Genomic DNA, 57671 nt, shown 5'->3' on the forward strand with positions numbered 1-57671 from the left:
ACGGCCCGGTCGTCGTCAAGCCGTTCGGCGAGCGCCGCGGGAGTGGGCGACTCGAACAGCGCGCGGATCGGCAGCTCCACCCCCAGCACCGACCGCACCCGACTAACCAGCCGGGTCGCCAGCAGCGAGTGCCCGCCCAGGTGGAAGAAGTCGTCGTCGACCCCGACCGCCGCGAGCCCGAGCACCTCGGCGAACAGGCCGCAGAGGATCTCCTCCTGCGGCGTCCGCGGCGCCCTGGCGGCGGTCGGCGCGCCGACCTCCGGAGCGGGCAGCCGCCCGACGTCGACCTTGTGGTTGGCGTTCAGCGGCAGCGCCGCAAGCGGCACGAAGTGCGCCGGGACCATGTACTCCGGCAACCGGCGAGCGACGTGCCGGCGCAGTTCGTCGAGGTCCGGCGCCGTCCCCTCGGCCGCCACCAGGTATCCGACCAGCTCCTTGCGCCCGGGCCGGTCCTCACGGACCACCACCGCGGCCTGCGCCACCTGCGGATGCTCGTGCAGCACAGCCTGAATCTCACCGGGCTCGATGCGGAACCCCCGGAGCTTGACCTGCTGGTCGACACGCCCGAGGAACTCCAGCTCGCCTTCGGCCGTCCAGCGCACCAGGTCGCCGGTGCGGTACATCCGCTCGCCCGGCTCGCCGAACGGCGACGCGACGAACCGCTCGGCGGTCAAGTCGGGGCGCGCGACATACCCCCGGGCCATGCCTTCGCCCGCCAGGTAGAGCTCGCCTGCGACACCGGGCGGCACCGGGCGCAGCCGGTCGTCCAGCACGTAGGCGCGGACGTTGTCCATCGGCCGACCGATGGGGACGTTGTCGTCCCGCACCGGATACGGCGTCCGCATCGGGTGGCAGGTGGCGTACGTGGTCATCTCCGTGGGGCCGTAGACGTGCACCACCGTGGTGTCGGGGCACGCCTGCAGCGCCCGCCGGATGGCCTGCGGAGAGACGAACTCGCCTCCCGTCCACACCTCGCGCAGCCCGGACAGGCAGTCCGGGTGCTCGTCGACCAGCAGGTTGAACAGCGCCGTGGTGAAGAACGCGACGCTGACCCGCTCGGTCGTCAGCAGCCGCGCCAGCGTCGGGGCGTCGAGCTCGCCCGGAGGGGCTAGGACGATCTCCCCGCCGTGCAGCAGCGGCACCCAGATCTCGAAGGTCGAGGCGTCGAAGGCGTGCGGGGACCGCAGCAGCACCCGGTCGCGTCCCAGGCCGCTCCAGCGGCGGTCACGCGCGAAACTCAGCACATCCTGATGGGTGATGCCGATGCCCTTGGGGGTGCCGGTGGACCCCGAGGTGTACATCACGTAGGCGAGCTGCTCGGGCCGCGCGGGGACGGCGGGGTCGGTCTCAGGCTGCGCGGCGAGCTGCGGATCGTCGTCCACCACGACCACCTGGGCCGCCGAAGGCGCGCGGTCGCGCATCGCCCGGTCGGTGAGCAGCACCCGCGCCCCCGCCTCAGCCATGATCCGCTCCTGCCGGGCGGCCGGATCGCTGTGGTGCAGCGGCACGTACGCGCCCCCCGCCTTGAGCACGGCGAGCGTCGACACCAGAAGGTCCACTGAGCGCTCCTGGAGGATGGCGACGGCGCTCTCCGCGCGCACGCCCAGCTCGCGCAGCCGGTGCGCGAGCCGGTTCGCCCGGACGTCGAGCTGCCGGTACGTCACCCCCTGCGCCGCGACGGCATCGGGCGTCCGGGCGACCTGCTCGGCGAACGCCGCGTGCACCGACCCCGGCACGCGGGCGGGCGCGTAATCGGTGTCGTTCCAGGACTGGAAGATCCGCCGCAGCTCCTCCTCGCTCAGCACGTCCAGTTCGCTGATCCGCCGGTCCGGCGTCTGCGCCGCCGCGTCCAGCAGCCGGGCGAACCGGTCCACCAGGGCCCGCGCGGTCTGCGGGTCGAACAGATCCGTGGAGAACTCGAGGAAGCCGTCGACCCCTGCGGGATCGCCGTCGGCGTCCCACCGCTCGGTGAGGCTGAAGGTGAGGTCGAACCGGGCCACCCCGGCGCCGACCGGCTCGGCCTCGACCTTCAGACCCGCCAGCGCCGGGTCCGCGGCAGGCGCGCTCTGCAGCGCGAGCATCACCTGGAACAGCGGCTGCCGGGACAGCGACCGCTCGGGATTGATCGACTCCACCAGCTTCTCGAACGGCAGATCCTGGTGCTGGTACGCGGCCAGGTCGGTGTCGCGGACCCGTCCGAGCAGCTCCCGGAACGTCGGGTCGCCCGCCGTGTCGGTGCGCAGCACCAGAGTGTTGACGAAGCAGCCGACCAGGTCGTCCAGGGCGTCGTCGCCGCGGCCGGCGATCGTGGTGCCCAGCGGGATGTCGGTGCCCGCGCCGTGCCGGGTCAGCAGTGCCGCCAGACCGGCCTGCAGCACCATGAAGAGTGTGGTCCGGCTGTCGCGGGCCAGCTCGAGCAGGCGCCGGTGCGACCGGGCCGAGAGCCGGACCGGGACCATGTCCCCCTGGTAGGTGGTGACCGCGGGGCGCGGCCGGTCGGCCGGCAGGGGCAGGTCGCCCGGCAGGTCGGCCAGCTGCGTCCGCCAGTACGCCAGCTGCTGCCCGGCGATGCTGTCGGGGGCGTCGGCGTCACCGAGCGCCCGCCGCTGCCAGAGAGCGTAGTCGGCGTACTGGACCGGCAGCGGCGCCCAGGTCGGGCGGCGGCCCGCGCGGCGCGCCGCGTAGGCGGTCTCCAGGTCCCGCAGCAGCGGCCGCAGCGACCACCCGTCGCATGCGATGTGGTGCAGCACCAGCATCAGCGCGTGCCGGTCCGGCGCCACCTCGAACAGGGTGGCCTTCAGCGGAGGCGCGGCAGCCAGGTCGAAGCGGTGCCGGGCGGCGGCCGCGAGGGCGTCGTCCAGCACGTCCTCGGCGACCCGAACCACCTCCAGCTGCGGCGCGTAGTCGTCGTGGATCACCTGGCCGGGAGTTCCTCCCACGTCGGGGTACGAGGTGCGCAGCACCTCATGCCGGCGGGTGACGTCGGCCAACGCGGCGCGCAGCGCGGACACGTCCAGCGGCCCGGAGATCCGCAGCACGAGGGGGATGTTGTAGGTCGGGGAGGGCTCCAGCGTGTTGAGGAACCACAGCCGGCGCTGCTCGAAGGACAGCGGGAGGGGATCGGGACGCCGCTCCGCCTCCACCGGCGGGCGGTGGCGCGAGGCGCCGTCCAGCTTCTTGGCCAAGGCGGCGACGGTGCCCTCGGAGAACACGTCCTTCACTGCCAGGTCGGCGCCGAGGGTGCCCCGGACCTTGCCGATCAGCTTGGTCGCCGCCAGGGAGTGGCCGCCGAGGTCGAAGAAGTCGTCGTCGATGCCGACGGACGCGGCCGGGCGGTCCAGCACCTCGGCGAAGAGCCGGCACAGGATCTCTTCCTCGGGCGTCCGGGGGACGCGCCGCGCGGGACGCGCGGCAAACTGCGGATCGGGCAGCGCCGCCCGGTCCACCTTGCCGTTGGGGGTGAGCGGCAGTGCGTCGAGGCGCACGAAGACGCCCGGCACCATGTGCGCGGGCAACCGCCGCGCCAGGTGCTCGCGCAGCTCGCCCTCGTCCGGCGTGTCGGCGGGCGCCCGCGGAACGACATAGGCCGCGAGCACGGCGTCGGGCCCGCTGCCGCGGACGGCCGCGGCGGCCTGCGCGACCCCGGTGTGGTCGGCGAGGACGGCCTCGATCTCGCCCAGCTCGACCCGGAAGCCGCGGACCTTGACCTGGTCGTCGGCGCGGCCGACGAACTCCAACGCACCGTCCTCGGTCCACCGGACCAGGTCGCCGGTGCGGTACATCCGCTCGCCCGGGGCGCCCCACGGCGCGGCGACGAACCGTTCGGCGGTCAGGTCCGGCCGGTTCACGTAGCCGCGCGCCAGCCCGGCGCCGGCGACGTAGAGCTCACCCGTCACGCCGGGCGGAACCGGACGCAGGCACGCGTCCAGGACGTAGACCCGTGCGTCGTCGACCGGCCGCCCGATGAGCGGGGCGGACCGGTCCGTCAGCGGGTCGCTCATGGTGGCGCACACGGTCGTCTCCGTGGGACCGTACGCGTTGATCATGCGTCGGCCGGCCGACCAGCGGCGCATCAGGTCCGGGGTCAGCGCCTCACCGGCGGACACCAGGGTGGCCTGCTCGGGCAGGCCGCCGTCCGGCAGCGCGGCCAGCGCGGACGGCGGCAAGGTCAGATGGGTGACGTCGTACTCGGCCGCCAATGCGGCCAGGTCCGGGCCGGGCCGGAGCCGCTCGGAAGGAGCCACCACCAGGGCCGCTCCCGACAGCAGCGCCATGACCGTCTCCCAGAACGCGGCGTCGAAACTGGGCGAGGCGAACTGCAGCACCCGGTCCCCGGGGCCGACCCGGAGCCGCTCGGCCTGAGTGGCCGCCAATGCCGCCGTGCCCGCGTGAGACACCACCACGCCCTTGGGGGCGCCGGTGGACCCGGAGGTGTAGATGACATAGGCGGCCTGGTGCGGGTCGGGCGTCTCGTCGAGGTCGGCGGCATCCAGCCGGGCCAGGTCGTCCGCGATCTCGTCCAGTACCACCCGACGCGAGGCATGGTCGCCCACGGCAGCGTCGGTCGACCGGGCGGTGACGACCGCAGCCGGCCGCGAGTCGTCGAGGATGTAGGCGATGCGTTCCGCCGGGTAGTCCGGGTCGACCGGTACATAAGCCGCGCCCGCCTTGAGCACCGCCAGCATGGCCACGACCAGTTCCGGCGCACGGGGCAGTGCCAGCGCGACGCGGTCCTCCGCCCGCACCCCGCTGTCGACGAGGAACCGCGCCAGCCGATTGGCGCGTTCGTTCAACTCCCGGTACGACAGGGTCTCGCCTTCGAACAGGACGGCGGGCGCGTCCGCCGACTGTGCGACCTGCCGCCGAAACAGCGCGGGCACCGAAGCGACCGGGTGGGACCGTGCCGTGTCGTTCCAGGTCTCCACCGTCATGCGCCGCTCATCGGGGGTCGCGGCGTCCAGGCGGCTCAGCGGCGTGTCCGGTTCCGCCTCCGCCAGCTGCTCCAGCATGTGCAGGACCCGCCGCCGGTGCGCACTGACCGCCGCCTCGCTGTAGACCTGCGGATTCGCCCACAGGTTCAGCCGCAGACCGCCGTGGTGCGGGCGCTCGTGCACCATGAACTCGATGTCGTCCACCGGCCCGATCGCCAGCCACTGCCGGGTCGCGGTGTGCCCGCCGAACCGCGGTTCCGCGGAGAACGCCAACACGTTCACGATCGGCCCGTACAGCTTCGGCCAGTCCGCGGGCAGGGTCAGGTCGCGCCGCAGCTCCTGGAACGGGTATCGCTGGTGGGCGAGCGCCTGCTCGGTCCTGTCCGCCACCTGCGCGACGAGCTCGCGGACGGTCATGTCGGGGCGCAGGGACAACCGCAGCGGCTGCAGGTTCGCCAGCATGCCCGGCACGGTTCGGCTGGCGGAGGTGACCCGCCCGGTCACAGGAAGACTGATCACCAAGTCGTCGCGGCCGGTGACGCGGTACAGGTAGGCGGCCAGCGAGGCGACGGCGACCCGCGACCACCGCACCCCCAGGCGCTCGGCCAGGGCGCGCAGCCGGGCGAAGACCCGCTCGGGGACAGCGTCGCGCTGCTGGTGATACGCCGGGCCCGCCGGGGCCGACCTGCCGCCCAGCAGGACGGGGTCGGGACGGTCGGCGAACCGCTCGGCCCAGTAGCGGGCGTCGGCGGCGCGCTCGTCCGACGCCTGGTACGCCAGATCGTCCTCCAGCAGCAGCCGCAGCGGCGGCAGCGGCGGCTCCGGGGCGGCGCGCCCGGCCAGCGCCGCGTCGTACAGCCGGCTCACCCGGCGCGTGAGCAGCCAGACGCCGAACCCGTCGAGCACGATGTGGTGGTAGCGCTGGTACCACAGATACCGGTCGTCGGCGACGCGGAACAGGGCCTGTCCGAACAGCCTCCCCCCGTCCAGCTCGACCGGCCGCCGAGTGTCCTCGGCCATCCACGCCTCCGCCACCGCCAGCGGATCCGGCTCGCCGGCCACGTCGATCACCGGGAACGGCCAGTCGTCCTGGCGGTGCGGCACCTGAACCGGCGTCCCGTCGGCGACCTCGAACCGGACGTGCAGGGCGTCGGTTTCGCCCACTGCCTGCCGGACCGCCCGCTCGAACGCGGCGACGTCGACCGGCCCGTGGATCTCCAGGTAAGAGGACTGGTTGTAGATCGGGTGCGCGGGATCCAGCTGGTGGCCGAACCAGGAGCCGCGCTGTGCGGCCGTCAGCGGGCGGCCCGTGCGTCCGCCGCCGCCCGCTCGCACCCCCGGTTCCGTGGCAAGCCCGTCGTCAAGCCTGTCGTCCAGCATGGGATACGTCCTCAATTCCCGCGTCGAACGAACGGTGTCTTCGCTTCGGCCCCGGCCGCGCCCGGCGTCTCGACGGGAGCGGCCTCGATCACGATCACGGCGCATTCCAGCCGGTGCACGGCGGCCACCGTGAAACCGGCCTGGTCGAGCAGCGCCTGGAACTCCTGGACGGACCGCTCGGCGCCGTCCAGGACGGACATCATGTAGAGGTCCATCAGCGCGGCGAAGCGGGTGTTGGAATCGGCCGGCCCGGACGGGCCCGCCTCCCGCTCGATGATCATCAGGCGGGCGTGCGGGCCCATCGCCGCGCGGCAGACGCGCAGCAGCTCCACGCACCGCGCGTCGTCCCAGTCGTGCAGGATCTGCCGGAGCAGGTACAGGTCCCCGCCGGCCGGCACGGAGGCGAAGAAGTCGCCGGCGACGACACTGCACCGCCCGTCCAGGCCCGCCGCGGCGATGCGGGGGCGGGCCCGCTCGGCCGCCTCGGCGGTGTCGAGCAGGACGCCGCGCGCCGAGGGAGCGGCCGACAGCAGCCGCACCAGCATCGCGCCGTCGCCCCCGCCGACGTCGACCAGCACGCGCCGACCGGACAGGTCGATCGCCGCCAGGATCTGGTCGATCTCCAGCTCCAGGTCGTGCGCCTGCGACCGGTCGAACAGTTCCCGCAGGTGCGGCTCGTCGGCCAGGCTGTCGAAGAACGGCCGGCCGTGGACCGCGTCGAATGCGGGCCGGCCGCCGCGGACGGTGCCGAGCAGCCCGTCCCAGGCCGCCCCGACCGCCTCTCGGGCCAGCAGCGCGGTCGGCAGGGCCGAGCCGTGCGCGTCCGCGCGCAGGGCGTCGCTGAGCGGCGTCGGCCCGAACGTGCCGTCCGGGTGCGCGGCGAACACGCCGTGCGCCGCCAGGGCCCGCAGTAGCCGCCGCAGCCGCTGCGGCTCGGCGCCGCATGCGGCCGCCAGCTGCGCCGCCGTCCGCCGACCGCCGGCCAGCAGCTCGGGCAGGCCGAGCTCGGCGGCGGCGCACACCGCCTGGGACAGCAGCCGCCCGAAGATCATGTGCCGGATGAGGATCTGCGGCGCCGGGGCCTGGCGGTCCCCGGCCTGCCGCACCGAGGTGTCCGGCGCGGTCAAGGCTCCACCTCCCCGCCCGTGGCCGCGACCTGCTGGGAGAACCGCTGCCGCGCCTGCTCGTACAGATCGCGCAGGAGCGGATCGCGCACCTTCCCCGCGCTGTAGCGCTCGCTGAACCGCCGTTCGTATTCGGCGAACCAGCGCCGTTCCCCGTGCAGGAAGAGCACGTCGTGCTGCGCCATGTGCCGGATCGCGTACAAGGCGATCGGGGCCCGGGACACGGGGAACGTCGGATTGCGTACGGCGGGCTCGGTGCACGCGGGATGGAACTGCCCGATCATCAGCCCCGCCGCGACCGCTTCGTTCTTGAGCCGCACGTAGGTCCGGTCGATGGTGGCCCATCCGATCTCGTCGGCGTCCGGGAGGACCACCAGCAGCGTGCTCAGCGAGCCCTGCGGCCGCTCGGCCGGTTCGGCGGTCTGCCGGAACCTGCGCAGCTCCGCCGATACCAGCCGGAGCAGCGGGCCGGGTTCGTGCCCGTCGACCTGGTAGTGGAACACAAAGCTCACGGCGCCCGCGTTGAGCGACGCGGGCACGAACGGGCACACCGGCCCGCTGCGGCCCAGCTGCTCCGAAGGCTTTGAGACGTAGTCGCGCAGCCAGTGCAGCACCACCGACAGGTCACGCCGCACGCGGCCGTCCCGCGGATCCGCACCGACCACGCTCACCGCGGTGCCCTGCTGGAACGGGCACCGGCCGGACGTCCCAGAGACGTTGGTCATGAGCTCCTCTCCCTGCCGCTCATGCGCCGCGCTCGGCTGTCTCGACCAGCCGGCCCCCCGCGGAGCAGCGCGCAGGCGAACTCAGCGCACGGAACGCCGCGCCGATCCGGTCGACCGCCTTCCTGACGTGCGGCAGGCTCAGCGGATCGGCCGCGTGAAGCGTCTGCCACCGCTGCTTCGGCGTGTCCCCGTACAGCAGGCTCGTGGCGATCCGCACGCGCAGGGCGCGCGGCTTGTCACCGAACAGGTGCCCGCCGAGCACCGCGATCCCGTGGCGGTCGAGCAGGTGGTCCTGGAGGTCGGCCGCCGTCGTGACGCCCTTGTCGGCCAGGACATCCCGGATCCCCTCGAGATCGGGATAGAGGTAGAAGCCGCCCTGCGGCGGCAGGCAGCGCGCGCCGGCAGCTGTGATCACCTCATGCACCGCGGCCGCGACCGTGCCGTGCAGGCGCGCGGCGGCGGCCAGGTGCGCACGGATCTCCGGCGGCTCGCTGAGCGCCAGCTCGGCGACCGCCTGCATGGGCCGCGCCAGCGTGGACCAGATTTCGCTGGCGGCGGCGACCACCCCGGCGCGCAGCGCCGCGCCGTGCCGACCCCGCGGGAAGCGGGCGAGGCCGATGCGCCAGCCGCCGATGCCGTGGCTCTTGCTCAGACCGGTGACCACCACGGTGCGCTCGGGGATCACCTCGGCCGGGCTGAGCAGCGGCGGCGCGCCGTCGTGCGCCAGGTCGCGGTAGATCTCGTCGGAGACCACCGTGAGCCCCTCCGCCAGGGCGACTTCGCAGACCCGCCGCACCACGGCGGGCGGCGCCAGCGTGCCGGACGGGTTGTCTGGCAACGTCAGCACGACCAGGCGGGGCCGGCCGCGCCGCGCCCGCGCGGCCCGCACCGCGAGGCGGAGCGCGTCCGGATCGGGGACACCGCCACAGTGCGAAGGCGTCGGCACCGGAAAGGCGGCGCGGCCGAGCAGGCGCGCCTGCGGTGCGTAGGAGACCCAGGTGGGGCTGGGGAGCATCACGTCCCCGTCCACGGCCGCCACCACGGCCAGCAGCAAAGGCTTGCTCCCCGGCGCGAACACGATCTGGTCGGGGTCGGTGGGGAGGCCGCGCCGTGCGAAGTAGCCCGCCGCGGCGGCGCGGGCGGCGCCGTCGCCGGCGATAGGCCCGTAGTCGGTGTCGACCGAGCCCTGGGCCAAGCGCTCAACCAGGCTGGGGTGCACGGGCAGCAGCGATTCCCCGAAGCTCAGGTCGAGGATGTCGGCACCGGCCGCCCGGCGGTTCGCGACGGTCTGGTGGACGGCGAAATTGGCCGCCACGCCAAGCTGCTCGTTCAGCATCGAGCCGGAGCGCCTCGTGTCACGAGCTGATCACCGGGACACGCGCCCGGGAAAGAGATCCGGTGCTCCGATCTGACGCGTTCATTCACTGAACGAACCCCCCGGTGCACAAGCGGAGCATGAACGAAAACCGCTCAAAGGCAACAGTGGCGACTTTAACCACGCTCGCCGCGCGATCGTATGTTCGCGTCAGGAAGTTGCCACTCCGTTCCAGGCGCACTGCGTGATCGCCGCGACATCGGGCCGCAAACGTAAGAAGGCAAGAAGGAGCTGGTCGCAGAGCTGAAGGAGTATGTCGATGTCGAGTCGGCGGACACGCACGGCGAGAACGCGATGACGGTGCGCTACAGTCCGGCGAATACTCGGCGCGGTGGTGCGATAGCGGTGAGTCGCCGCTTCCGAGTGCAATTCTTGCTTCGTGTCCACTTCATGTCAGGTGCGCATCCGCCCTGTTGACATCCGGGGAATGCGCCGGTTAGGACTCTGCCGGAGGGGGCATTTCGAAAGCGCACATCGGTGTCTGTTCCGCAGTTATGCGCGTTATGCGGAAGTCTCCCAATCCAAAAAACGGCGTGCGAGCGCCGGACAATGTGCACCGTACATCAGCCGATTGCGAGGAACGCCTGCGATGACGCGATCGACCGAGGCGCCGGCCGCCGGAGGAAGCGAGCCACTCACCGGGCCGCCCACAGGGGTGGGGGACGGTCGCGCCTTGCTGGGCTGGCTGAGCAAGATGCGCGCGACCCGGTCAGTGTGGCGGGACGAGAGCACTGGCTCAGTCCACGTCTTCGGCTACCAGGACCTGCTGCACGTCCTGTCCAATCACACGATCTTCGGTTCGGACTTCGGGGACCTGACCCCGAGCCCGCCGCCGGACGTCCCCAACTTCATGGAGGGCGTCCTGACGATGACCGATCCGCCGCGCCACGGCAAGCTGCGCAAGCTGGTGAGCCAGGCGTTCACCCCGCGCTCGGTCGCCCAGCTGGAGCCGCGCATCCGGCAGCTGACCAAGGAGCTGTTCGACAACGTGGCCGACCAGTCGGAGTTCGACCTGGTCACCGCGGTGACCTACCCGCTGCCGGTGATCGTCATCGCGGAGATGCTCGGCATTCCGTCCTCCGACCACGCGCTCTTTCGGGACTGGGGCGAGGCGCTGCTGTCCAACAACTACGAGCTGCCCGCCGGCACCGTCCCCGACGCGCCGGCGATCACCGATTCCACGGCGGAAAAGCTCCGCCAGATGCACGCGTATCTGATGGAGCACATCCGCGACCGGCGCCTCAGGCACCGCGAGGACCTCATCGGACGGCTGGTGGCCGCCGAGGTCGACGGCGACCGGCTGACCGACACCGAGGTGGTCAGCTTCCTCAACTTCCTGCTGCTCGCCGGGCACCTCACCACCACCCTGCTCATGGGGAACACGCTGTTGTGCTTCGAGGAGGCTCCGGAGGCCATGGCCGAGGTCCGCGCGGACCGCACCCTCGTGGAGGGCACGATCGAAGAGGTGCTGCGGTACCGGCCCCCGGTGGTCTTCGGCTACCGGCTCACCAAGTCCGCCACCTCCCTCGGCGGCGTCGACATCCCGCCCAAGACGCCGGTCGTCATGTGGCTGCTGTCCGGCAACCACGACGAGCGGCAGTTCGACCACGCGGACCGGTTCGACATCCACCGCTCGCCCAACCCGCACCTCACCTTCGGGCACGGCATCCACTTCTGCCTCGGCGCCCCGCTCGCCCGGCTCGAATCGCGGATCGTGCTCAACGAGCTGCTCGACCGCTACGCGGAGGTGGCGTGCGGCGAACCCGTCTTCTACGAGCACAGCCCGGAGATCTACGGCGCCAAGAGCCTGCCTTTGACCGTCCGCCGTGCCTGACGGGCGCGCGCGGCCGTCCTCCCCACCCGACCAGCGACAGGAGCATGCCTCCATGACCGACGCCGCCGTCTCGCAGACCGCGACCGCCCCAGACGGGCCTCCTCCGGCCGTCGGGGACGGCCGGGCCACGCTCGCCTGGCTGACGGCCAAACGCGATGCCGCGCCCCTGTGGCACGACGAGACCACCGGCTCGTTCCACGTGTTCGGGCACCCCGAGATGATCGAGATCCTGTCGGATCCGGCCACGTTCTCGTCGGACTTCTCCGCCATGGCGCCGCCGCCCGACCCGGACGTCCCCAACTTCATGGAGGCGTCGCTCACCGTCACCGATCCGCCCCGGCACGGCCAGCTGCGCAAGCTCGTCAGCCAGGCGTTCACGCCGCGAATGGTGGACCGTCTGCGCACGCGCATCAGCGAAGTGACCGGCGAGCTGCTCGACGCCGTCGGCGACCGCGACCGGTTCGACCTGGTCGGCGACGTGGCCTACCCGCTCCCGGTCATCGTGATCGCGGAGATGCTGGGCATCCCGGCCGCCGACCGCGACCTGTTCCGGCACTGGGCCGAGCTGCTGCTGTCCAACAGCGAGAACACCCAGGTCGGCACGTTGGGCGAGGCGGGCTACACCGGGGACCGTGCGGAACAGCTCCGCCGCATGAGCGACTACCTGCTCGAACACGCCCGGGAACGGCGCAAGCAACCCCGCGACGACCTCATCGGGCGGCTGGTGGCCGCCGAAGTCGACGGCGAACGGCTCACCGACCAGCAGATCATCAATTTCTCCGCCTTCCTCCTGCTGGCCGGGCACCTCACCACCACACTCCTGCTGGGCAACGCGATGCTCGCGTTCGGCGAGCACCCGGACCAGGTGACCGCCGTCCGCGACGACCCGGGCCTCATCCCGGCCGCGATTGAGGAAGTGCTCCGCTACCGCCCGCCGGTGGTCTTCCTCTACCGGCTGACCAAGCAGCCGGCGACCATCGGCGGCGTTGAGATCCCGGCGGGGCGGATCGTGGTCTGCTGGATCATGTCCGCGAACCGTGACGAGCGCGTCTTCACGGCGGCGGAGCGGTTCGACGTCGGACGCCAGCCCAATCCCCACCTGACGTTCTCCCACGGCATCCACTTCTGCCTGGGTGCTCCCCTGGCCCGGGCGGAGTCGGCCATCGCGCTGCGAGCCCTGCTGGACCGCTTCGCCGACATCCGTTGCGGAACGCCGGTCTATCACCAGAAGCCGGACATTTTCGGTGTGCGCGAGCTTCCCCTGGACGTGCGGCGCGCCTGACGTCCGATCCGGTCCCGAACGGAAAGCCGAACACAATGCCCAACGACAGCACCCAGGAGAGCGGACTGCCGACCTTCCCCTTCCCCCGCACCGATCCCTTCGGGCCGCCTCCGGAGTACGCGAGGCTGCGCGCTGAGGAGCCCATCTCCAAGGTGACCCTCTTCAACGGCGCGAAGGCCTGGCTGATCACACGATACGAGGACGCGTGCCGACTTCTCGCCGATCCTCGCATCAGCTCGGTGCAAAGCGCCGAGGGCTATCCGGTGATCACGCCGAACGAGGTGGCGCTGCTCGGCATCACCACGTTCGTCTCCATGGACCCGCCCGAGCACACCGCGCACCGCCGCCTGCTGATCCCGGAGTTCACCGTCAAGCGGGTCCGCGAGCTGCGGCCGGCCATCCAGCAGACCGTCGACGACCTGATCGACCGGATGATCGCCCAGGGGCCGCCGGTCGATCTGGTGCCGGCGCTGTCGTTGGCCCTGCCGGCGCTGGTCATCTGCCAGATCCTCGGCGTCCCGTACGCGGACCGGGAGTTCTTCCACACCCGCACCCACCTGATGGTGCGCGGCAGCACCGCGGAGGAGACCGGCGCCGCCGCGGCGGAGCTGATGGAGTACGTCCGCACCCTGGTCGCCGACAAGCGGAAGAACCCGACCGACGACCTGCTTGGCCGGCTTCTCAAAAATGCCGCAAAGCCCGGCGCGTCCGACGGCGACACGCCGCGGCTCAGCGAGGACGACGTAGTCAACATCGCGATGCTGCTGCTCGGCGCTGGTTACGAGACCACCGCGAACATGTTGACCTTGGGCGTGCTCACCCTGCTGCGGCGGCCTGACGACCGTGCCGCCCTGTGCGCCGAGCCGGAGCTGTTCCCCAGCGCCGTGCAGGAGCTGCTGCGCTGGCTGTCGATCGCCGACACCGCCACCCGCCGGGTGGTCAAGGCCGACATCGAGCTGGACGGGCACGTGCTGCGGGCCGGCGAGGGCGTCATCGTGGCCAACGCCGCCGCGAACCGCGACGACCGGATGTTCCCCGATGCCGACCGTCTGGACATCCGGCGCGACGCGCGGCAGCACCTGGCCTTCGGGTACGGCCCGCACCAGTGCCTGGGGCAGCACCTCGGCGCCGCGGAACTGGAGATCGCGTTGAGCACGCTGTTCCGTCGGCTGCCGTCGCTTCGGCTCGCGGTGCCGCTCGAGGAGCTGCACACGCAGGACGCGATCGCCCTGTGCGCGGTGACCGAGCTGCCGGTCGCCTGGTGAGGGGGAGCTCGGTCAGCGGGCGAGTTCGCCGGTCGCGATGAACTCGCGCAGCCGCTCCAAGTTGGGGGCGAGGTCGAAGTTCTTCTTCTGCAGCCATGCGTCGCTGTAGTAGGTGTCGCGGTACAGGTCGCCGTCGTCGCAGATGAGTGTGGCGACGGCGCCGCGGCGGCCCTCGCGGCGCATCTTCGCGACCATCAAGAAGGCTCCCCACAGGTTCGTGCCGGTCGACCCACCGCCGTGCAGGCCCGTCGTCTCGTAGAGAAAGCGCATGGCCGCCAGGCTCGCCGCGTCAGGGACCGGGACGACCAGGTCGACCACGGCGATGTCGAAGCTCGGCTCAATCCGGGGCCGGCCGATGCCCTCGATGCGGGACGGCATTCCCGTGGTGTACTCGCCGGACTCCATCACCCAGCCCGGGAAGTAGGCCGAGTTCTCAGGGTCCACCACGGCGAGCCGGGTGTCCAGCCCGTGCCGCCGGATGTACCGGCCGATCATGGTCGCGGTGGTGCCGCTGCCCGCCCCCATGACGACCCAGGCCGGTGCCGGGGCTCCCTCCAGTGCGAGCCGTTCGAACAACACTCGGCCGATGTCGTCGTCGCCGCCGGAGGCGGCCACGGCGCGCGCCCCGTTGGCGAGGTAGTCCATGTAGTGGCCGCCGTACTCGCCGGCCAGCTTCTCAGCCTCGTCGTAGATGGCCAGCGGCGGGTGCACCAGGCGGACGGCGCCGCCGTGGCGTTCGATCCGCTCGATCTTCTCCGGGCTGGATTTGCGCGGCATGACCGCCACGAACGGCAGGTCGAGAAGCCGGGCGAAGTATGCCTGCGACACCGCGGCATTGCCGCCGGTCGCCTCGATCACCAGAGTGTTGCGGCCGATGCGGCCGCAGCGGATCGCGTGCCGAAACAGCGCCCTGGCCATGCGGTGCTTCAAGCTGCCCGTGGGGTTGGCCGACTCGTCCAGCAGGTACAGCCTGATGCCCCAGCTCCCGGGTAGCGGGAACTCGTGCACCCGTACCGGGTCGCTCTTGCGCTCGGCGGCCTCCTCGTCCAAGAGGCGCAGTCTCTTCGTCGTGTTCACGCGGTGTCCAGCCTCACGTCTGCAAGTCGGACTGTTCGGCCGCCATCGACGGCTGGGCCTGCGGTGTCGGCGGCTGCTGCGCCAGCGGCTTGGTGCGCCAGAGCAGGAAGCTCGCGATGAGCCCACCGGCCAGGACCACCGCGGCGCCCAGAATCTGGCTGTTGGAGAGCCCGTCGCCGAACGCGTCGCGGACCCGGTCGACGAGGGCCAGGTCGCCCGGGGGAAGCTGGCTCAGTACATCCGGCAGCGAGAGCGAGCCTTCCCCCTCGACGCGGATCGGCAGCCGGTCCCGGAACAGGGCGGCCAGGATGCTGCCGAGCGCGGCCACACCCAGGGCGTTGCCCAGTTCCTGCACAGTGCTATTGACGCCGGCTCCCATCCCAGCGCGTTCCAGCGGGATGGCGCTCATCAGCGCATTGCCGGCCACCGGTCCCGCGACGCCGATGCCGAGCCCCAGCAGCACCAGCCCGGCGAGGATGCCCGCGTAGCCGCCGCTCCCCAGGAAGCTGATCAGCGCGAGTCCCGCGGCCGCCACGGTCATGGCGCCGAGCAGGGCGGCCGGGGCTCCAAGCCGCTTGCCGAGCGGGGCGCTGAGCATGCTGCTGCCGATCAGCAGGCTCAGCGCCAGCGGCATCATCCGCAGCCCGGCCTCTAGCGGGCTGTAGTTCAGCAGCATCTGGAAGTGCTGCGTGAGCAGGAACATCGAGCCCGCCATGCCGAACCCGGCGAGCAACCCGCCGGACACCGCGGCGCTGAACCGCGCGTTCCTGAACAGCGTGAGATCGAACATCGGCTCGGGGAAGCGGCGCTCCCACAGCACGAACACGACGAGCATCACCAGTCCCAGCGCCGCCCAGGTGAGCACCCGCGAGGACGTCCAGCCCTTCTCCGGCACCGCGATGATCGCCCAGACGATCGACACGCCGGTCGCGATGGACAGCACCGCGCCCGGCAGGTCCAGCCGCCCGGTGCCTCGAACCCGCGACTCGGGCACCAGCACGATTACCGCGATCACGCTGATCAGGGCGAGCGGCACGTTGACCAAGAACACCGCGCCCCACCAGAACCGGTCGATGAGGAAGCCGCCGAGCACCGGGCCCCCGGCGATACCGACCGATGACACCGCCATCCAGATGCCGATCGCCTTGGGGCGCTCCTGCTCGTTGAAGGTGTGCATGAGCACCGACAGCGTGCCCGGCATCAGGCAGGCGGCTCCCACGCCCATGACCGCCCGCGCGGCGATGAGCTGCCCGGGGCTGTCGGCGAAGGAGGCGGCCAGCGACGCGCCGCCGAAGACGATCAGTCCGATCAGCAGCACGCGCTTGCGTCCGTAGCGATCCGAGGCACCGCCCGCGACCAGGAGCAGCCCCGCCAGCACCAGTAGATAGGAGTTCAGCACCCACTGCACGTCGGCGATGTCAGCGCCCAGGTCGGAGATCAGCGAGGGCACCGCGACGTTCAGCACCGTGTTGTCGATGACCACCATCGACAGCGAGAGGCAAAGCACGGCGAGGACGAGCCAACGCCACCGGTCGGTGGCCGCAGCATGCTGTTCCATGGGATCTCGCATCTAGGTCGTGTTGAGTCGTTCGCGCACCGATGCCACCGACACGCCCCCGTCCGTGTGGCGCGCCAGCTTGCCCCGGTTGAGGAGGTCCTGCACCGCTTGACGGGTGATGCCGAGCATCGCTCCCGCGACACTGCGGGAGACCGATTCGGCGTAGGGATGCCCGAGTCGGCTTGCGACCACCCGTCCGAGGGGCGTGCTCCACCACGACAGCGGCACGTCGAAGTCGTCCGCGTACAAGGCGGCGAGCAGCTGACGCAGGCGGGTGACGGCCAGGTCCTCATCGGGGCCGAGCAGCTGCGCCGCCCACATCTGCACGTCCGCCGCCAACTGTCGGCGCAGCATGGGGACGGACGCGGCCGGGTCGCCCTCGTCGAGAAGAAGGCCCAAGGGCGTGAGCAACCGCCGCTCGATCTCTTGCTCCAGCTGCGCCACGAGAGCGGTATGGGCCGCAGTGGAGACCTTGCTCGGTGACCGGCGTGTCTGCGCCTTGATGTCGTTCATCACCGCTCTCCCGGAGTTCGGATCGAGTCTCAGCTACTTGCCCTCAACTGTCAAGTAGCTCATCGGCGGGCCGCATCCGCGCCGGTGTCGTCCAAGTTCACCCAGCTCATGGCGCAGAGCGGCGCAAGTAAGGGCGATGCCGCGTAAGAGCTGACACCATGGGTGATTGAGTACAGAAGGCGTTGGAGGCGGCACTCTTCACTCCTGCCGATTGCGTGATGGGCCGCCCGCAGCCCTGGGACGCCGCCGCGCGTCTCCGTGGCGTCGCCTGACGCTGACCGGGACCTACGTTGATCACTTGTGCGCCTCCCGCACGCCCGGCCTACGAGACGGCACGGTGCGTAGTGAGGCCGTGGGCCGTCGCCCGCTGGGTGCGGTCAGCTCGGTGGGGTGAGCCCCTCGTGGCCGCCCGCGTGTCTGTCCGGCGGCCGGTTCGTCCCGACCGACTCCCGTTCTTGTGGCGGCGGTGTGCTGGTGAGCGCGCGCGATCGTTGAGTCCACGCTGACGGTCCAGTCGATGCGGCAGAGCGAGTCGTCATGGGCGCGAACGCACCAAAACCGTCGGCGGCCGCGCGGGAACGGTTGCGGACGGAGGGGGCCGGTTCTGCTCTGTGGGCTGTCCGTGGTTGCGCGGTCGTGGGCGCTCCGGCTTGTGGAGTGCAAGCATGATCGCGTCCGGGGGGTGGGGTGGACGGCGTCATGCGGCGGCTGCGGTGGGTGGGCCCGGGTGGGTCGGGCCGTGCGCAGGCCGGGATGGTACCCCCTACCGGATTCGAACCGGCGCTACCGCCTTGAAAGGGCGGCGTCCTAGGCCGCTAGACGAAGGGGGCCCCTGTGGCGGTGCCACTGGACTCGTCCAGCATAGGGGAGAACCCGGCGGGGCGCATAAGCGGTTATCGCCCTTCGCCAGACGGGGTCGGGGAGGCGGGCGTCCGCGTGGGCCATTCGGACGGCGGCAGGGACGGGAACGACGGGGAGACGGTGGGGGTGGCGGGCGGTGCGGCGGGGGAGATGGTGCGGTCGGGCTTGGGCTCCAGGTGGCGTTCGATCTGGGCGGAGGCGAGGCCGAGACCGCCCAGGCGGATGTCGTCCCAGCCCTGGAGGCGGTGGTCCTTGCGGCTGAAGTAGAGGATGGACAGCTCGATGGGGGTGGGTTGCTCCTGTTCGAGGCCGCGCAGGCCGGCGCCGCCGGTGGAGCCCTGGACGAACAGTCGGGTCCCGGTGGGTAGGAGGGTCGTGGACCGCTTGTGGGCGTGGCCGGACAGGATCAGGGGTGTCGTCCCGGAGAAGCCCCGCGCCTCCTCGGGGGCGTGGACGACCGCGAGGTCGGGGACGGTGCCTGAGGAGCGGAGCTTGGCGGCGAGCTGAGCCCCTCGGGCGCGGAGCTGTTCGGCGCCCACGTTGTCGTCACGGGTCGTCTTGTCCGGGGTGTAGCGGGGGTCGCCGACGCCGTAGATGCGCAGCCCTTCGATCTCGCGGACGGCGTCGTCCAGGACGATGGCGTTCTTCTGGCGGTCCACGGCCCGCTGGGTGCCGCGCGAGTCGTGGTTGCCGCGGACGAAGACGTACGGCACCTTCAGCGACTCGATCTCCTCGGCGAACCGGTCCTCGGGGCGGCTGCCGTGGTCGGTGAGGTCCCCGCTGTCGACGATCAGGTTGACCTTGAACTGGGTGCTGACCGAGCGGATCACCGACCAGGCCGCCGGGTTGAGGTGGATGTCGGAGACGTGCAGCAGCCGGATCGTCGAGGGGTCGGGCTCGTAGGTGGGGAGGGTGGAGGTGACGCTGTACAACTTGGAGACGTTGCCGACCAGGCGGGCGAGCTGGGCGCGGTAGGCGGAGAAGCGTTCGACGATGCTGCGGGCGTCGCCGACCACCTGCGGGGCGTTGGCCAGCAGGCCGGTGTACCTGGGCTCGGCGATCGCGTGCGGGTTGAACGTCGTCCAGGACAGCAGGGCGAGGCCGGTCAGCCCGGCGACGGCGCCGCCGGTGCCGGCCAGGGCGCGGCGCCAGGAGCGGAAGACGACCAGGCCGGTCAGGAACGAGACCGCCAGGGCGAGGGCGGCGGCGCGCAGCAGGAGGATCATGACGCCGTGCCGGAGCTGGTCGGTGATCTGGTCGGTGAGCTCGGACACGTCGCCGTCCCCCTCGATCAGCTCCCGGGCCGAGTCGGGGCGCAGGTCGGTGACGCGGGCCTCCAGCGCCACCGGGCCCGCGTGCGTGTCGAGGCGCAGCGCGCCGAGCGGCGGGACCTGGACGACGGTGCCGCCGCTCCAGGAGGGCCGCAGGGCCAGGGACACGTCGGTGGGGCCGACGGCGGTCACCACGCGGCCGCCGAGCAGCAGGCCGACCAGGCCGCCGGCGAGTCCGACGGCGAGCACCGCGAGGAGGCGGGTCCAGCGGGACGAGGCGAGGGCCGACAGCTTCGACGGGACGGACGGTCGGAGGCGGGGCAGGCGGGAACGGATCGTCGACACAACGGCGCGGAGACGGTCCGGCACCGGGGCTCCTTCCGTGTCGAGGAGAATGTCCGTGTGATCGAGATGTCGCGCGAGGCGTTCGAGGACCTTGTGGGGGAGGCTCTCGACACCATCCCGCCCGAGCTGACCGAGGTCATGCGCAATGTCGTCATCATCGTCGAGGACGATGCGCCCGAACCCGGTCTTCTCGGCCTGTATGAGGGAGTACCCCTGACCGAGCGCGGCGACTGGTACGGCGGCGTCCTACCGGATCACATTTCGATCTACCGGAATGAAATTCTCGCGATCTGCGACACGCCCGAGGAGGTGGTGGACGAGGTGCGCATCACCGTCGTGCACGAGATCGCCCATCATTTCGGGATCGACGACGACCGGCTGGAAGAGCTCGGTTACTGACCTCGTCCGAGCGTACCCGCGGCGCCGCGGGGGCTGAAAGGTCTCTGCAATTGGGCACTGTAGGTCACATGACTGCCACGCAGCGTGAGTTAATAGTGGGGTTGTCGGAACCTTGCTGGAGCGTGCGTGGCGGAAAGGCAGAGCGGCCGGCATCGGCGTCCGCCGGAGGTGCAGGCCACCTATCGTGAGGTTTTCGCAGTCGGCGAGTTCCGGGCGCTTTGGCTCGCGCAGGCGCTGTCGTTCATCGGGGACCAGCTGGCCCAGGTGGCGCTGGCGGTGCTGGTGTTCGACCGCACCGGCTCGCCGCTGCTCACGGGGATCACCTACGCGCTGACGTACCTGCCGCCGATCGTGGGCGGGCCGGTGCTGTCCGGGCTGGCCGACCTGTTCCCGCGCCGCACCGTCATGGTGGTGTGCGACCTGCTGCGGGCCGGGCTGGTGGCGTTGATGACGCTGCAGTCGGCGCCGTTCTGGGCGCTGTGCGCGCTGGTGTTCCTGACCGTGCTGCTCGGCGCGCCGTTCACGGCGGCGCGGGCGGCGCTGCTGCCGGACGTGCTGAGCGGCGACCGCTACGTCGCCGGATCGGCGATCAACAACATCACCCACCAGGCCACGCAGATGCTCGGCTTCCTCGCCGGGGGCGCGATCGTGGCGGCGGTCGGCACGCGCGAGGCGCTGGCGATCGACGCGGTGACGTTCGGGGTGTCCGCCGCGGTCCTGGTCGTGGGGTTGCAGCGGCGTCCGGCGCCGCGGCGGCGCGAGGCCGAGTCGCTGGCGCTGTGGCGCGGCACGCGGGACGGGGCGCGGCTGGTGTTCGGGGACAAGACGCTGCGGTCCCTGGTGTCGTTCGCGTGGCTGTGCGCGTTCTACGTCGTGCCCGAGGGGCTGGCGGCCCCGTACGCGGCGACGTTCGACGGCAGCGCGGTGACGGTGGGGCTGCTGATGTCGGCCACGCCGACCGGCATGGTGGCGGGGGCGTTCGTGTTCAGCAGGTTCGTGCGGCCGTCCAGCCGCATCCGGTCCATGGGCTGGATGGCGATGCTGGCCTGCGCGCCTCTCGTCGGCGCCGCCGCGCATCCGCCGCTGTGGGCGGTGGTGGTGCTGTGGGGTCTGTCGGGGGTGGGCAGCGCCTACCAGCTGGCGGCCAACGCGGCGTTCGTGGCCGCGGTGCCGCCGTCGGGGCGCGGCCAGGCGTTCGGGCTGGCGCAGTCCGGGATCCTGGCGGGCCAGGGCCTGGCCATCCTGATCGGCGGGGCCGCCGCGCAGGTGCTCGGCCCGGAGGCGGTGGTGGCGCTGGCGGGCGTGCTCGGCCTGTCGGTGGCGGCGATGCTGACGCTGGTGTGGAACCAGATCCGCGCCGAGGTGATCGTCGCGATGCACGAACGTCCCGCCGCCGACGAGGGCGCCGCCGCGCCCGCGGACGACGCGGGGGCCGCGGGGCCGGACGCCGAGCGCACGCTGCCCGCCCCCGTCCCGGCGGACGGGCGTTCGCGGCCCGGCATGGACGACGCCGAAGGGGGCCGCCCCGCCGCCGTCCGCCCGACGGCGTGATCGCCGCGGCTGCGGACGGGCGCGGTCAGGAGCCGGGGCGGTTCTTGTTGAGGGCGTCCTTGGCCTTGCGCACGACGTCCTGAACGACGGGCGACTTGCGGCCCTGCTCGACGAGGTCCTCGGCGACGGACGTCGCAGCGCCCTCCTCGGGGATCACCAGCCAGGCGATGGCGTACAGGGCGACGCCGGCGCCGCCGAAGAGCGTCACGAGCGCGAAGCAGAGCCGGATGATGGTGGGGTCGATGTCCAGGTAGCGTCCGACGCCGGAGCAGACCCCGGCGATCATGCGGCCCTCGCGGGTGCGGGTCAGCCGCCGGTGGGTGCTCTTGTCCATGTCCATGGCTCGATCATGCCCAGCGCGGGGCGGCCTTGTGCATCGGGATTCGCCCTGATGGTTCCCTGAATCGCCCCTGGGACGCGCCATGGCCGCGCCCCTCGGCCGAGCCAGGGCGGCGGCCGAGGGCGGTGTGGTGGAAGGTGCACGGCGGCGCGGACGTTAAGGTCGGTGATGTGCCCGCGCGGTGGTGGCAACGGGGCCGGGTGAAGCCGTGCTTAAGGGCACTGCGAAGCATTAGTGATTGGACGTTTGCAAGGCCTCGTGTGCAGACTCGTTGCCGCAGGTCAAACGATGAACAGAGGGAGCGGCATGAGAATCGGGATCGTCGGTGCCACCGGACAGGTCGGGGGCGTCATGCTCAGGATCCTGGCCGAGCGCGGGTTCCCGGTGGACGAGCTGCGGCTGTTCGCCTCCGCCCGTTCGGCCGGGCGCACCATCACGTGGCGGGACACCGAGGTGACCGTGGAGGACGCCGCCGCCGCCGACTACTCCGGGCTCGACATCGTCCTGTTCTCCGCCGGCAAGTACACCTCCAAGGAGCTGGCGCCGCGGGTCGCCGCGGCCGGGGCGGTCGTCATCGACAACTCCTCGGCGTGGCGCATGGACCCGGACGTGCCGCTCGTCGTGTCCGAGGTCAACCCGGACGCGGCCCGCCGCCGCCCCAAGGGGATCATCGCCAACCCCAACTGCACGACCATGGCGGCGATGCCGGTGCTGCGGCCGCTGCACGAGGAGGCCGGGCTCACCGCGCTGGTCGTCGCCACCTACCAGGCGGTCTCCGGCAGCGGCCTGGCGGGCGTGTCCGAGCTGCACGAGCAGACCCGCAAGGTGGTGGAGGGCGCCGACCGGCTCACCCACGACGGGGCGGCGGTCGAGTTCCCCGAGTCGCGGGTGTACGCGCGGCCCATCGCGTTCAACGTGCTGCCGATGGCCGGGTCGATCGTGGACGACGGCCGGGAGGAGACCGACGAGGAGCAGAAGCTCCGCAACGAGAGCCGCAAGATCCTGGACATCCCGGACCTGAAGGTGTCGGGGACCTGCGTGCGCGTCCCGGTGTTCACCGGCCACTCCCTGCAGATCAATGCGCGGTTCGCGCGTCCCATCACCCCGGAGCGCGCCCGCGAGCTGCTGGCCGACGCGCCCGGCGTGGCGCTGTCGGACATCCCGACGCCGCTGCAGGCGGCCGGTCAGGACCCCACGTACGTCGGCCGCATCCGCCGCGACGAGACCGTCGAGCACGGCCTGGCGCTGTTCTGCTCCGGCGACAACCTGCGCAAGGGCGCCGCCCTCAACGCGGTCCAGATCGCCGAGCTCGTCGCCGCCGAGTGACCCGCCCGCCCGCCGCGGCGCCTCGGCCCGCGGCGGGCACCGCGCGCGGTCGGCGCCGATCGGGCTCAGGCGGTGCGGCGGGCGCCCCGGGACGCCGAGCCCCGGACCTCCAGGGCCGCCAGCAGGGCGGCCGAGCTGCGGGCGATCTCGTCCACGGCCCGTTCGAAGGCTTCGGCGTTGTGGGCCGCGGGCGTACGGAACCCGGAGATCTTGCGCACGTACTGGAGCGCGGCCGCGCGGATGTCGTCGTCGGTGACGTCGTCGGCGTACGGCGGACGAAGCGTCTTGATGCTGCGGCACATGCCCTCATTGTCGCCCCAGGGTGTGACACCCGGGGGTGACGCCCCCCCGCCGCGAAGGCGTGACCGGACGGCGGGACGGCCCCGGCGGCTGAGGGAGCGCCAGGGCCGTCCCGAGGCGGGGGAGTGTCAGGAGCCCCCGGCCAGGGTCCACACGGCGTGCGCGATGGAGTCCGCGTTGCGGTCCAGCGCGGTGTCGTTGATGTTGCCGGTCGTGTCGCAGGAGCGGTGGTAGCAGCGGTCGAAGGCGACGCCGGCCTGCCCGCCCCACAGCCGCGCCTGGGCGGCGGTCTTGATGCCCTCGGCGCCGGTGAACGTGCCGCCCGCCGGGATGCCCGCCCGGATGAAGGGCCCGTAGTCGGAGCGGCCGTCGAAGTCGGTGCCGCGCGTCGGGACGCCGATGCCGGCGAAGTACTCCTGGATGACCCGCTCGATCTCGGCCGAGCCGGCGGGGCCGGGGCCCGCGCCGACGCCGTCGGAGTCGTCGCCGTCGTAGACGAAGTACCCGGCGTTCGGCGAGCCGATCATGTCGTAGTTCAGGTACCCCTTGATCCTGGAGCGGTCGGCGGACGACAGGCTGTTCACGTAGGCGCGCGAGCCGATCAGCCCCAGTTCCTCGGCGCCCCACCAGCCGAACCGCAGGTGCCGGGACGGCTGGTATCCGGTGCGGGCGACGGTCAGCGCGGTCTCCAGGACGGCGGCCGAGCCGGAGCCGTTGTCGTTGACGCCGGGCCCGGACGTGACGCTGTCCAGGTGGGCGCCGACCATGAGGACCTCGTCCTCGTTCCCGCCCGGCCAGTCGGCGATCAGGTTGTAGCCGGTGGCGCCGGCGTAGGTGAACGACTGGATGCGGGTCTGGTAGCCGGCGGCGTCGAGCCGCGACTTGATGTAGTCGAGGGACGCCCGGTAGCCGGGACGGCCGTGGGCCCGGTTGCCGCCGTTGGCGGACGCGATGCTCTGCAGCTGCGACAGGTGGGCCTTGACGTTGGCCAGCGAGACGTCCGGGGCGGCGGTGGTGGAGGCGACCGCACTGGAAGCGGGCGCGGCGGCGGTGAGGGCCGCCAGGGCGGCGGTCCCGGCCAGTACGGCGAGGCGCGATCTCATGCGGTTCTCCGGAAGGTCGAAGGACCAGGGGTCGGGGGAACACGGTCGTACGGGGCGCATCGAGTATCGCCCCGCACGACCGTCTACCGGGGTCAATTCGTGCAGGTGGCGGGCTCGCCGCTCGCGGCCGGAACGTTGACGGCGTTCCACGCGTCGCGGGTGCGGGTGAAGTCGGTGCAGGTGGCCTTGCCGACCGCCACCAGGTTGAGCACGGCCTGCAGGGACGCGCGGCGCGCCAGCGAATGCGTCCACGTGGAGGTCTTCAGGTTCAGCGTCTCCATGAAGATCCGTCCGGCCTTCTGGATGCCGACGCCGGTGACCGTCGCGCCGTTGCAGGTCGGGCTGTTGGGCCGGCCGTTGTTCGGGTCACCGGGGCTGGAGCCCTCGGCCAGCAGGTAGAACCAGTGGTTCTGCACGCCCGCGGCCGCGTGCACCTCCATGCGCGGGACGCTGGAGCTGTAGCAGTTGGGGTGCCCCACCGCGGACGGGTCGGCCATGTTGCGGATCGGTCCGTCGCCGACGAGGTCGACCTCCTCGCCGACCAGGTAGTCCGGCGGGTCGTAGTTGGTGAGCGCGGTGGTGCCGGAGAACTGCTCGCCGACCCGCGGCTCGTTGAGGTACCACTCGGTCAGGGCGCCGAAGATGTCGCCGGTGGACTCGTTCAGCCCGCCCTTCTCGTTGCCGCCGCCGGATCCGCCCGGCGTGTTCTGGAAGATGCCGTGGCCGAGTTCGTGCGCCACCACGTCGGTGGACGTGGCCTGGCGGGTGCGCGCGCTGTTGCGGCCGAACGAGGCGTAGCTGCCGTTCCAGAACGCGTTGGCCTGGCTGAGGCCGACCCGCATGGGCCAGCCGCGCCCGCTGCCGTTCAGCCCGTTGCGTTCCAGCCAGGAGCGCACCATGTCGAACTCGGCGGCCGCGGCGCGCATCGCGTCGACGCAGGCGGTCTCCAGGCTGGTGCCGGACGCGTCGCCCCACGCGTCGTCGCTCCCGGAGTACACGGTGCCGCTCGTGTTCGCGCAGCTGATGCCGGGGCGCTTGGCGTCCCGCATGGTGAACGAGCCGCCGGACGCGGTGGTGTCGATGTGCGTGGGGTTCTGGCTGCCGCCGTGGTAGTAGCTGAGGTCGTCGTCGGCGTCCCGGACCTCGTCCCACTGCTCGACGACCGCGCCGGTGGCCGCGTCGACGAGCACGTGCAGGCGGGCCGGACGTCCGTCGCGGGAGCCGTCGACGACCGTCTCGTACACCAGGCGGCCGGAGCCCTCGGCGAGGACGGTCAGCCGCGGCTGCGACACCCGGGCGGCCGCGCCGAGCCGTCCGCGCGAGATCTCCGCCGCGCGTGCGGCGCTCAGCTTCGGCGTGGTGGACACCGACAGCGGACGGATCTGGGCGATCGAGGTGCTCAGCACCCTGCCGGAGGCGTCGGTGGCGACGACGAAGTCCCCGCCGTGCACGGGCAGGCCGTCGTACGTGCGCTCGTAGGACACGTACTGCAGTCCGCCCGCTCCCTGCGTGACCCCGCGCCGGACGATGACGTCCTTGGGGGAGCGGTGGATCCGTTCGGACCCGGAGGCGACCAGCTTGTCGGCGGCCGCGGCGGCGGCCTGGGGCGACGGAACGGGCGACGGGGGCGCGGAGGTCGTGCGGGGCGTCGCGCCGGCGGCGGGTGCGGACATCGCCATGGCGAGACCGGCGGCGACGGCCGCGGTCCCGAGCGCGGACAGGCGTCTCACTGGGGGGAGCTCCTTCCATGGCCGGACGCGGCGGCCCTCGCAGACGGTCCTTTGGGGAGAGCTCCGCGGCGGACCGCGCGGGTCCGGCGTCGACCGAGGAGGGGCGTCCCGCATGGGCAAGGGCGCGGATGCGGCGAGCGGGGACACCGCATCCGCGAGCGCCCGTGGCGGGGACACGGGAACGCTTGGCGCGGTGGTCGGGCCCGCGCCCCGGGGGGTGAGGGCGCGGCCGTCGGGGCCGCGCCGAGGGACGGGAAGGCGTGCTCATCCGGATGAGCTCTGCAAAAGTGCACACCGGGGTGACGGACAAGTCAATAAGTCCAGTTAAGATTTGATTTTCAATATTCAAGGCGAATGGTCTGAATATTTTGAAAGCGCTCTGTGACCAGGTGGAATACCGGGATGTCACACGGCGGCCGTCTGCTCCGTCAACGTGGGGAAGGCCTGCGGAAGGAGCAGAGGATGAACGAGAAGGCCGCCGTCCTGCGAGACTTGCACCGCCCCGGGGACCCGCTGATCCTGCCGAACGTATGGGACGCGGGCAGCGCCGCCGTGGTCGCCGAGGCGGGCTTCCCCGCGCTGGCGACGGCCAGCGCCGCGATCGCGGCGATGCTCGGCTACCCCGACCACGAGGGCGCCCCCGCCGCGGAGATGTTCGCCGCCGCGGCCCGGGTGATCCGCGCCGTGGACGTCCCCGTCACCGTCGACGCGGAGGCGGGCTACGGGCTGCCCGCCGCCGAGCTCGTCGAACGGCTGGCGGAGATCGGCGCGGCGGGCTGCAACCTGGAGGACAGCGACCACGCCGCCGGCGCCATGGTCGACGCGTCCGCCCAGGCCGACCGGATCGCCTCCGTCCGCGCCGCCGCCAAGGACGCGGGCGTCGACCTGGTCATCAACGCCCGCGTCGACGCGTACGTGCGGAACGCCCCCGATCCGCTCGCCGAGACCCTCGACCGCGGCCGCCGCTACCTCGACGCGGGCGCCGACTGCATCTACCCGATCATGGTGTCCGACGCGGACCACATCGCCACCCTCGTGCGGGAGCTGCCCGGCCCGGTCAACACCAACTGCCTGCCCGGCATGACGCCGCTGCCCCGGCTGATCGAACTCGGCGTCGCCCGGATCTCCCTCGGCCCCCTGCCGTACATCCAGGCCTTGGACGCCCTGAAGGCGCTGGCCACCCGCCTGGCGGCCCGCCAAGACCCGTACGCCTGACCCTCCACCTCAGGGCGGCTCATCTCTGATCGCGATAACAGTCATCTTCATTTATCGCGATCACGGGGGAAGTACGCCGGATCGGCCGTGGTTGAAGCCGGGCATGAGCGAACGAAAGATCGGCGGTGAGCTCATCGCCCTGGAGAGAAGCGTCGACGTCGGCGGCCCTGTGCCCCGTTCCGCCGGATCGCGGACCGTCCGGCGGGACGGGACGGCGTCGGCCGCGCCGTCGGGTTGGCTCGTCGCCCTCCTGGCCGTCGCCTGCGGGATGACGGTCGCCAACCTCTACTACGCCCAGCCCCTGCTGTCCTCGTTGAGCGGCGTCTTCGGGATCAGCACGGCCGCCGTCGGCGGGCTCATCACCGTGACCCAGATCGGCTACGTGGCGGGCATGCTGCTCGTCGTCCCGCTCGGCGACCGGGTCGACAAGCGTCGGCTGGTGGTGGTCCTGCTGACCGTCACCATGGCGGCGCTGGTGGCGGCGGGGACGGCCGGCGCCTTCACGGTCCTGCTGGCCGCCTCGGCGGTCGTCGGCGTGACGTCGGTCGTCGCGCAGATCCTCGTCCCCTTCGCCGCCGGGCTCGCCCCCGCACACCTCCGCGGGCGCGTCGTCGGCCGAGTCATGAGCGGTCTGCTCACCGGCATCCTGCTGTCGCGCGCGCTGAGCAGCGTGGTGTCCGAGGCGTTCGGCTGGCGCGTGGTGTACCTGGGCTCGGCCGTGCTGATGGCCGTGCTGGCTCTGGCGCTGCACGCGGTCCTGCCCAGCCAGCCCCGCACCACGAACGTGTCGTACGGACGTCTGCTGGGTTCCTGCGCACGGCTGGTGCGCACCCACCCGGCCTTGATGCGGTACGGCCTGTACCAGGCGTCGATGTTCGGCGTGTTCAGCGCGTTCTGGACCACGGTGTCGTTCGTGCTGACGGGCCCGGGATACCACTACTCCGGGTTCGGTGTGGGCGTGTTCGCCTTGGTCGGGGTGGCCGGCGCGGCGGTGGCGCCGCTGGCGGGACGCTGGGCCGACCACGGACGCACGCGCCCTGTGATCGCCGCGGCGTTCCTGACGGGGGCGGGGGCGTTCGCGCTCGCCGGATTCGGCCGCCACCACATCGTCCTGCTGGCCCTCGCCGCGATCCTGCTCGACATGGCGGCGCAGACGACCCTCATCCTCGGCCAGCACTGCATCTACCGGCTGGACGAGGGGGCGCGCGCACGGCTCAACAGCGTCTTCATCGCCACGTTCTTCGTCGGGGGAGCCATCGGCTCCCAGGTAGCCTCGGTCGTCTACCACGCCCACGGCTGGACGGGCGTGACCGTCTTCGGCGCCGCGGTCCCCCTCCTCGCCCTGCTCTACTGGGTCACCGAGCACCGGTCCGCGGCACGCCGCGGCGCGACCGTGCGGGGCGTCAGGTGAGGTGCCGCAGCAGCGCCGCGGCCGCCGGGGACGGCTCCCCGCGCGGCCGGACGACCATCACCTTCCACACCGGCGCGTGATGGGCGAAGCGATGGACGGCCAGGTCGGGGAACCGCGCCGCGATCGACTCCGGCATGATGCAGACGCCCAGACCGTGGCGGACCAGTTCGGACGCCGCCACGATGTCGTTCACCTCGAACGCGGTGGTGCGCTCGACCATGGCCGTGCGGAACGCCTGGTCGACCAGCCGCCGGACGGCCCAGCCGGGGGAGAAGTCGACCATCGGCATGCGGGCCGCGTCCGCGAGCGTCACCCGCCCGTCTCCCGGCACGTCCCGCCCGGCGGCGGTGACCAGCACCATCTCCTCCCGGAACAGCAGCCGGGTCACCAGGCCGCGCTGCTGCCGCCGGTCGAGCGCGACCACCGCCAGGTCCACGGCGCCCTCGCGCAGCGCCTGCCGGATGTCGGCGACCGCCCCCTGCCGCAGACGGACCACCACCCCCGGGTGCTCCTCCCGCAACCGGGCCAAGGCGCGGTGCAGGCCGGCCCAGACGCCCTGCATCGTGCCGACCGTGACCTGCCCGCGCAGCTGTCCGCGCGCGCTGTCGACCGCCGCGCGCGCCTGCTCGGCGGCCCGCAGCGCGGCGCGTGCCGCGGGCACGAACGCCTCGCCCGCCGCGGTGAGGGTCACCCGGTGGGTGGTGCGGTCGAACAACGGAGTCCCCAGGTCGCGCTCCAGCGCGCGCACCGTGCTGGAGACGGCCGACTGGACGACGCGCAGCCGCCGCGCCGCCGCGGTGAACCCGCCCTCTTCGGCGACCGCGACGGCCACCTCCATCTGCCGCAGATCCACGGATCCTCCCGCACGGGGTGGTCATCACCGAATGAGATGACACTTGACTTCGATTATCTGTCGGACAAAAAAGTCGCCGCGGCGCCGCGGGAGGTTCTCGCGAAGGTACGGAAGGGGAGGCGGCGCAATACGGAGGGCGCGGCCGGGCTTCGCCACGTGAGGAGGCCGCGCGTGAACGGTGCCGATGCCGAGCACGAGCATCGCGCCGGTGTATCCCCGCGCGGCCGGGTATCTGACGAAGCACGACGGCAGCGTCACTCCGGAGCGTTCAGGGATGATCCGCCGCTTCCGGAGCCTCGACGGCGCCGCCGCGCCCAGATGTCGGGGAGCACGTCGTGGACACGGACGCCCGACGGCGTCGCCCGCCTCCGCGTTCGGAGGCGCCCCGCGCACGAGACAGAAAGGTGAGAGGACGAGCAGGTGGACGAGTTCGATGTCGTGGTGCTGGGCGCCGGGCCGACGGGGGAGAACCTCGCGGAGCGGGCCCACGCGGGCGGGCTGACCGTGGCGGTGGTGGAAAGCGAGCTGGTGGGCGGCGAGTGCTCGTACTGGGCCTGCATGCCCAGCAAGGCGCTGCTGCGTCCGGGAGCCGCGCTCGCCGACGCCAGGCGGGTCGCGGGCGCGCGCGAGGCGACGACCGGGACGCTGGACGCCGCGGCCGTGCTGAAACGCAGGGACGCGTTCGCGTCGCACTGGAAGGACGACGGCCAGGTGGACTGGCTGCACAGCGCCGGCATCACGCTGGTGCGCGGCCACGGCCGCCTGGACGGGGAGCGCCGCGTGGTCGTGGAGGAGCCCGGCGGCGGACGCCGCGTCCTGGCGGCGCGGCACGCGGTGGCGGTGTGCACGGGCACCCGCGCCGCCCTGCCCGCCCTGCCCGGCCTGGCCGAGGCGCGCCCGTGGACCAGCCGGGAGGCGACCAGCTCCTCGACGGTGCCGGAACGGCTGGCGGTGGTCGGCGGCGGCGTGGTCGGCGTCGAGATGGCCACGGCGTGGAACGCGCTGGGAAGCGAGGTGACGCTCGTGGTGCGGGGGTCGCGGCTGCTGCCGAGGATGGAGCCGTTCGCGGGCGAGCTGGTGGCCGACAGCCTGCGGGCCGCCGGGGTCGACGTGCGGTTCGGCGTGAGCGCGACGGCGGTGCGCCGCGACGGGCCGGTCGTGCTGACACTGGACGACGGGCGGGAGCTCACGGCCGACGAGGTGCTGTTCGCGACCGGCCGCGCGCCGGCGACGTCCGACGTGGGCCTGGAGACCGTCGGCTTGGAGGCGGGCAAGCCGATCCGGGTGGACGACACCGGGCTCGCGGTCGGCGTCCCGGGCGGCTGGCTGTACGCGGCCGGGGACGTGACCGGACGGGCGATGATGACGCACCAGGGCAAGTACCAGGGCCGGATCTTCGGCACGGTGATCGCCGACCGCGCCGCGGGCCGCGAGCTGGACACGGCGCCGTGGGGGCGCAGCGTCGTCACCGCCGACGAGCGGGCGGTGCCGCAGGTCGTCTTCACCGACCCCGAGGTGGCGGCCGTCGGCCTGACGCTCGAACAGGCCGAGCAGCGGGGGCGCCGGGTGCGGGCGGTCGACTACGACATCGGAAACGTCGCGGGGGCCGGCCTCTACGCCGACGGCTATCAGGGGCGCGCCCGCGCCGTGGTGGACCTGGAGCGCGAGACGCTGCTCGGCGTGACGTTCGTCGGGGCCGGTGTCGCGGAGCTGCTCCACTCGGCGACCATCGCCGTGGCGGGGGAGGTCCCGATCTCCCGACTGTGGCACGCCGTGCCCGCCTACCCGACGATCAGCGAGGTGTGGCTGCGCCTCCTGGAGACCTACCGCGGCTGACGGTTCCGGACGCCCCCGGCCTCGCCCCGGTCGGCAGCGCCGATGCCGTTGCGGCGACCACGGGTCTGGCCCGTCGTCAGATGGTCGCGGTCGGCGGGGTGAGGCGGGGCCTCCGGGTGGAGCGGCGACCTATGATTCTCAACGTTGAAATATTCAACGTTGAGGAGTCTGCCGTTGGCCTCCGCCGTCCGAGAAGCCGCCGCTCCGCCCGCCGTCTCCGAGACCGCGTCGCCGCCGACCACGTGGCGCCTCGTCGCCCTGACCGCCGTGGCACCGGTGAGCTGGGGCACCACGTACCTCGTGACGAGCGAATTCCTGCCCCCGGACCGTCCGCTGCTGTCCGGCGCGATCCGCGCCCTCCCGGCGGGTCTGGCGGTGCTGCTGATCACCCGGACGCCGCCGCGCGGCGTCTGGTGGTGGCGCGCGACCGTCCTCGGCCTGCTCAACATCGGGGTGTTCTTCGCGCTGCTGTTCGCCGCCGCCTACCGGCTGCCGGGCGGCGTCGCGGCCACGCTGGGCGCGGTGCAGCCGCTCGCGGTGGCCGTCCTGGCGCTCGCCGTGCTGAAGGAGCGTCCGACCGCGTGGCGGATCGGCTGGGGCCTGGCCGGGGTCGCCGGCGTCGCCACGATGGTCCTGCGCGGGCACCTGGCATTCGACCCGATCGGCGTCGCGGCCGGTCTCGGCGGCACCGTGACGATGGCCGTCGGGACCGTCCTCACCAAACGCTGGGGACGCCCCGTCGGGCTGCTGGCCTTCACCGGCTGGCAGCTCACCGCCGGCGGCCTGTTCCTGACCCCGCTCGCCCTGGTCGTCGAAGGGCCGCCGCCCGCGCTGGACGCCCGCGCCGTCGGGGGTTACGCGTGGCTGGCCGGCGTCGGCACGCTCGCGGCGTACGCGCTGTGGTTCCGGGGCCTGGAACGGCTCCCGATCACGGCGGCCTCCTTCCTGCCGCTGCTGGCACCGGCCGTGGCGACCGCCCTGGGCTGGCTGGTGCTGGCGCAGTCGCTGACGCTCGTCCAGTCGCTCGGCTTCGCCCTGGCGCTGATGTCGATCGCGGCCGCCCAGGTCACCCCGGGCGGGGCGCGCTCCCTTCTACGGCGGCGCCCGCCGCGTCCCGCCCCGTCGCCTGCCGAAACCGAGCGACGACTGCCCGGCTGATACGTCCCGCCGTCCGAGACGAGACGAGCACGGGCTGACCGGCGGCGCGTCGGGGCGACCCCGGTGCGGGTTGCCGATCTCCACGCAACACGAAGACGCCCATGGCTAAGGTGCGTGGCGCACTGATCGGCGAGACGGGAAGGCTCGCATGTCACCGCGAAGGGATCGGCGCCGGGCACTGTGGTGGGCCGCGCTCGCGGCCAGTGCCATGCCCCTGCTCCTCGGCATTTTGATCAGCCTGTTCAGCGTCCAGGGGAACGCGGGCCTCGGCTTCTTCGGCAGCGGCGAATGCCCCGGGTGGCGACTGCACATGCAGGTGTGGCCACTGCAGTTGCTGGTGGGGATGCCGTTCCTGGTCGTCGGTCCCGCGTTCGCGGTGTGGGCGCGCACGCGGTCGCCGGTGCCCGGATGGACGGGGGTGGCGCTCCTCCTGGCCGCCGGGCTGACCGGACCGCTGGCGGCCGCCCACGACCTGGCGAGACGGGGCGAGGGCTGCGCCGAAGTGTGGGAGCCGATGCTGCCGCGGACGCTCACCGGGGCCCTCTTCCTCCTCGTCCCGGCCGGGCTCGTGTACGCCGCGGTGCGCCGACGCCGCGTCCCGGGACGCCGAAGCCGTGCGGTCGGGGCGTTCACGATGGCCGTGGTGCTGCTGCTCGCGACGGGCGGCGACCAAGGGCGGCGGCGCATCGTCGCGATCGACCCGGAAGAGTGCAGAGTCACTCGCGGGCCCACCGCGCAGGCGGACGAGGTCGCGCGGATCGAGGCCATCGCACGGATGCCGGTCGCGACCCGCGAACGCGCATATCTGTGCATGCTGCGCGGCTATGACGCTCCGTTCTACGGCCCGAGCAGCAGCTCCCGGCACCAGGACGTCGCTGACGGGGAGTTCCTCTGGCGAGGACGACGCGCGTGCGAGCGGCTGAGGTCGCAGGGGCGGCTCACCAAAGGCGAAACGGAGGAATGGAGACGCCTGGGCGGGCTCGCCCGGCGTCCGTGGAGAGTCGACGATGCGCTGACGTTCCTGTGCCCGGACGCGATGCTGCCGCGAGCGCGGGCGGCCGCAGAGACGCGCAGGCGACTGGAGCAGCAGTACCGGAAGGAGCGAGCCGAGGACGAGGCGTCCTGCCGCCGTTCGGCGCGGCGCGACCCACGGGCCGTGCGGCAGAAGACCGCGCTGGTCACCACGGGGGAGGGCGGCGGCTACTCCATCAGCGATGAAGGCGGCGGCGCCGGTCCGTTCGGCAAGGCGATCGATGACGGTCTGATCGCCGCCGACAGGATCGCGGCCGTGGTGATGACCGGCGTGGAGAACGACGACATCTGCATCACCGTGCGGGCGTACCGCACGACGCCGCCGCTGGACCTCGAACGTTGGGACCGCGTCGCGGAGGTGGGCATCGACAGCTCCCGCGGCGCCGTCCGCGTCTTCATGCCGATGGACGCGCCGCCGAAACTGCCGATCCTGACGGCCGCGGGCCCCGGCACGTACCGCGTCCGCGTCCACGTGCGCAACCGGGACGCGGCCGAGCTCCCCGACGGACCGCTGGAAACCCATCTCGTGGAGGTGTTCCCGGGCACGTCCACGCGCCTCGTCGTCCACAAGAACACCGGGCGCCGCTGAAACGGCGCCCGGGAAAACCGGGCTCACGGATGATCGACATCGTCCTCTTCTGCGGCGTCGGGCGAAACGCCTGCGATGGCGCCATGAAAAACGCCGTCGGAACCCGTCCGGCATTGACAGGTTTTGTCGCGCCGCTCGAAACTCGGCCTGCCGGCATTGATGATCAACGTGTCGCTGCGCGGCCTCCGTCGCGTCCCGGAAGGAGAGCCCAGTGATCACCAGTCGGGGTCGAGCCGGGATCCGCTCCGCGGTCGTCCTGTCCGCAGCGGCGGCGCTCGCGTTCGCGGGAACGGGCACGGCGGCGGCCACGGCCGAGACGGCCCGCGCGGCCGCCGGACCCGTCGAGGACGACGGCGCCGACTGCCCGGTGCCCGACCCGGGTCCGCCCACGTCGAACAGCCGACTCCCCGACCCCTTCAGGAAGATCGACGGCACGCGCATCACCGCCAAGTCCGACTGGCGGTGCCGACGGGCGGAGATCAAGGATCTGGCGGAGAGAACCGTCTACGGCCGAAAGCCTCCGAAGCCGGACAGCGTCACCGGCACGGTCACCAGCAACTCCATCACCGTGAACGTGACGCACCAAGGCCGCAGCGTCGGCTTCTCGGCTTCCGTGCAACTGCCGAGCGGCACCGGGCCGTTCCCCGCCGTCATCGTCTTGGGAGGATTCGGCGCCGACACCGCCACGATCAGGGCCGCCGGCGCCGCCGTCATCAACTACGACCCCCTCGCGGTCGGGAGAGAAGGCACGCCGCGCAGCAACAAGCAGGGCGCGTTCTACAGCATCTACGGCTCCTCCAGCAGCACGGGGCTGCTGGCCGCCTGGGCGTGGGGCGCGAGCCGGATCATCGACGTCATCGAGCAGTCGGGCGGCTCCATCCTCAAGGCTGACGCGATGGGCGTCACGGGATGCTCCCGGTACGGGAAGGGCGCGTTCGTGACCGGCGCGTTCGACCAGCGCATCGCGCTGACCATGCCGATCGAGCCGGGCAGCGCGGGCCTTCCCATCTTCCGCGGCATCCCCGGCGAGAGCGGCGCCCAGCCGCTGAGCAGCGCCTACAACGAACAGCCGTGGCTGGGTGACGCGTTCGGCTCCTACACGGGGAACCCGACCGCGCTGCCGGTGGACACGCACGAAGTCGTCGGCATGATCGCGCCGCGCGGGCTGTTCATCATGGAGAACCCGCACATCGACTGGCTGGCCGCCCGGTCCGGGAGCGTGGCGGCGTTGGCCGGCGCGGAGGTCTACAAGGCGCTCGGCGCGGGCGACAACATCACCTACTGGTCCGACGTCCAGGACGGCACCCACTGCGCCAGCCGGTCCGAATGGCGGACCCCGCTGCAGCAGAACATCCAGAAGTTCCTGTTGAAGACCGGCAGTGCCACCGGCGTGTTCCGCATCTCCAGCAAGAAGGCCGGCAACCTGGCCGAATGGCGGGACTGGCAGACCCCGATCCTCTCCGACGGCTGATCGGCCGACGTGTAGACGGACGACTTCGTCGCCGTGGTGCCGGGGCATCACCTGCTCCGTACCGCGGCGACAGCAGGACGTCACCGCTCCCTGTCATTGGGCGAGTGAAAACGCCAACCGCATCCGGACCTCGGCACGGTCCGGTTCACCAACGCCAGTGCAACGGCTCGCCGGCTCCTCGCCTGGATTCCAGGTCACTCCACCGCCCGCAATGTCATGTCCCCCGACATCTCGCAGGTCGACGACGCGGCTAGCGGGTGGACGCGACCGCAACGACGGTTGTGTGATGGGCGGCCATGGCGCGAGTGCGGCGCGGCGTCCGGTCTCACGGATGTAGGGGCGACTGTGCTTCAAAGGCCCTGGACGTTCACTATCAACACTGCCATGCCGATGGCCATCAGCATGGGGCCTCCCGCGACCAGCAAAAAGCGGTGCACACCGAGGCGTTCGGCTGTCCGTTCGGGGCGTGCGGGATCGTAGACGACCGTTACGGGCCGTCCCGGCTTGGGGCCCGGAAACGAATACATGGCGCTCACTGACTCCACAGTGCGCCCATCCTGTGTGACGAATCGAAAGCGTCCCGCGCGAGCGTGTATGCCCGCTCCGTGCGCAGCTACATCGTCATGGCCGACGAATACTCCTTGCGCTCGCACCAGTTTCCGTTGCAGCCGCAGGCGCTGGACCAGCTCGTGCACACCGCCGTAGATGAACGCGATGCCCAGGGCGATGCCGAAGATGTGTGCGACGACCATCCCCATCACCTCCCGCTATTGGCTATCACCGCCGCATGGGCCCACCGTCAGGCGCCGTGCGTTCGGCGGCGCTATCGGTCATTCTTGTGCTGGCGGGGACCGTCTGCACGAGGCCCAACCAGATACGCAATCGCCGATGTTGCTGTCTGGATTAGACGCGACGTCTGCACACCTGGTTCCGACCGCGACATCGGTTCGGCTGCATAGCTTCTGTCGCTTGATTGTGCTCGCCGTTCGGCTATGAAGGTCCGGCCCATTTTCTACGGCAGCCGCCGGAGCGGTGTTGCGCTCACCCGTCCTGGCAGCGAGCTCGCCGTCCTGGCAGTCGGCGGACGGGCGCGAGCGGCGCCCAGCCCTAGGTGGCGTGGGGACCCGCTGCGTCGGCGGTCGTGGCGCTGGGGCAGCAGCACGCGTCCACAGAGCCTGCCCGTGACCTGCGGCGCCGACGGCTGGCCACGTCTCCGGGGCCGTCCAGGCGTCGCCGGGTCGGCGGTCGTCGGGGGCGGGGCGGTCGGGGTGCCCGTCCGGGGCGGCTGGGTGGTGCCGCGGCCGCCGGACGGGCGGGCGTCGGACGGGCGCGCGGGGCGGGAGAACCGGGCGGTGACCTGGATGAATCCCGGGACTCGGTGATCGTGTCAGTGGGGGCCGGTAGAACTACCGGCGTCCGACGGCCCACGAGGGTGGAGGTCGCATTCCATGAGTTCCGGCGAGGCCGGGTGGGAGGAGCGGAGCGTGGCACGCATAGTGCCGCCCATCCGACCACGCAAATTGGCCAAGGTGCCGTTCGTCGAACTGGCCGAAGGCCGGCTGCAAGGGGTGGTGTCGAGCGGTTCCAGCGCCACCCGGGTGTACGTTTCGTCGATCGAGGCGGAGACGCACGACTTCAACTGCAGCACCAACAACAATCGGCCGTGCGGCGGCGCCCAAGGCTCCTTTCACTGCAAACACCTCAAGGCGCTGATCGATGAGGCGGTCAAGCAGTACGGCCTCGAACGCGTCGCGCGTTACCTGAAAGTCGAGGCCGCCGAAGGAGATGATCTGCATTCTCTCCTGAACGGCAAACTGGTGAAGGCGCCGGCCGCCGTGGTGTTCAGCCGGTTCCTGCGCCATCTGACCTATCTGAAGGTTCCGGCCGGCTCGGAGCCTCTCCCCGAAATGCACTGGTTCCCGGCGTTGAAAGCGGTCCACTGATGCAGGGAGTGCAACTCGCAGAACTCGTCCAGACCCCGCCGGGCGTCGACGAGGCCATGGAAGCGGTCGCCGGGTTCGACGCGGCGCTGGCCGACGGCCTGTCCCGGCTCGGGCCGCGGCACAGCGAGGCCGTCGACGCGCTGGCCGGGGCGGTGAGCGCGTCGCCGCTCGGCGCCGCGGCCGCGGACGCGTGCGGCGAGCTCGCCGTCGGGTCCATCAGCGACACCGAGCTGTCGGCGCTGGCGGGGGCGCGCGCCGCGCTGCTCGGCGCGGTGCACGACGCGCTGCTCGCCCGGCTCGACGGCGCGCTCGGCCGGACGCGGGCGGAGTGGGAGGAACACCCTGCGGACGCGCAGGAGCCTCCCGCCAACCTGCTCGCCGGGGCCCGGTCCTGGCTGCGGGAGCTGGCCATCGCGGGCTGGCGGGGCGTCGACGAGGAGCTGGTGTCGGCCGCGGACCAGACGCTCGAGGCGCTGTGGGCCGAGCCGCGGCTGCGCCGCCTGGCCGTCCTGCTCGACGGCCTCGCCGCCGAGCTGCGCGTGTCCTGCCCGGTCGCGACGATGGAGCGGATCCCGGAACGCCGCTGGGCCGACCTGTGGACGCGCGCTGTCCTGCTGGCGCACTCGGGAAGCTGGACCGGCGGCGCGGCCGCCGTCTCCGGACGGCTCCTGCCCCTGGGCGTCGACGTCCACGAGCACGGCACGGCCGTGCAGGCGCAGCTGCACGCGGTGCTGGAGCCGCGGGGCGACGGGCCGGTGCGGCTCGTCCGCGCCGCCGTCGCCGCCGCCAAGGTCGACACCATCGTCGGGCCCGAGGTGTGGGATCTGCTGTCGGGGCACCCGACGCTGCTGGCCGCGATCGCCGAGCGCCGCGCCGTCGACATCGCCGACATGCCGCTGACCGCCGACGGCGACCTGCTGTGGGACGAGGAGCGCGCCAAGGCCGGCGAGCCCGCCGACCCGTTCGCCACGGCCCGCGTCCGCCTCCCGGACGCCGAGGCCCCGGCCGTCGCTCCGCTCGACCGCCACCCGGTGCGGATCGCCGAGCCGGTGCTGGTCGAGGGCTACAAGGCCAAGCGCGACGGCACGTTCGACCTGGGCGGCGCGGCCATCGACGTCGACGCCGACCGGCTGCCGCCGAGCGGCCCGCTCACCCCCCAGCTCGTCAACGCGTCCACGGCGTGCATCGGACTGCTGCGCTGGGACGCCGGACGCTGGACCTTGCAGCCGCTCGCCGTGCGGAGCGTCGCCAAGAAGCAACCGGTCGAGGCGCACAACGGCGACTGGGCGCTCGGCCCCACCGACCCGAAGGCCGCCAAGGCCCTGGCGCGGTCCGGGTCCGCCGTGGCCGTCCTCACCGAACGCGCGGGAAAGCTGCTGCGGAAATGAGCACGAACGGAAAGGACGACGTCCGCCGGCAGGTGCTGCTCTGGCGGCTGCTGGCGAGGGTGTTCGACGTCGAGGAGCAGCACGCCCTCGAGACGGCGAGCGTCGCCGTCGTCCAGGAGCGCGGGCTGCCGACGGCGCTGCTCGACCCCGGCGTCTCGGTCGACACCGTCCTGCAGCGCTTCCCCGAACTCGAGCCCGAGTTCCGCGACCCGCTGGCGGGCGGCGACGGCGACGGCGTCGACCGCGTGCGCCGCACGGCCGTCGTGTCGAAGCTGCTGCTGAACGCGTTCTGCACCGGCACCGGCAACGTGTCGGCGACGCAGCTCGCCACTTGGCAGCGCGACGCCGAGTGGCTGCGCCGCGCACTCGGCGCGGGCGTCCTCGGCGGCCTCGGGCAGGAGAACGGCCCTGGTCAGGGCGACGGCACCGGTCAGGGCGGCGGCACGGGCCAGGACACCGGGCAGACGCCCGGGCCGGGGCGCGGCTTCGGAGCCGGGAACGGGTTCGAGGTCACCGACGCCGACCTCAATGCGCTGCTGGCCAGTCTGGAGGGCGACCTCGTCCGGCGGATGCAGCTGCGCGAGGTGCTCGCCGATCGGAGGCTGGCGCGCCGGCTCACCCCGAGCATGTCGCTGGTCGAGCAGCTGCTGCGCGACAAGCACAATCTGTCCGGGGAGGCCCTCGCCAACGCCAAGGCGCTGATCAGACGGTTCGTGGACGAGGTCGCCGAGGTCCTCAGGACCCGGGTGGAGCAGACCAGCGTCGGCAAGATCGACCGCAGCGTGCCGCCCAAGCGGGTGTTCCGCAACCTCGACCTCGACCGGACGATCTGGAAGAACCTGGTCAACTACCGTCCCGAGGACGAGCGGCTCTACGTCGACCGGCTGTTCTTCAAGCACACCGCCCGCCGCACCACCCCGGCGCGGATGATCGTGGTGGTGGACCAGTCCGGGTCGATGGTGGACGCGATGGTCAACTGCACCATCCTGGCGTCCATCTTCGCCGGGCTGCCCAAGGTCGACGTCAACCTGATCGCCTACGACACCCGCGCGATCGACCTGACCCCGTGGGTGCACGACCCCTTCGAGGTGCTGCTGCGCACCACGCTCGGCGGCGGGACGCACGGGCCGGTCGCCCTGCGGATGGCCCGCGAGAAGATCACCGACCCGCGCAACACGGTGCTGGTGTGGATCTCCGACTTCTACGACGACCGCAGCCTCCTCGACGAGTTCCGCGGGCTGCACCGGTCCGGGGTGAAGTTCATCCCGGTCGGCTCGGTCAACAGCTCCGGCCAGGCCAGCGTCGACCCCTGGTTCCGGGAGAAGCTCAAGCAGCTGGGCACGCCCGTGCTCTCCGGCCGCATCGACAAGCTCGTCTTCGAGCTGAAGAACTTTCTCGCCTGACCATCCCCTAACACCCTGCAGAGGAGTCACCGCCGACATGTCCGACCAGATGCTGCGCGCCCCGGCCGAGGTCAAGTACGCCGACGAGCTCGACTACCTGGAATCGGTCGACGACGCGCCCAAGCCGTTCTCGTGGCGGCTCAGCCCGCGGATGGTGCGCACGTTCATCCTCGGCTCCGAACGCTCCGACGGCCTCGACCGCGAGATCCCGCAGAAGTGGTTCGGCGACCGCACCTTCGTCGAACGCGCGATCGTCACGCTCGCGTCCGACCGCGGACTGCTGCTGATCGGCGACCCCGGCACCGGCAAGTCCTGGCTGGCCGAGCTGCTGGCGGCGGCGATCTGCCGCAACTCCACGCTGGTCGTGCAGGGCACCGCCGGCACCACCGAGGACCACATCAAGTACTCCTGGAACGTCTCCATGGTGATCGCCAAGGGGCAGTCCCGGGAGTCGCTGATCCCCTCGCCGATCATGACCGCGATGGAGCAGGGCGTGATCGGCCGGTTCGAGGAGCTGACCCGGGCGTCCAGCGACGTGCAGGACGCGCTGATCTCGATCCTGTCGGAGAAGTACATCTCCATCCCCGAGCTGGACACCGACAACACCGTCTTCGCCAAGCCGGGCTTTTCGATCATCGCGACGGCCAACAGCCGCGACCGGGGCGTCAACGACCTGTCCTCGGCGCTTAAGCGGCGCTTCAACTTCGTGCGCATCCCCGTGGTGACCAGCAAGAAGGCCGAGGCGGAGATCGTCCGGTTCCGCACCGCCGAGCTGCTCAAGCGGCACCGGATCGACCTGGAGGTCGCGCCGTCGCTGCTGGAGGTGCTGCTGCAGAGCTTCGCCGACCTGCGCGCCGCCGCCGCGTCCGCCCGCAGCGACGACGAGAAGCTGGAGTCGGCGCTGTCGACCGCCGAGCAGATCGGCGTGCTGGAGGACGCGATCCTGCACAGCCAGTTCTTCGGCGAACGCGAACTGCGCCCCGAGACCCTCGCGTCCTCCCTCGTCGGGTCGCTGGCCCGGCGCGCCCCCGAGGACCTGGCGATCCTCAACAAGTTCTGGCACGGCGTCATCGAACCGCGCAGCAAGAAGGAGGCCGGCCCGTGGCAGGGCTTCCTGGAGGGCGGCCGCGAGGCGCTGGCGAAGCTGTCATGACCAAGCCCGCAACCGATGACGACATGACCAACCGAACGGCGACCCACGGCCCGGCGGCGGACCGGGTGCCCGGCCTCGACGCGGCCGCCGGGCCGTTCGGCCGGCTCCGCGAGCAACTGCTCGGAGCCGCCGAACGGTTCGGCGCCGGCCCCCTCTCCGACATCCTCGCGGGCATCGTCGAGGACGTTGACCGGGCGCTGCGCGAACCCCTGGAGATCTTCCCGGTGTGCCACCACTCGCCGTCCTCGGCGACGGCGATGGTCCGGCGGCTGCGGGAGAAGCGGCCGAAGGTCATCTACCTGGAACTCTGCGAGGACCTGCGGCCCCTGCTGGACGAGCTGCGCAACTGCACGCTGCCGGTCGCCCTGCAGTCGTTCGCCTCCGAGATCGACGGCTTCCCGGAGTCCTGGGCGCCGCTCAGCGTCATCGCGCCGATCACCGAGGCGTCCGCCGAATACCAGGCGATCTCGTACGCGCTCACCACCTCCGGCGTGGAACTGGTCTTGGTGGACCGGTCGACCGACCACGTCTTCCAGTGGGAGCCGCGCGACGCCGACAAGGACGACTCCGACTCGGGCGACTCGAGCGGCTCGGCGGACGACGAGGCCGCGCTGCACGGCGACGCCGTCGGCGTCGAGATCGGCGACCTGCGCCCGCGCTTCGCCGAACTGGAGGAGCACCTCCTCCACCACGGCAAGGTCCGGCACTGGTCGGAGTGGTGGGACCAGTACGTCGAACAGCCGCTGGTCGACGCCGACTACGACACCTACCGGCAGGTCATGGTGCTGATCGGCAGCCTGTTCCGGCGGCTGCGCCCGGAGGGCTCCGCCCGCACCCGCGTGGACGAGGACCGCGAACGCTACATGTGGACGCGGATCCGCGAACACCTGGCGTCCTCCGGCGCCGACCCCGCCGACTGCCTGTACGTGTGCGGCGCGTTCCACGCGGCGAGCCGCGTCGCGGAGTTCGGCCTGCACGGCGCCACGGGCACGTTCGAAATCAGCCCGCGCACCGCCACCAAGTGGCAGTACGGGCTCATCCCCTCGAGCCACTCGGCCATCGAGGCGCAGTTCGGCCTCGCCCCCGGATCCGTGTCGATCGCCGCCGCGACCTGGGCGAAGGCGCTGCAGCGCAGCGGCATCAGGCCGTTCCGCCTCACGGCGTCGGCGCCGAGGAAGGCGCGGGTCAAGCCCACAAAGCCGACCGTGACGGTGACCGACCGGCTGTCGCAGTTCCTCACGACCGCGCCCACCCCGCACGGCATCGACGAGCAGGAGCTGCTCGGCTGGTGCGTCGACATCGTCCGACTGGCCCGCAAGAACGGCTACGCCGCCAGCACCGCCGACGCCATCGCCGTGTACGAGACGTCGGTCCTGCTCGCCGGCATCCGCGGACGCCGCCGCCCGACGCCGTACGACTTCCAGGACGCGGCGGTCACCTGCATCGAAAAGGACACGGTGCCGGGCCGCCGCGACATCGCCCGCCTGTGCGAGATCCTGCTCGGCGGCGACCGGGTCGGCAAGGTCGGCTACGACGCGCTCCCGCCGCTGGCCCGCGACGTGCTCGACCGGCTGCGACCGCTCTGCCTCGACCTGAAGAAGCGCACCAAGCAGCGGGCGCTGCTCGACCTGGACGCCGAGCCGCACCTGCGGCCCTGCTCGGATCTGCTCTGGATCCTGCGCCGCCTGCTGCCCCACGGCGTCGCCGAGCCCATCATGGGCTCCCGGCGCCTGGGCGAACGCGCCATCCAGGAGAGCTGGGACCTGGCGATCGGCCGGAACATGCGGGCGATCGTCGAGCTGGGCTACGAGGGCGTCACCGTCGAGCAGGTGCTCGAACAGCGGCTCCGCAAAGCCGTTCACGCGCCGGACGCGACCGCCGCCGGCGCCCTCGCCGCCGTGGAGGACTCCCTCCTCTACCTGGACAGCAGGCGCTTCACCAACGAACTCGGCGCCCGCGCCGTCGAACTCCTGTCCGCCGAACGCACGGTGGACGACGCCCCCGAGGTGCTGCGCCGCGCCCGGATGCTGCTCGCCTACTACCAGACGACCGAGCCCGAACTGCCGGAGTGGTTGAAGGCGTTCGTCACCGCCGGGTACGCCCACTACTGCACGCTGCTCCCGACCGCGTTCACCGACGACGCCACCGGGGCGCGGCAGGTCGCGGCGATGCTCGGGTTCCTGCTCGGCATGGAGAACCTGGCGCTGTCCCTCGGCTGCGACCACACCCAGCTCGAACTGGCCGTCCAGCAGTCGCACCCGGAGGACCCCGCCAAGGTCGCCCTCCTGTGGGCGGCGCAGACGCAGCTGGGCCTGCTGCCGCTCGACGAACTGCGGCGACGCTGTGACGACCTTCTGGACAATCCGCTGGTCGTCCCGTCCTTCCCGCTGTACCTGAGCGGTTTCGTCCAGGCCCTTGAGCCCGTGCCGTCGCTGGCGCCCCTGGTGGTGGAGATCCTGTCGAAGGCGTTCGCCCGGCTCCCCGACACGGTCCTGCTCCCGTGGCTGCCGAAGCTGATCGGCACGCTGAAGGACCACGCGGCGGAGATGGTCCCGGTCCTGGTCAGAGAGGCGGGCCGCACCTTCCCCGCCACCCTCCGGGCGCTGGACGACTGGACCCCGCCATGGTCGGCCGCACCGGCGGCGTCCGCCCCGTCCGCCCGGGCAACGGACGCGGGACCGGCAGGCGACCTCCTCGCCGAACACCCCGCCACCTGCGACGCGGTGGCCGCCCTCCTGGGGCTCCCACCCGACTGGCCCACACCGTCCAGCCCCGCGTCGAAGGCGAACCCACTGCTGGCCGAACACCCCGCCACCGCCGAAGCGGTGGCCGCCCTCCTCACCTGACACCAACGGCCGGGCGGCGGGCACCGCTCAAGGCCCGCCGCCCGGCCACACTCCTCAACCAACACCCCTCGCCCACCCCCCACGGCCAGCGCGTACACCCAGGCGTCCCCCTCGAGCGGCCTGCCTCCGCAGTGCGGCCGGCCACGCCCAAAACACAGTGGGCCGCGCCGCGCTCCTCGCGGCGCGGCTCGACGCCGACATCGTCATCACCGCGGCGGGTTGTACGGCGGGGACGCGTTGACGCGGCTGGTCGCCGATGGCCACATCAACAGCTATCACCGCGACCCACCGCACTTGGCGAAGTGCCGCCCGCAGTCGCGTCACCAACCTGTCAGAACAGAGCACCCTGTTCTGTCCTGACAGGTTGGTGACGCGGCTGGCAGGTGGGAGGCCGCCGAGTGCGGTGTGGCCGCGGTGATGGTTGTACAAGTGCAGCCAGGGCGCAAGCGCGGCGCGGCGTTCGGTCTCGGAGGCGTAGGGGCGGGCGTAGGCCCATTCGTCCAGCAGGGTGCGGTGGTAGCGCTCGACCTTGCCATTGGTCTGCGGCCGGAACGGGCGAGTGCGCTTGTGTGTGATCCCGGCGGCGGCCAGGGTGTCGCGCCACAGCCGCGAGCGGTAGCACGAGCCGTTGTCGGCCGGCACGCGCCGGACGGTGATCCCGCAGGAGGCGAAGAACTGCCGGGCGCGTTGCCAGAACGCGACGGCGGTCTGCCGGCGTTCGTCGGACAGGATCATCTCGGTGTAGGCCAGACGGGAATGGTCGTCGATGGCGGTGTGCAGATACCCATAGCCCAGGTTGGCGCGGCCGGGGGTCGTGCGGGGCCGGTCCGGATCGCGGTGGGGGCGAGCTGTTGCGTCTGCCGATGGCGCGGCCGTGGACGCGGTGGCCGCCGCCGTCGGGGATGTTGCCCAGTTTCTTGACGTCCACGTGCACCAGGTCGCCGGGGGCGGGGTGCTCGTAGCGGCGCACGGGCCGGCCGGTGGCCCGGTCCAAGTGGGCCAGGGGCGGACAGCCGTAGCGTTGCAGCACGCGGTGCACCGTGGAGGGGGCCAGGCCCAGGCGGGCGGCGATGCGGGCCGGGCCGAGCCGGTGCGCACGCGGGTGCGTACGATGCGCCGTTCGATCCGTCGGGGTGTGCGCCGGGGGCTGGTGTGCGGGCGGCTGGGACGGTCGCTCATGCCCGCTGCGCCCTGCTGCCGGTACCGGTCGGCCCAGCGTTTGGCGGTGGTGGCCGAGACCTGAAACCGTTCGGCGGCCGTCGCAGCGACCAGCCTTCGTCCACGACACAGCGGGCCAGGCGGAGACGACCCAGCTCGGTCAGCGGGGCGTTACGGTGGGGCATGAGGACCTCCCGGCGGGTGGTGCGAAACTTGGTCGACTCACACCACGCCAGGAGGTCCTCCCTGTTTCAAGCTCATCGGCCTGTGTCGCCGTCACCAACGTCCATGGTCAGTACAGCTAGCGGTGGCTTCTCGAACGCGTCGCGGCTGCCTACTCGATTGCGTAGTTGACGCGCCGCCTACCCTCGGTTGGGTCACGGCCGCTGCGCCGACCGACGCGCACATGTGCTGTGCCAGTCGATGAGGGTCGGGCTTGGACGTGACCGGTGCAGGGACGGCCTAACGCCACGTGGTGTTCCTCGGTGACGTGGGATGCCGGGTAAGCAGGCGGAATCGAGCCGACGTTGCGCGAGGTGCGTTGGCCGCTTGACGCACCGCTTGTGCTCTAGCGGCGCTTGGCCTTGGGGGAGGGCCGTGCGTGGCACCGGCGGCGTCTTGGCGGCGGCGTGGGTGAGCAGTCGGGTTGAAGACGGTACGTCCGCTTCCGGTCGAGCACCCTACAGGCGGGAAGTTCCGCTGAATTGCTCGGGCACAATATCTGGCACGGCCATCTCCTTCCTTCTCCCTTGGCCGATGGCGAAGGATCGCGGGGTGACCTCCTCCGGCCACGGGACACGTCCGCAAGGCGTCAACGGGTAGGGGGCACACGGATCCTGATCACACCCGTGGACGTGGAAATGGACGCTGAGACGCAAGAGGCCCCGGTCTCTCCTGGGAGGAGCGCTAACCTCCGATTCAGGTTCCCCAAGACGCAGGACCGGTCGCTGACGTCGGTCTTCGTCGTCGGCACCTTGTTCTCGGGATCGACGCTGATCGGGCGCGACATCACCACCCGGATCAGGAAGGCCCATTACGTCGGCGAGCTGAACAACTTCACGCAGGTCCCGGAGCTCAGCCATCCGTCCTCCGGACGCAGCTGCGGTCCCTGTTCCCTGCTCGGCAAGCGGTGCCGCCACTTCACGGACGCGCTCCGCGAGCGCGTGAGCTACAACGACATCTTCGGCATGCACGAGCAGCTGGCTCGTTCCCTGGGCGCCTCAGTGATCATCGACGGGAGCAAGTTCGTCGCCTGGCTCCGGCGCGCGCTCGAACAGCAACGCGCCGACCCGGCCAACCGCACCCCGGTGAAGGTGATCGTCACGGTGCGCAACCCGATCGCCTTCGCGATCAGCCACCGGAACCGGACGGGAGAACAGCTCTGGCAGGGAGCCGGCATCTGGCGGGACACCTACGTCGACGCTCTGCGCACCGTCAACACTCATGGGCTCCCCCACATGGTGCTGCGTTACGAGGAGTACATGGCGGCGCCGGAACGGTCACTGGAGCGCCTGAGCGCGTTCTTGCATCTGCCGCTGGACGCCAAGCCGGACGCCACCAGGCTCCATGACACCGGCGGCAACTGGAGCTCCTTCGTCCCCTACGTAGGCAAGAAGGAACTCGACGAGTACATCGCGCGGCTCAAGGGACCAGGGCGCGCGGAAGCGGAGAAGTTCGTGGAGCACGCCCGGGCCTATTGGAATGACGACAAGCCTAAGGAGGACACCCGCTGGCATCGCAGCCTCACCGCCGGTGAAGCCTATGCGGTCCTGAGCACGCCGGGATTGCCCGACGTGGCGAGCATTCTCGGCTACAACCTCGCCCAGGTCGTCCACCTCGCCGTCCGAGGGCGGGGCTCAGCAGCCTGACAAGGGCCTGAGGCGCTTCGACCACGTGACGACCGAAGCAGGGCGCGGGCCACAGGTCGCCGGTCATCGATGTGGCGGGCGGCTGGACCCGCGCCCGCGGGTTCGGAAGCGATCCCACCACGTGGAGAACACCGGCGGGTGTGCGAGTGCCAGGAGGCCTCGTGTCAGATGCGTTGCTGAGGTGCCGCCTGGTGAGGCTGCTCCGCTCCCTTGCCGCTGGGTGTGAGCTTGGGCAGCAGGTCCTTCAGGGCCTGCTCGGTCTCACGGCAGGACTGCGCGCAGACGCGGCAGTGCTCGTGGGAGGCGCTGTGCTCGGCGCACGAGTCCCCGCAGGTCTTGGTGGCCTGGATGGCCGCTTCGACCTGCGCCTTGGTCAGCCGGGCGTCGTAGCCGGTGTGACGTGACAGGACGGAGGCGGCGGCCGTGCAGATGTCGGCGCAGTCGAGATTGTCGCGGATGCAGCGCGCCAGCATGGGCAGCTGGTCGGCGGGCTCCGACAGACAGGCGTCCGCGCACGCCGTACAGGCCTGTGCGCAACTGCTCAAGGCGTCGATGACATGCGACAGCTGATCGTGCTCCAGATTGATGTCGGCCGGATAGGTGTCCAGCATCTGCGCTGTGTAGGTCATGGCTATCACCTCGCTGTGTGCTGGCCTACCCTCCGGCCATCCGGCAAACGTGGACGAGCTGCCGAAACGGCACGGTGCCGACGCTCTCACAGTGTGATGTCGGGCTGTCTCGATGTGTGACCAAGAGCCTTGCGGGCGTCGGCCGGAGATGGGGTGTCGAGGACGGCCTGCAGGAGGGAGTGCATGGCGGCCTTGCCGGTGCGGGCGGGCCGGCGGCGCAGGCCGCCGGGGCCGAGGAGGTGGGCGCCGGCGCGGTCGCCGAGGTGGACGGTGAGGAAGCCGACGGTGGCGAGGGCGCGTGTCGAATGTCACCCCAGGGCTCAGCGTTCGAACCTCAGGCCGCCGACGCGTGTGGTCTCGTCGAGCCCGGCGCGCAGGGCGCGCATGCCGCCGTTCGTCCCATGAGAGCGTCGCGCCTCCACCCGAGCCTCGGCTGGGCGCACGACGGCCGCACAGGCAGACGTTCGCTTGCCCCTTCTCTGCGGAAAACCGCTTCTCATGGGGTGCAAAGCCGTGCGGTTAGTGCCCGACTCTCGAGGGCGACAGACTGTTGAACAATATACGACTTTGTTGAAAATAGAAGGATTTGCTCGCTGGTCAGAGGGCTGCCGAAGCGCGGACCGAAGTCCTGGCGATCGTCGCAGATTGATTGCCCGCATATGCAGATGGTCATGATCTAAGGTGAGGGCGCCCGCGTTGTCCACAGGTATCGGCTCGTGCTTGAGCGGGAAGCGGGCGCGCTGTTAACTTCGCCCGGTGGACGATGTGCGTGCACAGGAGGCGATCGCGGACTTCGCGGCGACTCTTCGGGAACTGCGGAGATCGGTGGGAAACCCGCCTTTCCGTGAGATGGCCGGCCGATCGGGGGCGATCTCGCACACGACCTTGCACGAAGCCACGAAGGGCAACAGGCTTCCGAGTTGGGCGACCACCGCCGAGTTCGTCAAGGCGTGCGGCGCCGACCCGGCCGCGTACCGTGAACGCTGGGAGAAGGCGAACCAGGTGGTCAGAGCGGCCGGCGCCGGGAAGCGCGCGGCCGCCGCGGGCGCGGCCGCGGCCCGTCCGCCCGACGGAGTCCAGACGCCCGCTGAGAACCGGCAGACCGTGGACGTCGCCGTCGGGGCGCGGCCGTCCGGCGGGGGCGGCGGGCCCTCCGCATCCGTGGCGAGCCCGTCATTACCGCCCGACGACATCGCAGACGACGCCCGGCCGACACCTTCCGCTCCCAGCGGTCGGCGGCGGTTCCGGCTGAGCCGCCCGGCGGCGGTCGCGTTGGCGACGACGGTCGTCGGTGTGGGAACGGCGGTCGCCGTCGTGGTCGCCGTCGATCGCGGCTCTGGGGCCGACGGGGCCGACCTGAAGCCGTCCGACAACCGGTCGAAGGCGGCGCTGACCCCGGCCGACTGTCCCGTGCAGGTGCGCAACCCGCCGCCGGCGCCGCCGACGCATGAGGGCGACGCCGCCACGTTCATCGCGGACATCACGCTGCCCGACTGCACGCATGTCGCCGCCGGCAAGACCGTGACCAAGATCTGGCGGCTCAAGAACGCCGGGAAGGTGCCGTGGAAGGGGTATTCGCTGCGCCGCCTCGACCTTCCGCAACGAGCCGACCAGTGCCAGACCATCTCCGAAGTGCCGATCGACGACACGAAGCCGGGCGAGATGGTCGACATCCGGACCGACATCACCACGCCGAGGAAGCCGGGCCTGTGTTACGTGCGGTTCAAGATGGTGGACGCCGCAGGACGGGTCGCGTTCCCCGGCAACCGTCCGGTCAACTTCCAGATCATCGTCGAGTGACTCGGGTCCCCGCCGCGGAAGGGGTTGCGGCGGGGACCCGAGAGCCGGACGGTCACGCCGTCACGGTCAGGAGATGGCGATCCCTCTGTAGTAGTACTTCAGGATCCTGTCGTAGCTCCAGCCCGCGTTGGCCTTGTCGCGGGAACCGTACTGCGACATCCAGTCCCCGTCGACCCACGCGCCGCACTCAGTCGACGTCCGGCAGTAGTGGGCCTGCAGGATCTTCCCGTTGCGGGTCATCCGCTTGTTCCACGTCGCGTCCACCGCGGCGTTCGTCGCCGGCGTCGCCGAACCCGGCTTGTAGACCTGGCTCGACGTGGTGTCGTAGACGTCGAAGCACTCACCGCTCGGCGTCTTGCGGGTCGAGTGCAGCGCCCAGTACCAGCCGAAGCTCTTGACGGCCATCGCGCCGGCCTTGAGGGACTCCTTCGGCCAGCTCGGCACCCACTCGTTCGGCAGGACGTTCTTGACGTAATCCTTGAAATCCACCCGGTCCACGCGGTTCAACGACACCCGGTACACCAGGATCGTGCTGGGAGGCTTGGTGTGCGTGCCGTCCGTCTTGCACTCGGTCGAGCTCATGAACCGATGCGAGGCGTTCTGATTCTTCAAGGTGGCGTTCAGGTTGCCCTTGGCGCCGGGCTTGAAGTCCTGGAACGCGCCCCCGTAGTTGCTGTTGTAGTAGACGCGGACGGTCTTGCTGCTGCGGTTCCAGACCGAGGCGGCGTTGTTCTTGACGCACTTGCCTTTGCCGTTGCCCGGACCCTTGAAGTCGTAGCAGGAGGGTTGCGAGGTGCCGTAGTTGGCGATCGAGCCGGTGAAGTCCGAGACCGATCCCTGGTTGTTGCTGTTGTAGAAGTAGCAGAACTCGCCGCTGTCGCACTTGCCGTCGCGGCCCGCCGCCGAGGCGGGCGCCGCCGGGATGAACACCGCCCCGGCGGCCGCCAGCACCGCGGTCGCCGCGGTGAGCTGCGAGATCAGCCGCGCTGTTCGTTTCGCCACTGTCGTCTACCTCTTCCGGTGGAGTCGCAGCGCGTCAGCGGACGTTGTAGCCCTGGGAGTGCCAGAACGAGGTCGGGTTCGGGTTGTCGAGGTGCGGGTCGTTCACGCTCTTGGCCGCGTGCGTCTGCCGGCCGGGCCGCATCTCGACGTGGGTGTGCGCGGCCGACTTGGACGAGATGCCGCGCCACGACTCGTCGGCGATGACCTGGCCGCGCTTGATCTTCTGGCCGACGCGCAGGGAGGACAGCGGCGCGGTGTGCAGGTAGATCACCGTCTTGTTCAAGGAGGAGTTGTAGATGGAGATCGTGGACAGGCCTCCGCCGCCGGTGGAGCCGCGCGCGATGTAGATGATCTCACCGGCGACCAGGGCGTGGACGTCCGAGCCGATGCTGCGGGCGATGTCGATGCCCTCGTGACGGCCGGGCGTGCTGGTGTAGCCGTCGAAACCGCAGGTGACCCTGCCGCCGCTGGCCTTGTACAGCGCGTACGACATGTTCACACGCGACGACGGCGCGAATTCGTGGGAGGCGTTCTGGTTCTTCAGGGTGGCGTTCAGGTTGCCCTTGGCGCCGGGCTTGAAGTCCTGGTAGGCGCCGCCGTAGTTGCTGTTGTAGTAGACGCGGACGGTCTTGCTGCTGCGGTTCCAAACCGAGGCGGCGTTGTTCTTGATGCACTGGCCTTTGCCGTTGCCCGGGCCCTTGAAGTCGTAGCAGGAGGGCTGGCTGGTCCCGTAGTTGGCGACGGAGCCGGTGAAGTCCGAGACCGATCCCTGGTTGTTGCTGTTGTAGTAGTAGCAGAATTCGCCGCTGTCGCACTTGCCGTCGCGGGCCGCCGCCGAGGCGGGCGAGGCGAGGACGGACGCGGCACCGCCGAACGCGATGGCGGCCGTCGTCACGGTCAGGATCTTGCTGAGCGTGCTCATGCCGTTCTCCTTCTGATGTGCTGAACCTCGGTACGGGTCAGTTGCGCCGGTACTCCTCCCAGGTGCGGATGGGCACCTTGGGGCCGTCGTCCGGGCCGCGGTCGGCGAGCCCGTTCCGGCCGAGGTAGTAGTCGCCGACCTGGTGCTGGGCCTGGCTGGACAGGTCGGTGTCGTTGATGGCGACGGCGTGGATGTGCCACGGCCAATCGCCTTGCTCGGGGCTGCGCAGCCATGCCGCGAAACCGACACGGCGCAGCGCGCGGACGGCCTTGGTGCGGGTTGCGGAGTCCATCCCCTTGACGGAGATGTCGACGGCGCCGCCGCCGTCGTGAGTGCCCGCGGACGTGGGGTCGCCGCCCGGGTTGTACGAGCCCTGGTCGAGGACGAACGTGCGGCCGAGCAGCCGCTCCGCCTCGGTCAACATGGCCCGCGTGCGGGTGTTGATGACGACGCCGCCGGTGGATACTCGCGCGCCCGGTTCGATGACGCGGGTGACGGTGAAACGGCCGGCGCCGAGCTTGGTCAACGACGCCTTGCCCGGCAGGCCGTTGGCGGCGAGCCCCGTGTACCCGAGCGACCTCTGGTACGCCGCGTAGGCGGCGACCGTCTTGGTGCCGAAGTGGCCGTCCACGTACTCCGCGTCGAGCAGCTTCTTGTCGCGCAGAGCCTGCTCGACGAGCAGCACACTGGCCTTCGCGCCCGGCGTCAGCGCGGTGTCAGGCCGCCGCGGGTCGATCTGGGCGGCCTTGACCGTGGCCTCCATGTTCACGTTCGGGAGGGCCCGGACGTCGGCCACGGGCGCCGCCGACGTCGTGGACGTTCCGGCGAGGGCCGTGACCAGTGCGGCCGACACGAGGGCAGCAGCGTACGCGGGCAGCTTCATCGTCTCTCCTGTGCGGAAGCGGGGGGTCGAAGCACGCGGCGGAGTCCACGGTCACGAATCACCCACGTGTCCACAAGAGGATCGGTGTTGTCAGGCTGTTCGACGCCCACTTCCGAACAGGCACAAACACCTTCTGACAGGTATCCGACGCCGGAAGAGCAGCCCTCGCCCGTCTCGCGGACAGACCGCCATGTCCGCGTCCAACACTCAACCCGCGCCCGCCGTCAAACCCGCCTGACGAGTTGAGCCAGCGCACCAGAACGACAACCGCCGCTCCGCTCGCACCTGCTCTCCCGCCTGCACAGGATGAACGGGCATGCTCACCGGCGAGCTACGTTGAATGCTGCGAACCACCCCGCCTACGCGAGCGGACCGCACAGAAGACGCCGCGACGGCTGGCCCACCCTCGCCTGCGTCCGGTGAACGCATGCGGACACGCAGCGTCTCGTCACGTGGACGAACCTCCCACCCCCGCCTGCGCGGGGAAAACAACATCTGCTCGACCAGATTCTCAGCGGCGCCCGGACCACCCCCGCCTGCGCAGGGAGAACGAGAACCAGCTGGCCCGCTTGGGCGAAGTGGACGGACGACCCCCGCCTGCGCGGGGAGAACAAAGAGTCGCCTCGTTCACCGAGGGCCTGGGTCGGACCACCCCCGCCTGCGCGGGGAGAACGGAAGACCAGCAGTGCACGTGACCGTCATCAGGGTTCTCCCCGCGCGAGCGGGGTTGGTCCGCATCAGAACGAATGTGCGGTGCCGTGCTCCCTGTTCACGCGGAAGTCGGCTGGGACGAGGCCAGCTGGGAGGCAGGGCGGGGCCAGCTTGTAGTTGCCCCTGGGAAAGAGTGGTGGGTCGCGTGGGACTCGAACCCACAACCTACGGATTAAAAGTCCGGAGCTCTGCCAATTGAGCTAGCGACCCTCGTGTGTGGTGGTGCGGCCTCACCGACCTTCGGTGGGTGGTGCTCCTGTCCGATCAGAGTCTAGAGGGCGGTCTGGGCGCTCGCATCCGAGTATGACTCGGGGGTCAGGTGAGGCACAGGGGGGCGGTGAGGGCGTTTCCGACGTTGCTGCGCAGACAGGTGGGGCTGCCGTGACCGAGGTCATCGCGGGTGTCGGGGGTGCGGATCCGGATGGGCGCCCGGGCGGGACGAGAAGGTTTCGGCGGGCGGACGAGCTGGAGGTCGGCGTCGTGGGAGACCGCCCTGGAGCGGGTGGCCAGGTCCGGACGAGCGGTTCGGGGATCCAGCGACCCTGGTGCTTCGGGGCGGAGTCAACGGATCGTCAAGAAACTTCGTGGGCGGACGGCGAAAGAAGAAGAATCCCCTGGTGCGCGGCGACGAATCCATTGCCATCATGGCGGGATGACGATGACGCTTGACGATGCCGACCAGATTCTTCGTGACAACTTCGCGCCCTGGATCCAGGACCTCGGGCTGACCGTGGAGGCGGTGGGGGACGGGCACGCCACCCTGCGGCTGCCGTGGTCGGACCGGCTGGCCCGGGAGGGCGGCAGCCTGTGCGGGCAGGCGCTGATGGCGGCGGCGGACACCGCCACGGTGATCGCGGTCTCGGGCGCGCGCGGCGGGTACGTGCCGATGACGACCGTGCAGCAGTCGACGACGTTCCAGCGGCCCGTCGTCGGCAAGGACGTGCTGGTGACGGTGCGGATCACCAAGATCGGTCGGACGCTGGCGTTCGCGGACGTGACGATGGCCGTCGACGACGTCACCGTCGCCCACGCGAGCACGGTCTACGCTCTGCTGGCATGAGCGACACGGTCAAGGTGGCGGTCCCGGACGGCGAGTTCGACCTGCACGTGTGGGCTCCGGACGGCGGCGGTCCGGGCCTCCTTCTCATCCAGGAGATCTTCGGCGTCGGCGAGTACATCCATGCCGTCGCCGAGGACCTGGTCGGGCTCGGCTACGTGGTGGCGGCGCCGGACCTGTTCTGGCGGCTGCGGCCGGGCTGGGCGGTGCCGCACACCGAGGAGACCATCAAGCAGTCGCTCGACCTGGCGGCGGGTTTCGACGCCGGCAAGGGCGTCGACGATCTGGTGGCCGCGCTGGACCGGTTGCGCGGGCTGCCGCAGGTGTCCGGCGGTATCGGGGCGCTCGGGTTCTGCCTCGGCGGGACGATGGCGCACCTGCTGGCGGCGCGTGCCGACCTGGACGCGGCCGTGTCGTTCTACGGGTCCGGTGTGCCGGACGCGCTGGACGCGTTCGACCGGATTCGGTGCCCGATCCTGTACATCTTCGGCGGGTCCGACCCGTACATCCCGCGTGAACGGGTGGCGGCGGTCGAGGAAGCGGCCGCGGGACGCTCCAACGCGGTGGTGCACGTTCTGGAGGACGCCGGGCACGCCTTCCACAACCGCAAGGCGCCGATGTTCTACCAGCCCGAGCCCGCGGCGCGTGCCTGGCAGCTGACGGAGGAGTTCCTCAGCCGTCACTTTCCAGCAAGGCCCGAGTAGGGTTGGCGCGGTCCCGCGGCGCATCCCACTTGGAGGGGATGGCGGCCCCCATTGTTGCCGTCCTTGGGCGGCCTGCACTGGGCCCTGGCGGTGGAGTCGCTGCGGCTGCGGCTTGGGTGGACGGAGCCGTTCAGGAAGCGGCCCGTCCTTGGTCTGCCAGGAGCCGGGACAGCTCCCTGCGGGACGAAACGCCCAACTTGGGATACGCCTTGTAGAGGTGGTACTCGACCGTGCGGGGGCTCAGGAACAGCTGGGAGGCGATCTCGCGGCTGCTGACCCCGTCGGCCGCGAGCCGCACGACCTGGCGTTCCTGAGGGGTCAGCCGGTCGAGCAGATCGGGTGCGGTGGCGAGCGCGGCCGCGCCGGTCTCGCCGGTCGCGCGCAGTTCGGCCCGGGCGCGTTCGACCCACGGTGTGGCTCGGAGACGTTCGAAAGTCTCCAGGGCGGAACGCAGCGGTGCGCGGGCGTCCGAGCGGCGCCGTGAACGACGAAGCCATTCGCCGTACAGCAGTTGGGTGCGGGCCCGTTCGAACGGCCTGCCGCCGTGTTCGGTGTGGAGGCGGACGGCCTCCCGGTAGTGGTCTTCGGAGTCGTCCAGGAGGGCCCGGCAACGCGCCGCGACGGCCAGCGCCCACGGTTGCCCGCCTGCGTCCGCCCAGCGTTCGAACCGTTTCAGCGGTTCGCGGGCGCGGTCGGGGGTTCCCGCGCGCACCGCCGCCTCCACCAGGTCGGCGTCGGCCGGGACGAGGTGGTGGGCGACTTCTTCGAAGCGGCGCACGGCGTCGGCGTGGCGGCCGAGGCCGAGGTCGAGCAGGCCGAGGACGTACCCGGCGTCCGACGGGGACGCGTCGGCGAGCAGGTCGCGCACGCGCTGCTCGTCGCCTTCGATCGCCGCGACGCGCGCCAGGGTCGCGGCGAGGCGTCCGGCGACTTGCCGCATGCCGATGTCGCGGGCGAGGGCGAGCGCCTCGGCGGCGGTGCTTTCGGCGTCCCGGTGCCGCCCGGCGGCGATCTGCGCCTGGGCCTGGGCCCGCAGGACGTCCGGCAGGGCGCCGACCAGGCCGTTGCCGCGGCAGTACGCGGTGTGGGCGGCGGCCAGTTCCAACGTCGCGTCGTCGTCGCCGAGGATCAGGCTCGCGTAGACGGCCTGTACGCGGCGGTCGACGACGGTGGCGACGGTGTCGGCGCCCGGGGATGCGGCGTCCGCGGCGCGGGTCTCGGCGACCAGTTCGGCGAGCAGGGGCAGGCCGGTGGCGTGGTCGCCGGCGGCGATGCGGGCCAGGCCGTCGACGGCCTTGTCGGGACGGCCCAGTGCGCGCAGCCGTTCGGCGGCGTTCTGGACCAGGGCGACCTGGCCGGCGGTCCAGGCGTGGGCGGCGGCGGTGCGCAGCATCGCCTCGGCTTCGTCGGGTTCGACGTCCGCGGCGTGGTCGAGGAGCAGCTGGGAGGCGGTGTGCGGGTCGCCGCGCTCGTACTCCACGGCCGCACGGACGGCCGCCAGCCGGGCCCGCTCGGCGGGGTCGGGGGCGGACCGCTTGGCTTCCGCGGTCAGCGCCAGGGCGGCCTCGGCGTGCCCGGCCCGCAGGACGGCGGACGCCGCCTGCCGCAGCCGCCGGGCGCGTCCCGGCAGGCCGGGGGTGAGCCGGGCGGCCCGCCGGTACAGGGCGGCGGCGGTGTCGTAGTCGGCGAGTCCTTGGGCCTTGGCGGCCTGTTCCTCCAGCGCGGCGGCGACGTGCTCGTCCGGGGTCACGACCGCCGACGCGCGGTGCCGGACCCGGCAGCCCGGGTCGTCGGCGCTGTCCGCGAGCGCCTGGTGAACCTGCATGCGCTGGGCGGACGGCGCGTCCTGGTAGGCGGCGCTGCGCACCAGGGGATGCCGGAAGTCGAGGGAGCTGCCGGACACCTCCACCAGCCCGGCCTGTTCGGCCGGGGCGAGGTCGTCCAGGGTCACGCCGAGCAGCTCGGCGGCGCGCAGCAGGGCCGGCATGTGCCCGCGTCCCTCGGCCGCCGCGATCAGCAGCATGAGCCGGGTTCGCTCGGGCAGCCCCGCGATCTGCGTGCGGAACGAGGCGAGCACCCGGTCGGCGACCGGCAGCGGATCGACCCCGGTGTCGGGGCGGCCGCGCCGCGCGGCGGCGAACTCGATGAGCGCGAGCGGGTTGCCCGCCGACTCCTGGTAGACCCGGTCGTGCAGGGCGGCCGGCAGGCCCTGGTCGCGCAGCAGCCGGGACGCGTCGGCGCGGGCGAGGCGCCGCGGCCGCAGTTCGGGCAGGCCCGACCCGTCCGTCTCGTCCCGCGTGGCGAACAGCATGGCGACGCCTTCGGCGGTGAGCCGCCGGGCGGTGAACA

At 71.6% G+C, this 57671-nt stretch carries 40 protein-coding genes, 2 tRNA genes and 1 pseudogene (1 of these 43 running past the window's edge); 21 read left to right on the forward strand and 22 right to left on the reverse strand.

Annotated elements, in window-relative coordinates:
• From AR3_RS00005 to AR3_RS00020, 4 genes are all read right to left on the reverse strand, one after another.
• A partial coding sequence (locus tag AR3_RS00005; RefSeq protein WP_067906604.1) for a non-ribosomal peptide synthetase occupies nucleotides 1-6311 on the reverse strand: 6311 nt, incomplete at its 3' end.
• Nucleotides 6312-6322: 11 nt separating this feature from the next.
• Nucleotides 6323-7438 carry a methyltransferase gene (locus tag AR3_RS00010; protein WP_067906606.1) on the reverse strand — a complete coding sequence of 372 codons (1116 nt, stop codon included), beginning with the start codon at nucleotides 7436-7438 and terminating at the stop codon, nucleotides 6323-6325.
• Entirely contained in the window at nucleotides 7435-8160 is a 726-nt protein-coding gene (locus AR3_RS00015) for a DUF6875 domain-containing protein (RefSeq protein ID WP_067906608.1), read from the reverse strand. Before AR3_RS00015 ends, AR3_RS00010 begins: the two co-directional genes overlap by 4 nt.
• A 19-nt stretch (nucleotides 8161-8179) precedes the next feature.
• Complete coding sequence (locus AR3_RS00020) at nucleotides 8180-9496, reverse strand: pyridoxal phosphate-dependent aminotransferase (protein ID WP_067906611.1); 1317 nt, start codon at nucleotides 9494-9496, stop codon at nucleotides 8180-8182.
• 628 nt (nucleotides 9497-10124) lie between these two features.
• Here AR3_RS00020 and AR3_RS00025 point away from each other — a divergent pair.
• The 3 genes from AR3_RS00025 to AR3_RS00035 are packed head-to-tail and all read left to right on the forward strand — an operon-like array spanning nucleotide 10125 to nucleotide 13916.
• Nucleotides 10125-11369: a cytochrome P450 gene (locus AR3_RS00025; protein ID WP_083950767.1), complete on the forward strand. Its 1245-nt coding sequence runs from the start codon at nucleotides 10125-10127 to the stop codon at nucleotides 11367-11369.
• Between the two features lie 52 nt (nucleotides 11370-11421).
• Nucleotides 11422-12651, forward strand: coding sequence for a cytochrome P450 (locus AR3_RS00030; protein WP_083950768.1), 1230 nt, complete (start codon nucleotides 11422-11424; stop codon nucleotides 12649-12651).
• 35 nt (nucleotides 12652-12686) lie between these two features.
• Nucleotides 12687-13916: a cytochrome P450 gene (locus AR3_RS00035; RefSeq protein ID WP_067906615.1), complete on the forward strand. Its 1230-nt coding sequence runs from the start codon at nucleotides 12687-12689 to the stop codon at nucleotides 13914-13916.
• Nucleotides 13917-13928: 12 nt separating this feature from the next.
• Here AR3_RS00035 and AR3_RS00040 read toward each other — a convergent pair whose 3' ends face one another.
• From AR3_RS00040 to AR3_RS00060, 5 genes are all read right to left on the reverse strand, one after another.
• Complete coding sequence (locus tag AR3_RS00040) at nucleotides 13929-14993, reverse strand: PLP-dependent cysteine synthase family protein (RefSeq protein WP_067906617.1); 1065 nt, start codon at nucleotides 14991-14993, stop codon at nucleotides 13929-13931.
• A 13-nt stretch (nucleotides 14994-15006) separates the two neighbouring features.
• The gene (locus AR3_RS00045) at nucleotides 15007-16551 is read right to left on the reverse strand and encodes an MFS transporter (protein WP_217998404.1); all 1545 of its coding nucleotides are present in this window, start codon (nucleotides 16549-16551) and stop codon (nucleotides 15007-15009) included.
• Between the two features lie 12 nt (nucleotides 16552-16563).
• Complete coding sequence (locus AR3_RS00050; protein WP_067906621.1) at nucleotides 16564-17064, reverse strand: hypothetical protein; 501 nt, start codon at nucleotides 17062-17064, stop codon at nucleotides 16564-16566.
• A 754-nt stretch (nucleotides 17065-17818) separates the two neighbouring features.
• A tRNA-Glu gene (locus tag AR3_RS00055) sits at nucleotides 17819-17894 on the reverse strand.
• 63 nt (nucleotides 17895-17957) lie between these two features.
• Nucleotides 17958-19565, reverse strand: coding sequence for a metallophosphoesterase family protein (locus tag AR3_RS00060; RefSeq protein WP_227023187.1), 1608 nt, complete (start codon nucleotides 19563-19565; stop codon nucleotides 17958-17960).
• 33 nt (nucleotides 19566-19598) lie between these two features.
• Here AR3_RS00060 and AR3_RS00065 point away from each other — a divergent pair, with 33 nt between their 5' ends.
• A complete protein-coding gene (locus AR3_RS00065; protein WP_067906623.1) occupies nucleotides 19599-19940 on the forward strand; it encodes a metallopeptidase family protein in 342 nt (113 codons plus the stop codon).
• A 126-nt stretch (nucleotides 19941-20066) separates the two neighbouring features.
• Nucleotides 20067-21491, forward strand: a complete 1425-nt coding sequence (locus tag AR3_RS00070; RefSeq protein ID WP_083950769.1) for an MFS transporter — start codon at nucleotides 20067-20069, stop codon at nucleotides 21489-21491.
• 25 nt (nucleotides 21492-21516) lie between these two features.
• Here AR3_RS00070 and AR3_RS00075 read toward each other — a convergent pair whose 3' ends face one another.
• Nucleotides 21517-21831 carry a PspC domain-containing protein gene (locus AR3_RS00075; protein ID WP_067906627.1) on the reverse strand — a complete coding sequence of 105 codons (315 nt, stop codon included), beginning with the start codon at nucleotides 21829-21831 and terminating at the stop codon, nucleotides 21517-21519.
• Nucleotides 21832-22137: 306 nt separating this feature from the next.
• Between AR3_RS00075 and AR3_RS00080 the strand changes: the two genes are divergently transcribed.
• Complete coding sequence (locus AR3_RS00080; protein ID WP_067906628.1) at nucleotides 22138-23157, forward strand: aspartate-semialdehyde dehydrogenase; 1020 nt, start codon at nucleotides 22138-22140, stop codon at nucleotides 23155-23157.
• A gap of 65 nt (nucleotides 23158-23222) precedes the next feature.
• On the opposite strand, the gene AR3_RS00085 is transcribed toward AR3_RS00080, so the two are convergent.
• The 3 genes from AR3_RS00085 to AR3_RS00095 form a co-directional block, all read right to left on the reverse strand.
• Complete coding sequence (locus AR3_RS00085; protein ID WP_067906629.1) at nucleotides 23223-23459, reverse strand: DUF2277 domain-containing protein; 237 nt, start codon at nucleotides 23457-23459, stop codon at nucleotides 23223-23225.
• Between the two features lie 126 nt (nucleotides 23460-23585).
• Complete coding sequence (locus AR3_RS00090; RefSeq protein WP_083950770.1) at nucleotides 23586-24560, reverse strand: M28 family metallopeptidase; 975 nt, start codon at nucleotides 24558-24560, stop codon at nucleotides 23586-23588.
• Nucleotides 24561-24652: 92 nt separating this feature from the next.
• The gene (locus AR3_RS00095; protein WP_217998405.1) at nucleotides 24653-26290 is read right to left on the reverse strand and encodes a M4 family metallopeptidase; all 1638 of its coding nucleotides are present in this window, start codon (nucleotides 26288-26290) and stop codon (nucleotides 24653-24655) included.
• 462 nt (nucleotides 26291-26752) lie between these two features.
• Between AR3_RS00095 and AR3_RS00100 the strand changes: the two genes are divergently transcribed.
• Together AR3_RS00100 and AR3_RS00105 are read left to right on the forward strand one after the other, a co-directional pair.
• Nucleotides 26753-27505, forward strand: coding sequence for an isocitrate lyase/PEP mutase family protein (locus AR3_RS00100; protein ID WP_083950771.1), 753 nt, complete (start codon nucleotides 26753-26755; stop codon nucleotides 27503-27505).
• Between the two features lie 103 nt (nucleotides 27506-27608).
• A complete protein-coding gene (locus AR3_RS00105; protein ID WP_083950772.1) occupies nucleotides 27609-28916 on the forward strand; it encodes an MFS transporter in 1308 nt (435 codons plus the stop codon).
• Here AR3_RS00105 and AR3_RS00110 read toward each other — a convergent pair.
• Nucleotides 28909-29769 (reverse strand): LysR family transcriptional regulator, encoded by an 861-nt coding sequence (locus tag AR3_RS00110; RefSeq protein WP_067906632.1) that lies wholly within the window; start codon nucleotides 29767-29769, stop codon nucleotides 28909-28911. The two genes, AR3_RS00105 and AR3_RS00110, sit on opposite strands and share 8 nt — an antisense overlap.
• Nucleotides 29770-30189: 420 nt before the next feature.
• On the opposite strand from AR3_RS00110, the gene AR3_RS00115 reads away from it, so the two are divergent.
• The 4 genes from AR3_RS00115 (at nucleotide 30190) to AR3_RS00130 (ending at nucleotide 35855) form a co-directional block, all read left to right on the forward strand.
• Entirely contained in the window at nucleotides 30190-31605 is a 1416-nt protein-coding gene (locus tag AR3_RS00115; protein ID WP_067906634.1) for a dihydrolipoyl dehydrogenase family protein, read from the forward strand.
• 174 nt (nucleotides 31606-31779) lie between these two features.
• Complete coding sequence (locus AR3_RS00120) at nucleotides 31780-32763, forward strand: EamA family transporter (protein WP_067906636.1); 984 nt, start codon at nucleotides 31780-31782, stop codon at nucleotides 32761-32763.
• Between the two features lie 208 nt (nucleotides 32764-32971).
• Entirely contained in the window at nucleotides 32972-34384 is a 1413-nt protein-coding gene (locus AR3_RS00125) for a hypothetical protein (RefSeq protein WP_067906638.1), read from the forward strand.
• A 211-nt stretch (nucleotides 34385-34595) separates the two neighbouring features.
• The gene (locus AR3_RS00130) at nucleotides 34596-35855 is read left to right on the forward strand and encodes a glucuronyl esterase domain-containing protein (protein ID WP_067906640.1); all 1260 of its coding nucleotides are present in this window, start codon (nucleotides 34596-34598) and stop codon (nucleotides 35853-35855) included.
• A gap of 350 nt (nucleotides 35856-36205) precedes the next feature.
• Here AR3_RS00130 and AR3_RS00135 read toward each other — a convergent pair whose 3' ends face one another.
• Entirely contained in the window at nucleotides 36206-36607 is a 402-nt protein-coding gene (locus tag AR3_RS00135) for a DUF3592 domain-containing protein (RefSeq protein ID WP_169803766.1), read from the reverse strand.
• Nucleotides 36608-37339: 732 nt separating this feature from the next.
• On the opposite strand from AR3_RS00135, the gene AR3_RS00140 reads away from it, so the two are divergent.
• From AR3_RS00140 to AR3_RS00160, 5 genes are read left to right on the forward strand one after another with little or no spacing between them, the layout of a single operon-like run.
• Nucleotides 37340-37798: a hypothetical protein gene (locus AR3_RS00140; RefSeq protein WP_313819553.1), complete on the forward strand. Its 459-nt coding sequence runs from the start codon at nucleotides 37340-37342 to the stop codon at nucleotides 37796-37798.
• On the forward strand, nucleotides 37798-39186 hold the full coding sequence (locus AR3_RS00145; protein ID WP_067906646.1) for a hypothetical protein: 1389 nt from the start codon (nucleotides 37798-37800) through the stop codon (nucleotides 39184-39186). Before AR3_RS00140 ends, AR3_RS00145 begins: the two co-directional genes overlap by 1 nt.
• Nucleotides 39183-40589 (forward strand): vWA domain-containing protein, encoded by a 1407-nt coding sequence (locus AR3_RS00150; protein WP_067906648.1) that lies wholly within the window; start codon nucleotides 39183-39185, stop codon nucleotides 40587-40589. Before AR3_RS00145 ends, AR3_RS00150 begins: the two co-directional genes overlap by 4 nt.
• Nucleotides 40590-40626: 37 nt before the next feature.
• Nucleotides 40627-41742: an ATP-binding protein gene (locus tag AR3_RS00155; RefSeq protein WP_067906650.1), complete on the forward strand. Its 1116-nt coding sequence runs from the start codon at nucleotides 40627-40629 to the stop codon at nucleotides 41740-41742.
• Nucleotides 41739-44588 carry a DUF5682 family protein gene (locus AR3_RS00160; protein WP_227023188.1) on the forward strand — a complete coding sequence of 950 codons (2850 nt, stop codon included), beginning with the start codon at nucleotides 41739-41741 and terminating at the stop codon, nucleotides 44586-44588. The genes AR3_RS00155 and AR3_RS00160 overlap by 4 nt, the downstream gene beginning before the upstream one ends.
• A gap of 351 nt (nucleotides 44589-44939) precedes the next feature.
• Here AR3_RS00160 and AR3_RS00165 read toward each other — a convergent pair.
• A pseudogene (locus AR3_RS00165) lies at nucleotides 44940-45931 on the reverse strand (IS481 family transposase); the annotation flags it as partial.
• 663 nt (nucleotides 45932-46594) lie between these two features.
• Between AR3_RS00165 and AR3_RS00170 the strand changes: the two are divergent.
• The gene (locus AR3_RS00170) at nucleotides 46595-47614 is read left to right on the forward strand and encodes a sulfotransferase family protein (RefSeq protein ID WP_067906652.1); all 1020 of its coding nucleotides are present in this window, start codon (nucleotides 46595-46597) and stop codon (nucleotides 47612-47614) included.
• 164 nt (nucleotides 47615-47778) lie between these two features.
• Here AR3_RS00170 and AR3_RS00175 read toward each other — a convergent pair whose 3' ends face one another.
• Nucleotides 47779-48243: a four-helix bundle copper-binding protein gene (locus tag AR3_RS00175; protein ID WP_067906866.1), complete on the reverse strand. Its 465-nt coding sequence runs from the start codon at nucleotides 48241-48243 to the stop codon at nucleotides 47779-47781.
• Nucleotides 48244-49128: 885 nt separating this feature from the next.
• Here AR3_RS00175 and AR3_RS00180 point away from each other — a divergent pair.
• Nucleotides 49129-50043 (forward strand): NBR1-Ig-like domain-containing protein, encoded by a 915-nt coding sequence (locus AR3_RS00180; RefSeq protein ID WP_146150275.1) that lies wholly within the window; start codon nucleotides 49129-49131, stop codon nucleotides 50041-50043.
• A gap of 66 nt (nucleotides 50044-50109) precedes the next feature.
• Here the strand turns inward: AR3_RS00180 and AR3_RS29160 are convergent, their stop codons facing one another.
• From AR3_RS29160 to AR3_RS00200, 4 genes are all read right to left on the reverse strand, one after another.
• Entirely contained in the window at nucleotides 50110-51045 is a 936-nt protein-coding gene (locus tag AR3_RS29160) for a SpoIID/LytB domain-containing protein (protein ID WP_083950773.1), read from the reverse strand.
• 34 nt (nucleotides 51046-51079) lie between these two features.
• Nucleotides 51080-51967 (reverse strand): peptidase inhibitor family I36 protein, encoded by an 888-nt coding sequence (locus AR3_RS00190; RefSeq protein WP_067906657.1) that lies wholly within the window; start codon nucleotides 51965-51967, stop codon nucleotides 51080-51082.
• Between the two features lie 37 nt (nucleotides 51968-52004).
• Entirely contained in the window at nucleotides 52005-52850 is an 846-nt protein-coding gene (locus AR3_RS00195; RefSeq protein ID WP_067906660.1) for a peptidoglycan-binding domain-containing protein, read from the reverse strand.
• Nucleotides 52851-53695: 845 nt separating this feature from the next.
• Nucleotides 53696-53771 (reverse strand) — tRNA-Lys (locus AR3_RS00200).
• A 442-nt stretch (nucleotides 53772-54213) separates the two neighbouring features.
• On the opposite strand from AR3_RS00200, the gene AR3_RS00205 reads away from it, so the two are divergent.
• Both AR3_RS00205 and AR3_RS00210 read left to right on the forward strand, forming a co-directional pair.
• Nucleotides 54214-54621, forward strand: a complete 408-nt coding sequence (locus tag AR3_RS00205; RefSeq protein WP_067906662.1) for a PaaI family thioesterase — start codon at nucleotides 54214-54216, stop codon at nucleotides 54619-54621.
• Nucleotides 54618-55322, forward strand: coding sequence for a dienelactone hydrolase family protein (locus tag AR3_RS00210; RefSeq protein ID WP_067906665.1), 705 nt, complete (start codon nucleotides 54618-54620; stop codon nucleotides 55320-55322). The genes AR3_RS00205 and AR3_RS00210 overlap by 4 nt, the downstream gene beginning before the upstream one ends.
• Before the next feature lie 130 nt (nucleotides 55323-55452).
• Here the strand turns inward: AR3_RS00210 and AR3_RS00215 are convergent, their stop codons facing one another.
• Nucleotides 55453-57671: the 3' portion of a helix-turn-helix transcriptional regulator gene (locus AR3_RS00215; RefSeq protein ID WP_067906667.1), read on the reverse strand. The gene runs 460 nt beyond the window's last position; only the last 2219 of its 2679 coding nucleotides appear in the window; its start codon lies beyond the right edge, outside the window; its stop codon occupies nucleotides 55453-55455.

The organism is Actinomadura rubrobrunea NBRC 15275, assembly GCF_001552235.1.
Classification (GTDB): Bacteria; Actinomycetota; Actinomycetes; order Streptosporangiales; family Streptosporangiaceae; genus Spirillospora; species Spirillospora viridilutea.

What these genes read in the sequence shown, in the direction of transcription:
- AR3_RS00205 (WP_067906662.1), top strand. Translation starts at nt 54,214, where the DNA reads ATGACGATGACGCTTGACGATGCCGACCAGATTCTTCGTGACAACTTC.
- AR3_RS00075 (WP_067906627.1), bottom strand. Translation starts at nt 21,831, where the DNA reads ATGGACATGGACAAGAGCACCCACCGGCGGCTGACCCGCACCCGCGAG.
- AR3_RS00050 (WP_067906621.1), bottom strand. Translation starts at nt 17,064, where the DNA reads ATGAACGACATCAAGGCGCAGACACGCCGGTCACCGAGCAAGGTCTCC.
- AR3_RS00015 (WP_067906608.1), bottom strand. Translation starts at nt 8,160, where the DNA reads ATGACCAACGTCTCTGGGACGTCCGGCCGGTGCCCGTTCCAGCAGGGC.
- AR3_RS00025 (WP_083950767.1), top strand. Translation starts at nt 10,125, where the DNA reads ATGACGCGATCGACCGAGGCGCCGGCCGCCGGAGGAAGCGAGCCACTC.
- AR3_RS00105 (WP_083950772.1), top strand. Translation starts at nt 27,609, where the DNA reads ATGAGCGAACGAAAGATCGGCGGTGAGCTCATCGCCCTGGAGAGAAGC.
- AR3_RS00100 (WP_083950771.1), top strand. Translation starts at nt 26,753, where the DNA reads ATGAACGAGAAGGCCGCCGTCCTGCGAGACTTGCACCGCCCCGGGGAC.
- AR3_RS00030 (WP_083950768.1), top strand. Translation starts at nt 11,422, where the DNA reads ATGACCGACGCCGCCGTCTCGCAGACCGCGACCGCCCCAGACGGGCCT.
- AR3_RS00035 (WP_067906615.1), top strand. Translation starts at nt 12,687, where the DNA reads ATGCCCAACGACAGCACCCAGGAGAGCGGACTGCCGACCTTCCCCTTC.
- AR3_RS00195 (WP_067906660.1), bottom strand. Translation starts at nt 52,850, where the DNA reads ATGAAGCTGCCCGCGTACGCTGCTGCCCTCGTGTCGGCCGCACTGGTC.
- AR3_RS00150 (WP_067906648.1), top strand. Translation starts at nt 39,183, where the DNA reads ATGAGCACGAACGGAAAGGACGACGTCCGCCGGCAGGTGCTGCTCTGG.
- AR3_RS00135 (WP_169803766.1), bottom strand. Translation starts at nt 36,607, where the DNA reads ATGGTCGTCGCACACATCTTCGGCATCGCCCTGGGCATCGCGTTCATC.
- AR3_RS00210 (WP_067906665.1), top strand. Translation starts at nt 54,618, where the DNA reads ATGAGCGACACGGTCAAGGTGGCGGTCCCGGACGGCGAGTTCGACCTG.
- AR3_RS00020 (WP_067906611.1), bottom strand. Translation starts at nt 9,496, where the DNA reads ATGCTGAACGAGCAGCTTGGCGTGGCGGCCAATTTCGCCGTCCACCAG.
- AR3_RS00045 (WP_217998404.1), bottom strand. Translation starts at nt 16,551, where the DNA reads ATGGAACAGCATGCTGCGGCCACCGACCGGTGGCGTTGGCTCGTCCTC.
- AR3_RS00090 (WP_083950770.1), bottom strand. Translation starts at nt 24,560, where the DNA reads ATGAGATCGCGCCTCGCCGTACTGGCCGGGACCGCCGCCCTGGCGGCC.
- AR3_RS00085 (WP_067906629.1), bottom strand. Translation starts at nt 23,459, where the DNA reads ATGTGCCGCAGCATCAAGACGCTTCGTCCGCCGTACGCCGACGACGTC.
- AR3_RS00190 (WP_067906657.1), bottom strand. Translation starts at nt 51,967, where the DNA reads ATGAGCACGCTCAGCAAGATCCTGACCGTGACGACGGCCGCCATCGCG.
- AR3_RS00155 (WP_067906650.1), top strand. Translation starts at nt 40,627, where the DNA reads ATGTCCGACCAGATGCTGCGCGCCCCGGCCGAGGTCAAGTACGCCGAC.
- AR3_RS00125 (WP_067906638.1), top strand. Translation starts at nt 32,972, where the DNA reads ATGCCCCTGCTCCTCGGCATTTTGATCAGCCTGTTCAGCGTCCAGGGG.
- AR3_RS00175 (WP_067906866.1), bottom strand. Translation starts at nt 48,243, where the DNA reads ATGACCTACACAGCGCAGATGCTGGACACCTATCCGGCCGACATCAAT.
- AR3_RS00080 (WP_067906628.1), top strand. Translation starts at nt 22,138, where the DNA reads ATGAGAATCGGGATCGTCGGTGCCACCGGACAGGTCGGGGGCGTCATG.
- AR3_RS00160 (WP_227023188.1), top strand. Translation starts at nt 41,739, where the DNA reads ATGACCAAGCCCGCAACCGATGACGACATGACCAACCGAACGGCGACC.
- AR3_RS00145 (WP_067906646.1), top strand. Translation starts at nt 37,798, where the DNA reads ATGCAGGGAGTGCAACTCGCAGAACTCGTCCAGACCCCGCCGGGCGTC.